The sequence below is a fragment of the Herbidospora mongoliensis genome (assembly GCF_001570545.1).
Lineage (GTDB): Bacteria > Actinomycetota > Actinomycetes > Streptosporangiales > Streptosporangiaceae > Herbidospora > Herbidospora mongoliensis.
This window is the reverse complement of record NZ_BBXD01000010.1, coordinates 346,030-403,700: the sequence shown is the minus strand read 5'-3', so window position 1 is coordinate 403,700 and position 57,671 is coordinate 346,030. Positions and strand designations below refer to the sequence as shown.

Annotated in this window: 51 protein-coding genes and 1 pseudogene (2 of these 52 only partly in view); 21 read left to right on the top strand and 31 right to left on the bottom strand. The window is 69.5% G+C overall.

Features of this window, described 5'->3' with window-relative positions:
* Positions 1-427, bottom strand: the 5' portion of a protein-coding gene (locus tag AW272_RS10630) for a TetR/AcrR family transcriptional regulator (RefSeq protein WP_218010842.1). Its footprint begins 233 nt before the window's first position; only the first 427 of its 660 coding nucleotides appear in the window; it begins with the start codon at positions 425-427; its stop codon lies off the left edge, out of view.
* A gap of 65 nt (positions 428-492) precedes the next feature.
* Here AW272_RS10630 and AW272_RS45980 point away from each other — a divergent pair.
* Positions 493-690 (top strand): annotated as a pseudogene (locus AW272_RS45980) (SDR family NAD(P)-dependent oxidoreductase); the annotation flags it as partial.
* A 79-nt stretch (positions 691-769) separates the two neighbouring features.
* Positions 770-1,159: a Rossmann-fold NAD(P)-binding domain-containing protein gene (locus AW272_RS44925; protein ID WP_245657392.1), complete on the top strand. Its 390-nt coding sequence runs from the start codon at positions 770-772 to the stop codon at positions 1,157-1,159.
* Positions 1,160-1,216: 57 nt separating this feature from the next.
* Here the strand turns inward: AW272_RS44925 and AW272_RS10620 are convergent, their stop codons facing one another.
* Positions 1,217-1,432: a hypothetical protein gene (locus AW272_RS10620; RefSeq protein ID WP_066363234.1), complete on the bottom strand. Its 216-nt coding sequence runs from the start codon at positions 1,430-1,432 to the stop codon at positions 1,217-1,219.
* Between the two features lie 246 nt (positions 1,433-1,678).
* Positions 1,679-2,878, bottom strand: a complete 1,200-nt coding sequence (locus AW272_RS46300) for a CHAP domain-containing protein (RefSeq protein ID WP_169807526.1) — start codon at positions 2,876-2,878, stop codon at positions 1,679-1,681.
* A 126-nt stretch (positions 2,879-3,004) separates the two neighbouring features.
* On the opposite strand from AW272_RS46300, the gene AW272_RS10610 reads away from it, so the two are divergent.
* On the top strand, positions 3,005-3,811 hold the full coding sequence (locus AW272_RS10610) for a DUF1206 domain-containing protein (RefSeq protein ID WP_066363231.1): 807 nt from the start codon (positions 3,005-3,007) through the stop codon (positions 3,809-3,811).
* Positions 3,812-3,862: 51 nt separating this feature from the next.
* On the opposite strand, the gene AW272_RS10605 is transcribed toward AW272_RS10610, so the two are convergent.
* From AW272_RS10605 to AW272_RS10595, 3 genes are all read right to left on the bottom strand, one after another.
* Positions 3,863-5,416, bottom strand: a complete 1,554-nt coding sequence (locus tag AW272_RS10605; protein WP_066363229.1) for a regulator — start codon at positions 5,414-5,416, stop codon at positions 3,863-3,865.
* Between the two features lies 1 nt (position 5,417).
* Positions 5,418-6,077: a cysteine hydrolase family protein gene (locus AW272_RS10600; RefSeq protein ID WP_218010840.1), complete on the bottom strand. Its 660-nt coding sequence runs from the start codon at positions 6,075-6,077 to the stop codon at positions 5,418-5,420.
* A 121-nt stretch (positions 6,078-6,198) separates the two neighbouring features.
* A complete protein-coding gene (locus tag AW272_RS10595) occupies positions 6,199-6,834 on the bottom strand; it encodes a GntR family transcriptional regulator (RefSeq protein WP_218010839.1) in 636 nt (211 codons plus the stop codon).
* A 209-nt stretch (positions 6,835-7,043) separates the two neighbouring features.
* Here AW272_RS10595 and AW272_RS10590 point away from each other — a divergent pair, with 209 nt between their 5' ends.
* The gene (locus AW272_RS10590; protein WP_157518465.1) at positions 7,044-7,829 is read left to right on the top strand and encodes an endonuclease/exonuclease/phosphatase family protein; all 786 of its coding nucleotides are present in this window, start codon (positions 7,044-7,046) and stop codon (positions 7,827-7,829) included.
* A gap of 197 nt (positions 7,830-8,026) precedes the next feature.
* Here the strand turns inward: AW272_RS10590 and AW272_RS10585 are convergent, their stop codons facing one another.
* From AW272_RS10585 to AW272_RS10550, 8 genes are read right to left on the bottom strand one after another with little or no spacing between them, the layout of a single operon-like run.
* Positions 8,027-8,200: an MbtH family protein gene (locus AW272_RS10585; RefSeq protein ID WP_066363211.1), complete on the bottom strand. Its 174-nt coding sequence runs from the start codon at positions 8,198-8,200 to the stop codon at positions 8,027-8,029.
* Positions 8,197-9,126 carry a methyltransferase family protein gene (locus AW272_RS10580; protein ID WP_066363209.1) on the bottom strand — a complete coding sequence of 310 codons (930 nt, stop codon included), beginning with the start codon at positions 9,124-9,126 and terminating at the stop codon, positions 8,197-8,199. Before AW272_RS10580 ends, AW272_RS10585 begins: the two co-directional genes overlap by 4 nt.
* Positions 9,107-10,405 carry an MFS transporter gene (locus AW272_RS10575; RefSeq protein WP_066363206.1) on the bottom strand — a complete coding sequence of 433 codons (1,299 nt, stop codon included), beginning with the start codon at positions 10,403-10,405 and terminating at the stop codon, positions 9,107-9,109. The genes AW272_RS10580 and AW272_RS10575 overlap by 20 nt, the downstream gene beginning before the upstream one ends.
* Positions 10,390-14,436 (bottom strand): non-ribosomal peptide synthetase, encoded by a 4,047-nt coding sequence (locus AW272_RS10570; protein WP_083958175.1) that lies wholly within the window; start codon positions 14,434-14,436, stop codon positions 10,390-10,392. The genes AW272_RS10575 and AW272_RS10570 overlap by 16 nt, the downstream gene beginning before the upstream one ends.
* The gene (locus tag AW272_RS10565) at positions 14,433-15,080 is read right to left on the bottom strand and encodes a DUF6875 domain-containing protein (RefSeq protein ID WP_066363203.1); all 648 of its coding nucleotides are present in this window, start codon (positions 15,078-15,080) and stop codon (positions 14,433-14,435) included. The genes AW272_RS10570 and AW272_RS10565 overlap by 4 nt, the downstream gene beginning before the upstream one ends.
* Complete coding sequence (locus tag AW272_RS10560; RefSeq protein ID WP_066363201.1) at positions 15,077-16,363, bottom strand: FAD-dependent oxidoreductase; 1,287 nt, start codon at positions 16,361-16,363, stop codon at positions 15,077-15,079. The genes AW272_RS10565 and AW272_RS10560 overlap by 4 nt, the downstream gene beginning before the upstream one ends.
* Positions 16,348-19,323: a non-ribosomal peptide synthetase gene (locus AW272_RS10555; protein ID WP_066363200.1), complete on the bottom strand. Its 2,976-nt coding sequence runs from the start codon at positions 19,321-19,323 to the stop codon at positions 16,348-16,350. Before AW272_RS10555 ends, AW272_RS10560 begins: the two co-directional genes overlap by 16 nt.
* On the bottom strand, positions 19,320-22,292 hold the full coding sequence (locus AW272_RS10550) for a non-ribosomal peptide synthetase (RefSeq protein ID WP_066363199.1): 2,973 nt from the start codon (positions 22,290-22,292) through the stop codon (positions 19,320-19,322). The genes AW272_RS10555 and AW272_RS10550 overlap by 4 nt, the downstream gene beginning before the upstream one ends.
* A gap of 134 nt (positions 22,293-22,426) precedes the next feature.
* Between AW272_RS10550 and AW272_RS10545 the strand changes: the two genes are divergently transcribed.
* A complete protein-coding gene (locus AW272_RS10545) occupies positions 22,427-25,393 on the top strand; it encodes an AMP-binding protein (RefSeq protein ID WP_066363198.1) in 2,967 nt (988 codons plus the stop codon).
* Between the two features lie 10 nt (positions 25,394-25,403).
* Here the strand turns inward: AW272_RS10545 and AW272_RS10540 are convergent, their stop codons facing one another.
* From AW272_RS10540 to AW272_RS10505, 8 genes are all read right to left on the bottom strand, one after another.
* The gene (locus tag AW272_RS10540; protein ID WP_066363195.1) at positions 25,404-26,180 is read right to left on the bottom strand and encodes an ABC transporter permease; all 777 of its coding nucleotides are present in this window, start codon (positions 26,178-26,180) and stop codon (positions 25,404-25,406) included.
* On the bottom strand, positions 26,173-26,925 hold the full coding sequence (locus AW272_RS10535; protein WP_066363192.1) for an ABC transporter permease: 753 nt from the start codon (positions 26,923-26,925) through the stop codon (positions 26,173-26,175). Before AW272_RS10535 ends, AW272_RS10540 begins: the two co-directional genes overlap by 8 nt.
* Positions 26,926-26,959: 34 nt before the next feature.
* The gene (locus tag AW272_RS10530; RefSeq protein ID WP_066363185.1) at positions 26,960-27,877 is read right to left on the bottom strand and encodes an ABC transporter ATP-binding protein; all 918 of its coding nucleotides are present in this window, start codon (positions 27,875-27,877) and stop codon (positions 26,960-26,962) included.
* A gap of 78 nt (positions 27,878-27,955) precedes the next feature.
* Positions 27,956-29,491: a glycoside hydrolase family 13 protein gene (locus AW272_RS10525; RefSeq protein ID WP_066363177.1), complete on the bottom strand. Its 1,536-nt coding sequence runs from the start codon at positions 29,489-29,491 to the stop codon at positions 27,956-27,958.
* A 53-nt stretch (positions 29,492-29,544) separates the two neighbouring features.
* Positions 29,545-30,519 (bottom strand): carbohydrate ABC transporter permease, encoded by a 975-nt coding sequence (locus AW272_RS10520; protein WP_066363175.1) that lies wholly within the window; start codon positions 30,517-30,519, stop codon positions 29,545-29,547.
* A gap of 30 nt (positions 30,520-30,549) precedes the next feature.
* Positions 30,550-31,464, bottom strand: coding sequence for a carbohydrate ABC transporter permease (locus AW272_RS10515; RefSeq protein WP_066363173.1), 915 nt, complete (start codon positions 31,462-31,464; stop codon positions 30,550-30,552).
* 68 nt (positions 31,465-31,532) lie between these two features.
* Positions 31,533-32,918: an ABC transporter substrate-binding protein gene (locus AW272_RS10510; RefSeq protein WP_066363172.1), complete on the bottom strand. Its 1,386-nt coding sequence runs from the start codon at positions 32,916-32,918 to the stop codon at positions 31,533-31,535.
* 514 nt (positions 32,919-33,432) lie between these two features.
* Positions 33,433-34,446 (bottom strand): LacI family DNA-binding transcriptional regulator, encoded by a 1,014-nt coding sequence (locus tag AW272_RS10505; protein WP_066363165.1) that lies wholly within the window; start codon positions 34,444-34,446, stop codon positions 33,433-33,435.
* Between the two features lie 545 nt (positions 34,447-34,991).
* Between AW272_RS10505 and AW272_RS10500 the strand changes: the two genes are divergently transcribed.
* Entirely contained in the window at positions 34,992-37,901 is a 2,910-nt protein-coding gene (locus tag AW272_RS10500) for a galactose-binding domain-containing protein (protein ID WP_066363163.1), read from the top strand.
* Between the two features lie 90 nt (positions 37,902-37,991).
* Here AW272_RS10500 and AW272_RS10495 read toward each other — a convergent pair whose 3' ends face one another.
* From AW272_RS10495 to AW272_RS10485, 3 genes are all read right to left on the bottom strand, one after another.
* The gene (locus tag AW272_RS10495) at positions 37,992-38,783 is read right to left on the bottom strand and encodes a uracil-DNA glycosylase family protein (RefSeq protein ID WP_066363161.1); all 792 of its coding nucleotides are present in this window, start codon (positions 38,781-38,783) and stop codon (positions 37,992-37,994) included.
* 82 nt (positions 38,784-38,865) lie between these two features.
* Complete coding sequence (locus AW272_RS10490) at positions 38,866-40,173, bottom strand: lanthionine synthetase LanC family protein (RefSeq protein ID WP_066363160.1); 1,308 nt, start codon at positions 40,171-40,173, stop codon at positions 38,866-38,868.
* A gap of 32 nt (positions 40,174-40,205) precedes the next feature.
* Positions 40,206-42,320 carry a HelD family protein gene (locus tag AW272_RS10485; protein WP_066363159.1) on the bottom strand — a complete coding sequence of 705 codons (2,115 nt, stop codon included), beginning with the start codon at positions 42,318-42,320 and terminating at the stop codon, positions 40,206-40,208.
* 241 nt (positions 42,321-42,561) lie between these two features.
* Here AW272_RS10485 and AW272_RS10480 point away from each other — a divergent pair, with 241 nt between their 5' ends.
* On the top strand, positions 42,562-43,440 hold the full coding sequence (locus tag AW272_RS10480; RefSeq protein ID WP_066363157.1) for an alpha/beta hydrolase family protein: 879 nt from the start codon (positions 42,562-42,564) through the stop codon (positions 43,438-43,440).
* A gap of 45 nt (positions 43,441-43,485) precedes the next feature.
* Here AW272_RS10480 and AW272_RS10475 read toward each other — a convergent pair whose 3' ends face one another.
* Complete coding sequence (locus tag AW272_RS10475) at positions 43,486-44,016, bottom strand: STAS domain-containing protein (protein WP_169807525.1); 531 nt, start codon at positions 44,014-44,016, stop codon at positions 43,486-43,488.
* Between the two features lie 132 nt (positions 44,017-44,148).
* On the opposite strand from AW272_RS10475, the gene AW272_RS10470 reads away from it, so the two are divergent.
* From AW272_RS10470 to AW272_RS10450, 5 genes are all read left to right on the top strand, one after another.
* Entirely contained in the window at positions 44,149-45,390 is a 1,242-nt protein-coding gene (locus tag AW272_RS10470) for a sensor histidine kinase (protein ID WP_066363148.1), read from the top strand.
* Positions 45,381-46,022 carry a response regulator gene (locus tag AW272_RS10465; RefSeq protein ID WP_066363146.1) on the top strand — a complete coding sequence of 214 codons (642 nt, stop codon included), beginning with the start codon at positions 45,381-45,383 and terminating at the stop codon, positions 46,020-46,022. The genes AW272_RS10470 and AW272_RS10465 overlap by 10 nt, the downstream gene beginning before the upstream one ends.
* Entirely contained in the window at positions 46,019-46,426 is a 408-nt protein-coding gene (locus AW272_RS10460) for a hypothetical protein (RefSeq protein ID WP_066363144.1), read from the top strand. Before AW272_RS10465 ends, AW272_RS10460 begins: the two co-directional genes overlap by 4 nt.
* A 41-nt stretch (positions 46,427-46,467) precedes the next feature.
* Entirely contained in the window at positions 46,468-46,962 is a 495-nt protein-coding gene (locus AW272_RS10455) for an FBP domain-containing protein (protein ID WP_066363142.1), read from the top strand.
* Between the two features lie 182 nt (positions 46,963-47,144).
* Positions 47,145-48,302 (top strand): alginate lyase family protein, encoded by a 1,158-nt coding sequence (locus AW272_RS10450; protein WP_066363135.1) that lies wholly within the window; start codon positions 47,145-47,147, stop codon positions 48,300-48,302.
* On the opposite strand, the gene AW272_RS10445 is transcribed toward AW272_RS10450, so the two are convergent.
* Positions 48,299-48,700 carry a DUF2000 domain-containing protein gene (locus AW272_RS10445; RefSeq protein ID WP_174551805.1) on the bottom strand — a complete coding sequence of 134 codons (402 nt, stop codon included), beginning with the start codon at positions 48,698-48,700 and terminating at the stop codon, positions 48,299-48,301. The genes AW272_RS10450 and AW272_RS10445 overlap by 4 nt on opposite strands.
* A gap of 105 nt (positions 48,701-48,805) precedes the next feature.
* On the opposite strand from AW272_RS10445, the gene AW272_RS10440 reads away from it, so the two are divergent.
* The 5 genes from AW272_RS10440 (at position 48,806) to AW272_RS10420 (ending at position 52,539) form a co-directional block, all read left to right on the top strand.
* Positions 48,806-49,273, top strand: a complete 468-nt coding sequence (locus AW272_RS10440) for an Lrp/AsnC family transcriptional regulator (protein WP_245657390.1) — start codon at positions 48,806-48,808, stop codon at positions 49,271-49,273.
* Between the two features lie 22 nt (positions 49,274-49,295).
* Positions 49,296-49,982 carry a helix-turn-helix domain-containing protein gene (locus AW272_RS10435; RefSeq protein WP_066363134.1) on the top strand — a complete coding sequence of 229 codons (687 nt, stop codon included), beginning with the start codon at positions 49,296-49,298 and terminating at the stop codon, positions 49,980-49,982.
* Positions 49,979-50,569, top strand: coding sequence for a hypothetical protein (locus AW272_RS10430; RefSeq protein WP_066363132.1), 591 nt, complete (start codon positions 49,979-49,981; stop codon positions 50,567-50,569). The genes AW272_RS10435 and AW272_RS10430 overlap by 4 nt, the downstream gene beginning before the upstream one ends.
* Positions 50,570-50,647: 78 nt before the next feature.
* Positions 50,648-52,075 carry an alpha/beta hydrolase gene (locus AW272_RS10425; RefSeq protein ID WP_083958174.1) on the top strand — a complete coding sequence of 476 codons (1,428 nt, stop codon included), beginning with the start codon at positions 50,648-50,650 and terminating at the stop codon, positions 52,073-52,075.
* A complete protein-coding gene (locus tag AW272_RS10420; protein ID WP_066363124.1) occupies positions 52,072-52,539 on the top strand; it encodes a hypothetical protein in 468 nt (155 codons plus the stop codon). The genes AW272_RS10425 and AW272_RS10420 overlap by 4 nt, the downstream gene beginning before the upstream one ends.
* Here the strand turns inward: AW272_RS10420 and AW272_RS10415 are convergent.
* A complete protein-coding gene (locus AW272_RS10415) occupies positions 52,507-53,730 on the bottom strand; it encodes a cytochrome P450 family protein (RefSeq protein ID WP_066363117.1) in 1,224 nt (407 codons plus the stop codon). The genes AW272_RS10420 and AW272_RS10415 overlap by 33 nt on opposite strands.
* A gap of 88 nt (positions 53,731-53,818) precedes the next feature.
* Positions 53,819-54,259 (bottom strand): redox-sensitive transcriptional activator SoxR, encoded by a 441-nt coding sequence (gene soxR, locus AW272_RS10410; protein WP_066363722.1) that lies wholly within the window; start codon positions 54,257-54,259, stop codon positions 53,819-53,821.
* 51 nt (positions 54,260-54,310) lie between these two features.
* On the opposite strand from soxR, the gene AW272_RS10405 reads away from it, so the two are divergent.
* Entirely contained in the window at positions 54,311-55,201 is an 891-nt protein-coding gene (locus AW272_RS10405; RefSeq protein WP_369408722.1) for an NADP-dependent oxidoreductase, read from the top strand.
* A 9-nt stretch (positions 55,202-55,210) separates the two neighbouring features.
* On the top strand, positions 55,211-55,513 hold the full coding sequence (locus AW272_RS10400) for a hypothetical protein (RefSeq protein WP_066363115.1): 303 nt from the start codon (positions 55,211-55,213) through the stop codon (positions 55,511-55,513).
* Between the two features lie 46 nt (positions 55,514-55,559).
* Here AW272_RS10400 and AW272_RS10395 read toward each other — a convergent pair whose 3' ends face one another.
* Positions 55,560-56,156, bottom strand: coding sequence for a nucleotidyltransferase (locus tag AW272_RS10395; RefSeq protein WP_066363113.1), 597 nt, complete (start codon positions 56,154-56,156; stop codon positions 55,560-55,562).
* Between the two features lie 58 nt (positions 56,157-56,214).
* On the opposite strand from AW272_RS10395, the gene AW272_RS10390 reads away from it, so the two are divergent.
* Positions 56,215-56,709 (top strand): DUF1360 domain-containing protein, encoded by a 495-nt coding sequence (locus AW272_RS10390; protein ID WP_066363110.1) that lies wholly within the window; start codon positions 56,215-56,217, stop codon positions 56,707-56,709.
* Positions 56,706-57,212, top strand: coding sequence for a DUF6328 family protein (locus tag AW272_RS10385; protein ID WP_066363107.1), 507 nt, complete (start codon positions 56,706-56,708; stop codon positions 57,210-57,212). Before AW272_RS10390 ends, AW272_RS10385 begins: the two co-directional genes overlap by 4 nt.
* Here AW272_RS10385 and AW272_RS10380 read toward each other — a convergent pair.
* Positions 57,179-57,671: the 3' portion of a TIGR03557 family F420-dependent LLM class oxidoreductase gene (locus AW272_RS10380; RefSeq protein WP_066363104.1), read on the bottom strand. Its footprint extends 455 nt past the window's final position; the window shows 493 of its 948 coding nt (coding positions 456-948); its start codon lies beyond the right edge, outside the window; its stop codon occupies positions 57,179-57,181. The genes AW272_RS10385 and AW272_RS10380 overlap by 34 nt on opposite strands.

Below are 57,671 nucleotides of genomic sequence, written 5' to 3'. Positions count from 1 at the left end.
CGAAACGGTCGGTGTTGGCGCTCGCGCGGCGTTTGAACTCGCGGGCGTAGTCGAGCGGCATGTTGCGTTCGAGTACCGAGGCCATCGCCGCGACCAGCTCACACAGTCTCGGGTCGGCGACCATGGCGTCGGCGATCTGACTAGCGATCCGCTCTTCCCGTACGTAACCCGGGCCCTCTGCGCCCGGGTCGAGGGTCAGCCGATCGAGCCAGTCACGCCAGGTCTCGTCGAGGACCTCCAAGAAGATCACCTCACGGCTGCCGAAGTAACGCAGCACGTTGGATTTGGCCAGGCCGACCGTGGCGCTGAGCTCGTTGAGGCTGATGTCGGCCAGCGGGCGGTCGCGGAGCATCTCCCGGGCGACGCCGAGGATCGCGGCCCGTCTCGCCTCCACCTGTTCCGGCTTCCTGGCCCGCTGGAAATCCATGATCTTTACCATATCAGACCCCTGGTCTCTTGTTAAAAGACCAGTGGTCTCTTAAATTGGCACTCATGTACACAGTTGTCACCGGAGCGAACTCCGGAATCGGATACGGCCTGACCAGACGCTTCGTACGGGAGGGAGCCGAGGTCGTCATGGCCGTCAGGAACGGCGACAAGGGCCGGGCGGCCGCCGCCCGGCTCAAGGCCGAGTTCCCGGCGGCGCGGCTGCGGGTCGAGCTGTTCGACCTGGCCGACCTGGAGTCGGTCGCGGCACTTCGACGACCTGCAGAGCACCCGGAACTACAGCCCGCGGATCGCCTACGGCACCTCGAAGCTGGCGAACCTGATGTTCGCCCGGGAACTCGACCGCAGGTCCCGCGCGAACGGCTGGGACGTGCTGAGCAACGCCGCCCACCCAGGGGCGACGAAGACGAACCTCCAGGTCACCGGGCCCACCCACGGGGCGTCGGGGTCACGCGCCCGGCTGGTGGGCTGGGTCAACGCGGCCAGTTACCGGATCCCCGGCCTGTGGCAGGAGGTCGACGGCGGGATCCTCCCTGCGTGGTTCGCGGCGACAAGCCCCGAGGCGGTGAGCGACGGCTACTACGGGCCGGGCGGGTTCGGCGAGCTGACCGGGCCGGCGAAGGCGGCCCGCGTACCGGGAAAGGCCTTGGACGAGGGCGACGCCGAACGGCTCTGGCTCGTTTCCACGCGGCTGACCGGAGTCTTCGGGTGACGCGCGGAAGGGCCCGGAGCCGTAAAGGCTCGGGCCCTTCTTCGTATTAGGCCGCGATTAGCGCCACGCGGTGAAGTGCCACTTGTTGGGCGTCGAATAGGTGCAGGTGGACACGGACCATCCGGCCGCCTTCACGGCCGATCGCCAGTAATTGCAGTTACCCGAGTCGGGGTAGCCGCCGTAGAACTTGCTTTCGGCGTGGGCGGTTCCTGACATGGAGAAAACCGCGCCGGCGATGGCGAGACCGACGAACGCCCTTTTCAGAACTCTCATGGTGTTGCCTTCCTTTGGATCCGCGCGAAATTTCCGCTACCCGCTGATACTCAACCGGCGATCACCGGCACGCAAGGGACCGGTTCGACAATGGAACGGGCCATGAGCGGGAAAAGCGGAAACTGGCACGGAAAGGCAAAAGCCATCCGGGGCGTTCGAGTATTTCGAAATAAGGCGATTAAGAATTCAACGATCCGCGCCCCCTGGGAGACGGGGCGCGGATCGCCGGACGGGGCCCGCTTCTTCCTATGCCCCGGTCTTCTCGTGCCTGCCCTTCCTGGCCTGGACGATCAGGAAGCGCATGCCGACCGCGACGAGCGCGCAGGCCACCAGCCCTGAGGCGATGACCGGCACGGGGGTCTCCGGCCGTGGAGTCGTGGTGTCGTAGGCGACGTGGGTCACCGACGGGATCGCGACGGTCTTCTTCGCCTCGGGCGCCGGCGCGGCGGCGGCGGTCTTCTGCTGGGGGGCGGCGGGCTTGGCGGGGGCGGCCTTCTGCGGGGCGATGGGGGCCTCGTTCGGGGCGCAGGTGACGTCCTCGGCGGCGGACAGCTTGAATTTGATCTGCTGCGGCTCCGCAGGGACACTGCGTTCGTTGTACGCGCCCTCCGAGAACGCGACCGGGGCGCCCTTCTTGCCGAGGCCGTCGCCCCACTTGGTGATCATGTAGTCGATGTCGATGTGGCCCTGGCCGCCGATGCCCTCGACGGTCAGGCTGCCGTCGTCGAAGGTGCCGCCGGTGAGGTCGGCGAAGGTCTTGCCGTCGAGGTCGAGCATGATGCCGCTGCCCGACGGGGAGCCGGGCCCCCGGTCGCCGACGAAGAAGGGGGCCTTCTTGCCCTCGTACATGACGTAGCCTTCGGTGCCCATGGGCCAGCTCGGACTGGCCGCCAGTCCTTTCTGCATGGGCTTGCCCGACGCGGGGGCGCCGGTGTCTCCGTTGCGGCCCGAACCGTCGTCCCAGAAGTAGGAGGCGGTGGTCGAGCCCTCGTACACGGGATGGACGACCTGGTCGGGCACGCCGTATCCGGAGAAGTCGGAATCGGGCCGGGTCACCCGCTGGACCGAGCCGTTGAGGGCCTCGATCGTGGTCACCTTGCCGTCGGCGACCTTCTCGACCACGCCGACCTGGCCGTGGTCCTTGAGAAAGCCGATGGCGCCGGGCTGGGGCTGGGAGGTCCAGGCGCTCTTGGACCTGAACCACTCGGCGTGGTCGGTGGAGGCGGCGAAGCTGCCGACCTGCTTGAGGAGGCCGGCCGACTGACCGGCGTAGGAGACGAACGTGTCGCACCAGGGGGCCGAGGCGAGCGAAGGGTCTTTGCCTGCGCTGTACCAGGTGCCGTACTTGCTCTGCGTACCCGCCTGCGCGGCGTAGCCCAGTTCCTGCCGGGCCGCGGCGAGCAGCGAATCGGTGATGGGGGAAATGGGGGGAGCTCCTTTGGTCACGGCTGAGTAACCGGACATTAGGCCCCATTTACGTCAAATCTGAAGAGATGGGTACAAAACTTTGCTTTGGGTTTACTGATCGTCATATGCGGCAGAGGGGGTCCAGCCACAACGAAGGGACCTCAGATGACGACCTCGGAGACGGTCGGCGGCGCCGCCCGCAGGGCCGTACAGCACCCCCTGCTCGACAAGCTGGCGAAGGTGGGATTCGCCGCCAGAGGCGTGCTTTACGCCCTGATTGGGCTGGTCGCCCTGCAGATCGCGTTCAACGGCTCCAGCAGTGAAGAGGCCGACAAGTCCAGCGCGATCCACATGGTCGCCGAGCAGCCGTTCGGGTCGGTGCTGCTCTGGATCATGGCCATCGGCCTGGCGGGCCTGGTGGTCTGGCAGATCGGTGAAGCGATCTGGGGGCCGCCGAAGCTGCGCGAACGCGCCGAATCGGTCGCCCGAGCGGTGGTGTACGTCGCCCTGGTGGTCTCGATCGTGAGCCTGCTCGTGAAGGGCAAGGAGGCGGCCAGCACCGACTCGCAGTCACAGGACGTCACCCGCGCGCTGTTCGAACTCCCGGGCGGCCAGTTCCTGGTCGGGCTGTTCGCACTGGGCCTGATGGCCCTGGGCGTGTACTGGATCCACGAGGGCTGGACCGAGAAGTTCATGAAGGACATGCACGTGACCGAGCCGAAGGCGCGGACCACCGTCGTCCGCCTCGGCAAGGCCGGCTACATCGCCCGAGGCGTCGTCGCCATCGCGGCGGGCGTGCTGGTCGGGCAGGCCGCGCTGACCTACGACCCGGACAAGGCGGCGGGCATCGACAACGCGCTCAAGTCGCTGTCGGAGACGCCGATGGGACCGTGGCTGCTGGGACTGGTGGCGATCGGGCTGATCCTCTTCGCCGTCTACTGCTTCGCGGAGAGCCGCTGGCACCGTACCTGAACTGAGAAATAGAAAAGGGGCGTCCCGCCGGGACGCCCCTTTCGCTTTGGATCAGGCCTCGGCCGGAGCCGGTTCCTCCTTCGGCGCGGGGGTCTCCTCGGGCATCCGGCTGCGCCAGAAGCCGAAGCCGACCAGGACGATGGCGGCGAAGACGTAGCCGAGGGCTATCTGGCCGCCGACGTTCCAGCCGACCTTCTCCGCGTGCAACAGGCCGATGAACGACAGCACCGCGCCGAACATCGAGTAGCCCGCCGCCCAGTAGAAGTTGCGGTCGATGATGAACGCGACGACCGCGCCCAGCACCAGGCCCGCCAAGATGGCACCACCGCCCAGCAGCACCGTGCCGTGGTAGACGGTCCCGGCCGCCGCGATCTGTTCGGCCGTCACCGGCACGCCCGAGGCGGCGATGACGTTGTTCATCTGGGTGGCCGCCCACGAGGCGATGTTCGGGATGATGGCCATCACGACCGCGACCGCGTGGACGCGCGGCACCTCCTGGAACGCCTGGGCGCCGATCAGCAGGCCGATGTAGAGCAGGATCGGCACGATGGCCGGGGTCGGGAGCAGGGTCGCCAGGACGCTGAACAGGCCCAGGAAGCAGAACAGGGCGATGACGACGCCACTGGCCATCGAGTACGCCGTCCGGCCGCCGGCCGCCTTCCATCCGGGGTGGCCGATGTAGACGGCGGGCGGGAACGGCGAGCCGAGCGCCGAGCCGACCACGGCCCCGGCGCCGTCGGCGATCAGGACGGCGCGCAGGTTGTACTTGTCACCGGCCACTGCGGCCGACTCGACGTTGGCCATGCCCTCGGTGAAGTTGTAGATGCCCAGCGGGATGGCCGTCGCCAGCAACGGCGCGACCTCGCTCAATCCGTTGATCAGCAGATCGATCTTCAGCGTGGGCAACCCGATCGCGATGTCGCTGACGGCCGCGCCGACGGCGGCGGGCTCCATGTAGCCGCCGATCCAGCCGATGGCCGAGCCGACGAGCAGGGCCGCCAGGCCGATCGGGATGTTCCCCGGGAGCTTCAGGTCGGTGAAGAAACCGACCAGGATGATCACCAGGACCGGCAGGGCGATCCAGAGCGCCTCCCACATCTGCGCCGCCGGGCGCATCGAGATGAAGGCGATCGAGATGCCCGCCAGCGTGCCCAGCATGGCCGCCTGCGGCGTGTACTTGCGGATGACCGGGCCGATGAACGCGCCCAGCAACACGATCAGGCCGATGATGAAACACCAGGCCAGACCTGCTTGCCAGGCCGCGATCGGGTCGTTGGTGGCCAGGTACGTCGGCAACATGATCACGAACACGACGATGAACATGTGCGGGACCGACGGACCGTAGGGCATCGCGCAGACGTCGAGGCGGTTCTCCTTCTTCGCCAGCCGTCTGGCCAGGTAGGTGTAGTAGACGTTCCCGATCAGCAGCTGGATGCCGAGGGCCGGGAGGATCACGCCGTACACGTCGCCGCCGGCGATGTGCACCACACCGACGCACAGCGCCGTGAGGGTCAGCACGTTCACCAGGACGTTGAACCCGAGCCCGAAGAAGGCGTTGGTATCGCCGGGCACCCATCGCGGGATCTTCACAGCGGGGGTGGTCATCCTAAATCACCTCAATGAGCTTGTCGGAGGGCGTGACCCAGCCGAAGATGCCGCCCTGGGCGGCGACCATGGCGAGTCCCACCTGCTGGAACTCGTCGAAATACGACCCCACGCAGTCGGACACGACGAGGCACTCGAAGCCCCGGTCGTTGGCCTCCCGGACGGTCGTGTGCACGCAGACCTCGGTCGTGACGCCGGTCACGATGAGCGAGGTGATGCCTTTCGCGGCCAGCAGTTCGCTGAGGTTCGTGGCGTAGAACGAGCCCTTGCCGGGTTTGTCGATGACCGGCTCGTCTTCGAGCGGCTTGAGGTCGTCGACGATGTCGTGGCCGTACTCACCTCTGATGAGAATCCGGCCCTTGGGGCCCGGATCCCCGATGCGCATCGACGGCGCGCCGCGATTCAGCTTCGCGGGCGGGCAGTCGGACAGATCGGGTACGTGGCCCTCCCGCGTGTGGATGACCGCCAGCCCGGCCGCACGGGCCGCGCCGAGCAGTCTGACCAGCGGGGGGATGACCTTCTGCAATTTGCTGACGTCGTTCCCGAGCGTCTCGCCGAACCCGCCGGGCTCGACGAAGTCGCGCTGCATGTCGATGATCAGCAGCGCGGTTGACTCGGGTTGGAACGTGAACGGATAGGGGGACGCGTCGACAGTGGGCACGACCGGCTCCTCGATGCTTTCAAGGCCGGTACGTCCCCCGACGCCGGACCGGCCGTGCGGTCCATATCGTCGATTGTCGACAGAAATGTATCCACTACCGGCCCGCCCGGTTAACGGCCGGTTACCCGATGTACGTCCGGGCCCCGTGCGAGGCGAGCGCGGCCAGAACCGTCGGCGCGTCCTGGCTCACCACGGCGTCGAAGAGCTTCTTGTGCCGGCGCACCCCGTCGCCGGGATCGCCCACGTGCTCGACCTCCCGCCGCAGGTTGGCGGCCATGTAGAGCTGGAGCTTGCGGATGACGGGCTGGTAGGCGAGCAGCAGCTGGCGCTGCCGGGCCAGCCCGACCATGGCGATGTGGAACCGGCAGTGGGCGTCGTTCTCCTCCCGGAGGTCGCCCTTGCGGGCGGCGACGTCCATGGCGGCGAGGGCCGCTTCCAGTTCGTGGACGGGCACGTCTCCGGCGAGCGGCATCGAGAGCGAGACGGCGTATTGCTCGAGCACGTCACGCAGCCCGAACAGCTCGTCGACGTCACGCTCGGACAGTTGCGCCACCCGCACCCCGCGCCTGGGGAGATGCTCCACCAGCCCCTGCTCGTCGAGCAGCCGCAGAGCCTCGCGCAGTGGCGCCCGGCTGATGCCGAACCGCCGCGTGAGCGTCTCCTCGATCAGGCGCTCACCCGGCTGGAGCGCCCCACTCAGGATGTCCTCGCGGAGCTGGTTCATCGACAGCTCGACAAGACTCGCCGATTCGAGCACGCCCACCTCCTCTGACCCACACTCTGGCAGATCAATCATGCGCTTCTGCGGGCAGACCTTCCCACAGGTACGAAAAGGCACTTCTGTACCATTAGAGATACCTTTGGGGGAGGTAAAGCGTGCTAACACGAGTTATTACTATTATGGGGCTTTTGTCGTCTCCAGCGTCGACACCAGCGCCCACACCTGTGCCGCCGGCACCGGCGTCCGTGACCACGCCGGTTCCGATCAGCACTCCCGAGCCCGCGCTGCCCGAACCCGAACCCGTCGGCGAGCCGCTCAAGATGCTGACGTTCAACGTCTGCGGCGGCCTCTGCGAGACCGACTCCTCCCTGCGCTCGTGGACGTCGACCCTGCTCCGCCAGATCAAAGGCGCCGACGCCGTCTTCCTCCAGGAACTCTGCGGCAAGCAGTACGACGCGCTCCGCACCCGCCTTTCCGGCGATTACCACTCCGCGTACGTGGTCACCGTCCGGAACAACAAGTCATGCGACCGGAACTGGGGAGACCACCGCTTCGGCATCGCCGTCTTCGTGAAGGGCCCGACCCTCACCCGCGCGGTCTGGCCGCTCCCGAACCCCCGCCGCGACGAACCCCGCGCCCTCCTCTGCGTGGACGCGATCCTCGCCCACCGCTCGACCCGGTTGTGCACGACTCACGTCGACTACAAGGGCCACAACCGCGAGATGCACGTGAACTACATCGACACGGTGGTCCGGGGGTGGACGGGCCCGCTCGTCATCGGCGGCGACCTCAACCTGAGCCCGGGGACGGCCCCGATCCGCAACCTCTACCGCAGGTTCCACGACATCGACCCGATGGCCCGGGTGACCTTCCCCGAACTGGACCTGAAGATCGACTACATCCTGCTGAGCAGCCACTTCACCGGCAAGACCGCCAGCGGCGGGGGCTGGCTGCCGTGGCTGTCCGACCACCGGATCCTGCGCGGCTCGACCCGGCTCCATCCGTTTGATCACGATGCAACCGGCCGATAACTCTCCGTAATCATCATCGTTCCGACGGAGGAGACATCATGAACGACCACCCGCATCACGACCACGAGGACGCCGAGCACGAGCACGAGCTCGACTGCGCCGCCGAAGCGCACTGCGGTCCCGGCCACTGCCACGACCACTCGGCTCACTAGCAGGAAGAACGCGTCCGGGCGAGACTCGCCCGGACGCGGACCCGATCAGGCCGGGCGGGCGCTCTTGGGGCGCATGTCCGTCCAGACCTCTTCGATGTGGGCGAGGCACTCTTCCTTGGTGCCCTCGAAACCGTCGGGGTGCCAGCCGTCGGGGATCTCCCGGCCCGTCGGCCAGAGGGAATACTGCTCCTCGTCGTTGCGGACGACCAGGTGGGTCACGGCGTGCTCCTTGCGGTGATCAGGGTGTGCGTGGGCGAACGGGTCAGGTCGGTTCGGGTGATGTCGGCGGCTCCGGCCTCACGGAGCCAGCCCGAGAGCTCGTCGGCGCTGTAGAGACGGCCTCCCTGCGTGAGCCACAGGTTCAGGGCGAAGCCCTCGGTGAAGGCCTGGTCGGCCACGCCGCCGCGCGGGGTCGTCGTGGTCTCCAGGATGTGTACGTCGGCTCCGGACGCCACCGCCTCATGGACGAGACCGCGCGCCCGCGCCCGCGAGAAGCCGTGGACCACGTTGAACAGCAGCACGTGGTCGTAGCCCGTAAGGACCAGCGGCTCGGCGAGGTCGGCCTCCACCAGAGGCAGTGAGCACGGCGTGCCCGGCAGGTCGACGACGACCGCGGAAAGGCCGGGCGTCCGGTCCAGGAAGGCCTGCGCGAACACGCCCCGGCCACCGCCGACGTCGGCGAGCCTGCCGGGGCCCATCGGGATCAGGTCGACGACCTCTTCGGCCAGCCAGCCCGCCAGGCCCGACTGGAGCTGGTGGAAGACGGTCAGTTCGGCGGGCCTCCCGGAGAGCCAGCGGTAGAAGTCGGCCCGGGGGCGGCCCGTCGCCAGGCCGTCGAACAGGTCGCGCCAGAACTCGCCGATGATGGCCGCCCACAGGCGCAGCGGGGTCGCGTAGCCGGAGTCGGTCCACAGGGACGACGCGGTGAAGACGTCGTCGTGCCGGACGAGATAGCCCGTCGTCGTCAGCAGGTCGAGCAGGAGGGTCAGGCCCTCCTCGTCGGCCCCGGTCGCCTTCGCCAGTTCGGCGGCCGAACCGGGCAGCGCGTCGAAGACGCCCAGGCGGACGGCCGCGTCCGCGCCGTGGAAGGACATCGCGCCGATGAGGTCGGTCGAGGGACCGGGGTCATGCGGTGGCAACGGCATCGGGCACCTCCTCGGTCCGCTTCGGCGCGGGTTCGCGCAGGAGGAGCACCCGTACCGCGACCACTGCCAGCAGCACCGCGTCGCACAGGATGATGAACGCGATCCCCCGGCCCTCGCCGGTGCCGATCACCGTGCCGACGCTTCCGGCCAGCGCGCCGCCGGGCGCGAGCCACGGCCCGGCGACGTGTTCGGCCAGCGGTCCGGCCAGCAGGTAGGCGAACGGCGAGGCGATGCCGCCGATGGAGTGCACCGTGCCGAGCACCCGGCCGAGACTGTCGGGTTCGATGCCCGACTGCAGCACCGCGTTCCCGGAACCCTGGACGACCGGCAGCGTGAACAGGAAGGCCGCCGCCGCGAACGCCACCACCCACGGGTCGGGCCGCACCGTGTGCAGGACCAGGAACAGCGACCCGAGGAGCATGAACACGCCCATGCCCCGGACGCGCTTCTTCGGCCCGCCCCACACGCCCATCACCAGGCCGCCGAGGAAGACGCCGGACCCGCCGGCGAACATCAGCGCGCCGAGCACCGCCGGGGAGCCGAACGACAGGATCAGCGGCTGCACCAGCACCCCGGCCGCGGCGAAGCAGAAGTTGTACGCCGTGAACGTCAGCGTCAGCGACATCAGGTCGCGCCGCCGCCGCAGGTAGTGCCAGCCGTAGGACAGGTCGGACAAGGGGGCCTTCGCCGAACCGGCCCCGGGAGCCCGCACCACCGAGGCGGGCAGTCTCACGATCAGCAGCGTCGTCACCGCCACCGCGAACGTGACCAGGTCGAGCACCAGCACCCCGGCCATGCCGATCGCGCCGAGCAGCGCGCCGGCCGCCAGCGGCGCGGCGATCTGGGTGGCCACGGTGATCTGCATGAGGCCGTTGGCGCGGGCGAGGTGGCGTTCGGGGATGAGCAGCGGGGTCATCGCCTGGTAGGTCGTCATGTGCAACGTCCCGCAGATCGCGCCCACGAGCGAGCCGAGGCAGATGTGCCACACCTGCAGCGCGTCGTTGTAGAGCAGCAGCGCCTGCACACCCGTCGAGACCGCCACGACGCAGTCGCTGATGATGAGCACCCGCCGCCGGTCGAACCGGTCGACGATCACCCCGGCGAACGGGCCGACCAGGATCGCGGGCAGCAGCCCCGACAGCATGACCAGCGCGAACAGGGTGGTCGACTGGGTGTTCTGGTAGACCCAGACGCCCAGCACGAAGCCCGTCAGGCTCGATCCGACGCCGGAGACCAGCGACGACAGCCAGACGATGCCGAATCTCACGAGGTCAGGCACATCGCCTCCACGTAACGCCGGATGAGCGCCCGGTCGGCGGGCGGGCAGGTGATCCCGGCGGCGGTCAGCAGCCCTCGGGTGCGCGAACAGTCGAACCACGGCCGGGGGAAGGCCGGCCGCTCCTCGGGCAGGTCGGTGACGAACGCCGCCAGCGGCAGGTCGGGCAGCCCGTCGTGGACGGCCTCCCGCCACTCCGCCCAGTCGACCAGCCTGACCCCGAGGGCCCCGGCGATCTCGGCGTAGCTGATCGTCGCCTCGTTGAAGTAGTGGTGGTCGGCCCCGGCGCCGTTGAGGACGTGGTGGACGATAGCGTCGGCGACGTGGTCGACCGGGGAGACGTCCTCGTCGTAGGGCAGGTCTGGGGCCATCCCGAGCCGGGTCATCGTGGCCAGCAGGCGGCTGAAGTAGTCGCCGTCGTTGCCCCATCCCGTACGGCTGTCGCCGCCGATCCTGGCCGGGCGGTGGATGGAGACCGGGATGCCCCGGTCCCGCGCCTGCGCGGCGAGGCGGTCGGCGACCCACTTGGTCTGGTTGTAGCCGCCGCCCAGCCCGGCCGGGTCCTCCGGCACGTCGGCCTCGGTGATCCGGCGGCTCTGGTAGGCCTTGCCGAGATGGACCCCGAGCGTCGAGACGTGGTGGACGGGGATGCCGCCCCCCTGGACGGACAGGCGGAGGATCTCGAGCGTGCCGCCGACGTTCACGTCCTTCAGCCGGCTGTACGGCTCCGCGAAGTTGATCAGCCCTCCGTTGTGGCAGATCACGTCCGCCTGCTCCGCCAGCGAGGCGAAGTCGCCCTCGGAGAGCCCGAGCCGGGGTGACCCCAGGTCGCCGGGGATGCCGATCACCCTGACTTCGGGCAGCCCCTGCGCGGCGAACGCGGCCCGGACCCGGGCTTCGGCGGCGGCGGGGGTGTCGGCCCGTACCAGGCAGAGCAGTTCCGAGACGGGGGCCAGCCGGGCGGCGAGATGGGCTCCGAGGAACCCGGTCGCGCCGGTCAGCAGGACCGTCCGGCCCGTGCGCCGCCGCGGCGAGACGACCCGGACGTCCGGGGGCAGCACCGCCTCGGCCAGGAGGTCGGGCTCGTCCGACGTGGCGTGGGTTCCCTCGACGACGGCGGCCAGCTCGGCCAGGTCGGCCGTCTCGAACAGGGCGCGCAGCGGGAGCGCGATCCCCAATCGGTCCTTCAGGGCGGCCAGCACCCGGGCGGCGAGCAGTGAATGGCCACCCAGCTCGAAGAAGTTGTCCCGTCGCCCCACCCGCCGGTCCCCCGCGACGACGGCCGACCAGACGTCGGCGACCGCCTCCTCGGTGGGGGTTCGCGGCGCTTCGTAGGGGGTGGACACGGTGACCTCGGGCAGCGCCGCGGTGTCGACCTTGCCGTGGCTGGTCCGGGGGATCGCGTCCAGCGCCACGAAGACGTCGGGCACGAGGTGGTCGGGCAGGCGTTCCCGCAGGTGGGCCCGCAGATCCGACTCCCCCGCGACGAAGGCGACCAGCCGGTCGCCGGCCGAGGTCACGTGGGCGTCGCGGACCGCCGGATGCGCGGTCAGCACCGCCTCGACCTCGCCCGGTTCGATGCGATGGCCCCGGACCTTGAGCTGGCGGTCCTTGCGCCCGGCGAACTCGAAGCTCCCGTCGAGCCGCCGCCGGACCAGGTCGCCGGTCCGGTACATCCGCGCCCCCGGAACGCCGGAGAACGGATCGGGGACGAACCGGTCGGCGGTCATCCCCGGCTGACCCAGGTAACCCCAGGCCAGGCAGTCGCCGGCCAGGTGGAGTTCGCCGTAGACGTTGTCGGGGGCGAGCCCGCCGTGGCTGTCGACGACGTAGGCCCGCACGTGCGGGAGTTCGGCGCCGATCGGCAGGTGCAGCAGGTCCGACGGCTTCGAGGCCGTGTACGTGGTCGCGCACACCGTCGCCTCGGTCGGCCCGTAGTGGTTGACCAGCGGGGTGCCGGTCGCGGCCAGCCACGAGGCGACGGCCGAGCCGGGCACCGACTCGCCGCCGACCATCATCAGCCGGACCGGCCAGTCGATCTCGCGTCCGGCCAGCTCGTCGGCCCAGCGCCGCCAGAGCGACGCCGCGGTGTCGACCGCCGTGACGCCGTGGCGCTCGACGAAGGCCAGCAGTCCGGCGGCGTCGAGGCGGGCCGGTTCGGGGTGCAGGACCAGCGCGCCGCCCGTGGTGAGCACCGGGAACAGGTCGCCCACGGACGCGTCGAAGGTCAGCGGCGGGATCATCAGCACCCGGTCGGCGGCCGTGAACCCGTGGACGTCCACGAACGCCTGGGTGAACTTCCGCAGCGACTCGTGCCCGACCGCGACGCCCTTGGGGATGCCGGTCGAACCCGAGGTGAAGATGACGTAGGCCAGCTCCCCGGGTTCCACGTCATCGTGGTCCCGGGGGTGGAATCCGTCGTGGTCCACGACACCCACGGCGTTGGCCGCGTGGAGCAGCTGTTCGACACGTTCGCCGGGATGCGCGGGGTCGAGCGGCAGGTAGGCGCCGCCCGCGTGGAGGATCCCCACGATGGCGGCGATGGCGTCGGGGCCCGCCGGGAGACGTACACCCACGACACTGCCCCGGGTCAGCCCGGCCAGATCGAGGGCGGCGGCCCGGCGGAGCAACTCGCGATAGGTCACCGTCTCGGTGTCGGTGATCACGGCGGGTTCGTCGGTGGGCCTGATCTCCCAGGCGGGCGCTTCGTAGGCGGGTGCGCCCGTTGCGTGGGCCTGGAGAGGGACGTCCCACATGCCCTGGTCGGCGTCGGCCACGGTCGCGCGCAGGACCGCCACCATGTGGTGGCCGATCGCGTCGATCGAGGCCGGATCGAACAGGTCGGTCGCGTAGTCGATGTGGACGCCGTCGCCCTCGACCACCAGCGTCAGGTCGAACCGCGCCGGGGGCGCGGACAGCGCGTGGGCGATGCCGGTCAGCCCCGGCGCGACCTCGATGGCCCCGCCGGGCTCCCCGGTCACCAGCATCACCTGGAAGATCGGGTTGTGGCTGAGGTCGCGCCGCCCGCCGGTCAGCTCGACGACCGAGTCGAACGGCAGCGTGCGGTGGTCGAGCGCGGTCATGGTCGTCTCGCGGGCCAGCCTGACCACCTGCCGCAGCGTCGGGTTCCCGGCCAGCCGGGTCCGCAGCGCCACGGTGTTGACGAACATCCCGGCCGTGCGTTCGAGCTCGGGCAGCTCCCGGTCGCTGACCGGGGTGCCGATCACGACGTCGTCGGTGTCGGCCAGCCGGGCCAGCACGACGTTCAGCGCGGCCAGGACCACCATGAACACGGTCGTCCGGTTGCTCTGCGCCCACGCCCGCAGCTCGCCCGCGAACCCCTCGGGGTAGATGACCGACCGCCGGACACCGTCGAAGGTCGGCCGGGCCGGGCGCGGCCGGTCGAGGGGCAGGTCGAGCAGCCCGCTGGTGCCGGCGAGCCGGTCGGCCCAGAAGGCCCGATCGGCCGCGTCGGTGTCGCGGGTCGCCAGCCACGCCGCGTAATCCGGATACTGCGCCTGTACGGGGGGCAGGCGCTCCCCCCGGTAGAGGGCGTAGAGCTCGTCGAACAGGATCCCGGTCGTCTCGCCGTCGCAGACGATGTGGTGCAGGCACATCGCCAGGACGTGTCCGTCGTCGTACGGGATCAGCAGGACCCGGAGCAACGGGGCCGCCGCGAGGTCGAAGCCGTCCGCGAGGAACTCCTCGATGGTTCCCTCGGTCGAGAAGGGGACCTCGACGTGCTCGGCGACGTGCTGGAAGGGCACCCCGTCACGGACCACGATGGCGGTCCGCAGCGCCTCGTGCCTGGCCACCAGCTCGTCGATCGATCGCCGGAGCCTCGGCACGTCCAGGTCGCCGGTCAGATGGTGGGCGGCCCAGCAGAGGTAACGGTCACCGTCGAGCCCGGCCTGGTCGAGGAACCACAGCCGTTCCTGCGCCGGGGCGAGCGGCGCGTCCGCTCCCGGGGCGCGGCGCGGGACCCCGGCCCGCTGGGCCGCGACCCGCGCCATCCGTTCGGACAGTCGGCTCACGAGGACACCACGTCTCGCAGGTGGGCCGGGATGTGGTCGCCGAAGATCGCCCGGTACGCCGACACGTGTTCCTCGCGCGAGGTCAGGAACGGCAGGTCGGTCGTGACCATGTGCCGGACGACCAGCATCGGGACGGGCGCGTCCAGCGGGCGCAGCAGCGGGTTCCACAGGCCGCCCTTGTCCGGCGGCCCGTCGTGGAACTCGCCGACCATGACGCCGGAGGAGACGTGCCGGCTCTTGAGGATCTCCTGCGCGGCGTCGATCAGGTCGAGCCGTTTGCCGGCGTCGGGGAACAGGACCAGCACGGCCGTGTGCATCGAGTCGGCGATCGACCGGGGGGCGAGTTCGCCGAACCACTGCCGGTAGGGCTCGACGGCGGCGACCACCTCCTCGACGGTCTCCGGGCGGCCGGGACGGATGGCCAGCAGGAACCGGCCGCGGTCGATCGAACCCTGGGCGTAGGGACAGACCGGGCCGCGCCGTCCCAGCTCGGGGTGGGGGCGGCACAGGTATTCGCGTGCCCAGGTCGTCACCAGTCTGAGCTGGCGGATGTACATGGCGCCGAGCGGGTGGAGCGGACGGCCGCCCTCGACGTCCTTGACGTCGAACAGGCGTAAGGTCGGCTCGTCGGGGTGCGTGATCACTGCTGGTGCCTCCTGTCGCGGCGCCGGAGGAGTGCGACCGCCAGCCCCACGGCCGCCGTCATCCCTCCCGCGCGGACGATCCGGTCCTGCGTTCTGGCCCGCCGTAGCGCCTCGCCGTACGGCATGGTGGTGTGGCTGACCATCGTGTAGAGCGGTCGCCACATGTCGGGCAGCAGTCGGCTGAGCACCGTGTCCACCTGCTTGCGGGCCAGGTGGAGGGGGGAGCGCAGCCGGTCGCGGAGTTCCACGAAGTTGTCGGCCGACAGGTCGGCCAGCACGTCGGTGTGCGGCTTCCTGCGCCGCTGGTAGGCGGCGAAGGCCGCTTCCAGGTTCTCCGGTTGGGCCTGCACGCACTCGGCCAGGACGACGCAGTCCTCGAACGCCGAGTTCATGCCCTGCCCATAGAAGGGGTAGACGGCGTGACAGGCGTCGCCGATCAGCACCGCCCGCCCGTTCTCGTGCCATTTCGAGGTCCGCACGGTCACCAGGTGGCCGATCGGGCTGCGGGCCAGCTGCCCTTCGAGATCGGGCAGGTCGGCGGCCGGCAGGACGTGCCTGACGAACGCCGCCAGATCGGGCCGTGTCAGGTCGGCGTGGTCCATGAACAACGTGCAGGTCAACGACCCGTCGACGTTCGGGTGGGCGACCATGAGGCCCTGTTCGCCGGGCCAGACGTGGAGCGCTTCGAGCCGTTCGGTGGACGGCAGGTTCAGCTCCTTGTAGCCCCACGGGAGGAACTCCTGCCGGAAGTCGGCCGGACGTCCGCGCAGGAGTTCGGAACGGACCGCTGAGAACGCTCCATCGGCGCCGACGATCACATCGGGCCAGATGGTCTCGCCGCCCGCCTGGAACGACGGGGCGTCCCTGTCGATCGCGGTCACCGGGGTCTCGAAGAAGAACCTGACCCCTTCGAGCTTCTCGGCGTGTTCGACGAGGGTCCGGCTGAGGGCGTCCCGCCTGATCGAGTAGAGGATCTGGCCGGGGTCGCGCCCGTACGCGTGGAAGAACGGGCGCCCCTCCTTCGGGTGCACGTATCTTCCGCGCATCGGCACGGTGTGGGCCCGCACGGAGTCCCACAACCCCGCTTTGCTCAGGGCGCCGATCCCCCGGGCCGACAGGCCCAGGTTGATCGACCGTCCTTCGTCCGGTGGTGCCACCCGGGGGTCGGCCCGGCGTTCGTAGACGTCGACGCGGTGGCCTTGCCCGGCCAGGTACACGGCCAGCAGTGAACCTGCCAGCCCCGCACCGACCACCGCGAAATGGATGTTCAGGTCGTCGCGCATGCGCGCTCGGCCTCCTCCAGGATCTCGTCGACCGCGGCCGCGAACTCGGCGACCGTACGGCTGGCGAACAGGGTGCGCACCGGGACGACCAGGTCGACGGCCCGGCGGATGCGCGCCACCACGCGGGTGGCGAGCAGCGAGTGCCCCCCGAGGGCGAAGAAGTCGTCGGTGATCCCCACGCGGGGAACGCCGAGCACTTCGCCGAATATCTGGGCGACCAGCTCCTCGACATCGGTCCGGGGGGCGACATACGCCTCTCCGGCCACGTCGGGGGCGGGCAGCGCCGCGCGGTCGAGCTTGCCGTTCCGGGTCAGCGGCAGCTCGGGCAGCGGCACGATGTGGCCCGGCACCAGGTGCTCGGGCAGGGTGCGCCGTAAGTGGGCGCGCAGGTCCGGGCTGTTCGGATCGCCGGTGACGTAGGCGACGAGCGAACCCTTTCGGGCGATGACGGCGGCCTGCTTGACGCCGGGAAAGGCGGTGAGAGCGACCTCTACTTCGGCGGGCTCTATGCGTACACCACGGATCTTGACCTGGTCGTCGAGGCGGCCCAGGAACTCCAGCTCGCCATCGGGTCTGACGCGGGCCCGGTCGCCGGTGAGATAGCGGCGCGAACCGGGCGGGCCGTGGGGGTCGGGGACGAAGCGTTCGGCGGATAATCGCGGGTGGTTCAGATAGCCGCGCGCGATTCCGGCGCCGCCGATGGCCAGTTCGCCGGGGATTCCCTGCGGGACTTCACGTTGTCCGGCGTCGAGGATGCTCACCGTGGTGCCCGCGATCGGGCGGCCGATCGACGGCTTTCCCTCGCCGAGGTCGCCGACCGTGGCGATCACGGTGGCCTCGGTCGGTCCGTAGGTGTTGACCAGGCGGACTCGATCGCCGAAACGGGAACGCCAACGCTTGACCGCCGAGGCGGCGACGGGGTCGCCGCCGAGAATGACAAGCCGAAGATTCGGCGGCCATGCGATCTCGTCGATCTCCTCAACGAGGGCATGCCAAAAGGAGGTCGGCAAATCGAGCAACGTTACTCGAGCCCCTTCGGAAGTGGTCAGGAAATCCGGCAGGGTGCGCCCGCCATTGGGCAGCATCACGACCGTAGCCCCCGCTTCCAAAGATGGGAAGATCTCTTCCACGTGGGCGTCGAATCCCAGTTCCGCGAACTGGACCACCCGGTCGCCTGGCTGCAGGTCATAGGCCTTTCGCATCCAGGAAACGCGTTCCGATACGCTTTGGCGATCGATCACGACACCTTTTGGCAGACCGCTTGACCCAGATGTGTAAAGCACATAGGCAGGTAAGGAATTGTCGGAGATTTCTGTCAGAATCGGCCCGCTCAAATCCGGCGGCCGCACCGCCGCGATTCCCTGTACGTAAGCCGCGTCGGCCACCAGAATATTCGTCTTGCCGTCTCTGAGAAGAGCGGAAATACGCGCGGCGGGAAGCCCGGGATCGACCGGCAGATAGGCCGCCCCGGCCCGCCAGACGGCCAGCAGCACGGGAACCAGATCGAGCGTGCGTTTGAGGCTGACCCCGACGGTGTCGCCGGGGCGCACCCCACGCGCGGCCAGCCCCGACGCCATCCGCGCGACACGTTCCTCCAGCTCTCGATAGGTGAGCTCGACCCCGTCACAGGCGACGGCGGGAGAGTCGGGGTCGATGACCGGCGGCCGGTCGCCGGTGGGTTCGCGAGCGCCGGGCGGGTCGACCTCGGATTCATGGGAAGCCGCCGGGACAGTGCCGGGTCGCAGTGGGTGTGCCGCACGTCTGTCGAGGGCGGAGAACAGGTTGAGGTCGCCGCATCTTCGGTCGGGCCGGCCGCTGATGTCGTCCAGTAGAGCTTGGAAGCGGGCCGCGAACCGTTCCGCCGTCTCCTGGTCGAAGCGCCCCTTGTCGTAGGTGAGGATCAGGCCGGTCTCGGTCGGGCCCTGGTAGATGTCCAGGGCCAGGTCGCACTTGGCCGAGGCCAGGCCCGAGTCGTAGATCTCGACGTCGAGGTCGCCGAGCCGGGGGCGTTCGGTCGTGGTCCGGGTGTACTGGAACATCGCCTGGAACTGGACCCCGCCGGGCACGTCCCCGTGCTCGAACGACCGCAGCACCGCGCCCCTGGCCCGGCGCAGCGCCTCGGTGAACGGGGGGTCGTCGCCCAGGTCGGTGCGGAGCATCGCCAGGCCGGTGAAGTAGCCCACCAGCGGTTCGGTGTCCACGCGGTCGCGGCCGAGGACCGGCGTGGCGACGCAGACGTCGGGCTGGGCGGCGTGCCGTGACAGGAACACCTGGAAGGCGGCCAGCAGCACCATGAACAGGGTGCCGCGCTCCTTGCGGGCGAGGGCCTCCAGGCCGCCGACCAGCTCGGGCGGCAGTGCGGCGAAGATCTGGCCGCCCTCTCCGGTCGCGCGGGGCCGGTCGCCGGGCAGGTCGAGCACCGGCAGCCCGCTCAGCTCCTCGGCCCAGTAGCCGGGATGGGAGCGCCCGGCCCGCGCCACGTGGTCGGCGAAGGTGATCGGCAGCGGTGGGAGCGTTCCCCCTCTGTAGAGGGTGTCGAGTTCGCGGAGCAGCACGTCGACCGACCAGCCGTCGGCGGCGATGTGGTGGACGACCAGGCACAGCACGTGGTCGTCCGGCGCCCTCTTGATCAGGGTGAACCGGGCGACCGGCCCGGCGGCCAGGTCGAACGGCCGGTTGGCGCGTTCGGCCACCGCCGCCAGGGGGTTGTTGGTCTCGATCTTCTCCAGGACCGGCCCGGCTGAGGTGACCAGCCGGGACGGCGTCCCGTCGTCGTCTTCGACATACCGCCCGCGCAGCACGTCGTGCCGCAGCACGATCGTGGCGAGCGCCGCCTCCAGCGCCGCTTCGTCGAGGCGGCCCCTGATCCGCAGGGCCACCGGCATGTTGTAGGACGCGTCGGCCGGGTCGAGGCGCTGGAGGAACCAGAGCCGCCGCTGCCCGGCCGACAGCGCATTCACAGACCTGCCCGGCGATCGGCGACGTCGGCGGCGATCCCGGCCACGGTCGGCACGTCGAAGAACACATAGAACGGCACGTCGACCCCGAGCCGGTCGTGGATGCGCGCGGCGATCCTGGCGATGGTCAGCGAGTGCCCGCCGAGCTCGAACAGGCTCTCGTCGTCACCGATCTGGTCGAGCCCGAGAACCTCCTCCCAGATCTCGCGGACGACCTCGACCGTCTCGTCGGTGACGGTTTCCGCCTCTTCCGCCAGGAGGACGGGCACCGGCAGCGCGGCCCGGTCGAGCTTGCCGTTCGGGGTCAGCGGCATCCGCTCCAGCGCCACGAACGCACTGGGCACCATGAAGGCGGGCAGCACCCGCGCCGCCTCCCGCCGCAGGTCACCGACCACGCCGACCGTGTAGGCGACAAGCTCCTGGTCGTGTACGACCACCGCCGCCTCCTGCGCGTGACCGAGCAGCACCGCCTCGATCTCGCCCAGTTCGATGCGGTGCCCACGCACCTTGACCTGGTTGTCGGTCCGCCCGAGGAACTCCAGCCCGCCGTCCCTGACCCTGACCCGGTCGCCGGTCCGGTACATCCGCGCCCCTTCGGCGCCGAACGGACACGGCAGGAACCGCTCCGCCGTCAACGCCGGACGCCCGAGATAACCCCGGGCCAGCCCCGCGCCCGCGATGAACAGCTCTCCGGGCACCCCGGCCGGCACCGGCCGCAGCTCGTCGTCGAGCACCAGCAGCCCGGTCGCGGCCAGCGGCCCGCCGATCGAGATCCGCGTGGGATCGGGCGGGATCTCGGCGATGGTCGACCAGATGGTCGTCTCGGTCGGCCCGTAGACGTTGAACAACCGCTCTACTCTCGGCCGCAACCGGGCCGCCAGCGGCTGCGGCAGCGCCTCCCCGCCGACCAGGGCGGTGACGGGCGCCTCGAACCCGGCGTCGACCAGGAGCCGCCAGGTCGAGGGCGTGGCCTGGACATGCGTCACGCCCTGGGCCGAGATGAGCGCCCGCAGCGCGTCGCCATCGCCGGCTTGGGCCTCGGTCGCGATGACCACCCGCCCCCCGGTGATCAGCGGCAGCCACAGCTCCAGCCCGGAGATGTCGAACGACAGCGACGTCACCGCCAGCCACGTGGCCGACGGCCCGCTCCGCGTCTCGTCCCGGATGGACAGCAGCAGGTTCGTCAGGGCGGAATGCCCGACCTCGACCCCCTTGGGCCGCCCAGTCGACCCGGAGGTGTAGATCACGTAAGCCCGGTCACCGGGAGCCTCGGGCTGCTTGCCCGCTGATCCGGATTCCCCACCCGACGGTCCGGCGACGGCTCCCGGCATGTCGAGCGCCACCCGTACCGGCCCGGTGAGGTCGCTGCCCTCGTCGGCCAGCAGTGCCGAGGCGCCGGAGTCGGCCAGGACGTAGTCGAGCCGTTCGGCGGGATAGGCCGGGTCGAGCGGCAGGTAGGAAGCCCCTGCCCGCCAGATCCCCAGGACGCCCGTGACCAGCCGCTCCGTGCGGGCGGCGGAGATGGCCACGAGGTCGCCGGGGCGTACACCCGACTGCTGGAGACGGGCCGCCACGGCGTCGGCCTGCGCCATGAGTTCGCGGTAGGTCAGGCGCTGCTCGCCGATGACAGCCACGGCATCCGGGGTGCGGGCGGCCTGGGCCGCGACCAGGTCGGGGACCGCCGAAGCGCCGGGGAAGGCGCTGTCGGACCAGATCCCGGCCGGCTCTTCGGTCACCGGCAGCGCACTGAGCGGCGTCGCCGGTTCGTCGGTGACGTGCCGCAGCACGTCGAGCAGGTGGGTGGCGATCCGTTCGGCGTCGGCGCGCGGCAGGGACGCGGGCGGGAACTGGAGCATCACGCCCAGCCCGTCGGGGCCCTCGACCAGGTGGAACCGCAGCGCGTTGCGGGCGACGTGGTTGAAGACCACCCACGTCACCTCGGTGCGCAGCCCCGGGAACTCGGGTGGCGCGATCCGCCGCCGGTAGGTGAGGGAGACGGGGGCGAGCGCGATGCCCGGCTTCGTGCCGGGAGCGGCCCGGCCCAGCGGCACCTCGCGGACCCGGTAGAGCTCCCGCAGCCCGGCCCTGATCTCGCGGGCGAACGCGGTGAAGGGGGTGTCGGTCCGCGGATCGGAGGTGAACGGCAGTTCGTTGACGTGGACGCCGACACGCTCGCCCGCCCCGGCCGCCCGGGTGCCGAGGTCGAGGGCGGTGACCGGCGACGCGTTGCCGTACCGGAACAACAGGGCGTGCACCGACGCCACGACCAGCTCGAACCGGGTGACCCCGAGCTGGGCGGCGGCCTTCTCCAGGATCGGGTCGGTCAGGAACAACTCGACCGACTCGCCCTCCTGCACCGCCTCCTCGGGACGGTCGAGCCCCGGAAGGACGACATCGGGGAACTCCGTCGGGCGTCCCGACCAGTAGGCCCGCGCGGCCGGCAGTCCTTCGGCGACCTGCCGCGCCTCGGCGGCGAGGTCGGGCGGTTCCGGCGCGCGTGCCGGAAGGGCGCCCCCGTGGTGGAAGCCGGAGTAGAGCCGGGCCAGGTCGGCGACGAAGACGTCGGTCGACTGCCCGTCGAAGACCAGGTGGTGGGCCACCACCAGCAACTCGTGCTCGGACGGGCCGAGCGGGAAGAGCGCCATCCGGGTCAGCGGTCCGGCGGCCAGGTCGAAGGGCCGCAGGATCACCTCCCGCCGGACGTCGGCTAATCGGTCGGGATCGATCTCGATGATCTCGAAGGGCACCGGCGGCCCCTCGATCTGGTAGGGGGCGCCGGACTCTTCCCGGACCGCCGCCCGCAGGACGGGATGCAGGGTGACCACGCCCGCGCAGGCGCGGCGCAGCGCGTCCACATCAAGCTCACCGGAGAACCGGATCGCGAAAGGCATGTGGTGGACGGCCCCCGCGCCGCCGAGACGTTCGTTGAACCAGATGCCGCTCTGCGGCACCGAAAGTGGTACTCGTGACATTACCTGCCCCAACGCTTCGCTTATTTCGTGAGTATGACCAGAAATTGCGTTCACTTGCTAGATACTTGTGAGGAATCGTTAGGTCTGATTTACTCCCAATCCGACCGTCTGCTGTACGCGGAAGAGGTGGGCCCATGACCGCGACCCTCCCCCACTTACTTCGGGCCAGGGCTGTCGACCATCCGGACAGAACCGCCCTGATCAGCACGAATGGCCGGGAACTGACGTTCGGCGAATGGGACGCGGCGGCCGACTCGGGGGCACACGCCCTGCTCGGCAAGGGCTTGCAACGGGGTGACCGGGTCGGGTTGCTCTTCCCTAACGATCAATGGGTGGATTTCGCCATCGCCTGCATGGCTGTTTTGCGGGCCGGTGGCGTGGCCGTGCCACTGTCGGCCCGGCAGTCCGCGGCGACGCTGAAGGTCATGACCGACGACTGCGCGGCCCGCTGGGTGCTGACCGAGGCGCCGGCCGGTTCCGGCGTCCCCGACGTGGAACTCTTCCTGGACGACCCGGCCCAGATCCTCTACACCTCCGGCACCACCGGTCAGCCGAAGGGCGTCATGGCCACCCATGCCAACCTGGCCTGGGGGCACGCCGAGAGGCCCGCGTTCCGGGCGTTCGGCCACTCGAAGCACTTCGTGCACGCGTTCCCGATCGGCACCAACGCGGGCCAGATGATGCTGGTCAACACCCTGACTGCGGCCCCGGCGGCGGTCGTGGCCGCGCGATTCGACGCCGCCGGGTTCTGCGGGCTGATCGAGAAGTTCCGGGCCGGGACGGTGTTCGTGGTGCCCGCGATGGCGACTGAACTCCTCGACTCCGGGGTCTGGCGCGACCACGACCTGTCGAGTGTGGTCCTGCTGAGCTCGTCGGCCGACGCCCTGCCGCCCCGGGTGGCGGCAGGACTGCCCGAAGCCTTCCCGAAGGCCATGATCGTCAACTACTACACGTCGACCGAGGCCGTCCCGGCGCAGACGACGATGATCGTCGACCCCCGGCGGCCCGATTCGGTCGGCCGCGCGACCAGCCAGGGCGACCTGATGATCGCCGACGAAGAGGGGACACCGCTGGCCGCCGGCGAGGTCGGCGAGGTCTGGCTCCGGGCCCCCGCCGCCCAGCGCACCTACTACGGCGACCCCGGCACCAGCGCGAAGACCTTCAAGAACGGCTGGACCCGGATGGGCGACCTCGGCCGCCTCGACGAGGCCGGCTACCTCTACCTGGTCGGCCGAGAGAGCGACGTCATCAAGTCGGGCGGCCTCAAGATCTCGTTACCCCAGGTCGAGGCGGCGATCCGCGAGCACCCGTCGGTCGCCGACGTCGCCGTGGTCGGCCTCCCCCACCCCACGATGGGCCAGATGATCGCCACCGCCGTGGTCCGCAAAGCGGCACAACCGGATCCCGAGAGCCTCACCACCGACGGGCCGGCTGACGATTCCGCCAAAGCGGATGGCCAGAGACAAGTCGAGGACCTAACCGCCGACCGGCTACGCACATTTCTTCATCAGCGGCTCGCCCGGAACGAAGTCCCCTCCCGGTACGCGTTCGTCGACGCCCTTCCCCGCAACGAGCTCGGCAAAATCGTGAAGGCCGAGGTCCGCGCGTTGTTCGCGGTCGCCAAGCCAAGCGGGCGGCCGTTGGAGAGCGTCGAGGAGCAGGCCCTCGCGCGGTTGTGGACGGGTGTGCTCGGAGTGCCCGCGACCAGCGCCGACGATGACTTCTTCGCCCTGGGCGGCGACTCGCTCCGGGCGGCTCAGCTCGCCGCGCGGGTGGCCGAGAAGTTCGGGGTGCCCGTCGAGGGGACCTTCGCCTTCGATCAGCCCGTGCTGGCGCATCAGGCCGGCCAGATCCGCGACGCCGTGGCCACCGCCGCAGGCGACGACGACGTGGTTCTGGAGGACGGCGCCCTCTCCGGAGTGCAGGCCCACTGGTGGCGGTGGATGCACGCCTCCGGAGAGCGGCGCCACATGCCGCCCGTCCATGTCGCGGTACGGGTGCCCGGGGGCCTCGACCTCGGCGTCCTCGGTCAGGCCGTCAAGGAGCTGGTGCGGCGGCACGACAGTCTCCGGACCGTCTTCCGCGACCCGGGCGTGGGACCGGTGCTGGCGACGATGGACGTCCCGATCGGCGTGCACAGGAGCGCTTCGCCGGAAGAGGCCGCCGAACTGGCCGCCGACCGGGTTCGAGAGCCCTTCGACGTCGAGAACGGGCCGCTGCTCCGGGTCGAGGTGATCGAGCTGCCCGAAGGGTGTGTGCTGGTCGTCTCCGTCCACCATCTGGTTTTCGACGGCGGGTCGGCGACGGTGCTGCTGCGGGAGCTCGGGGTGCTCTACTCCGCCATCCGCCACGGGGCCTCCTCACCGCTGACCCCCGCGGTCCCCTACGGCGACGTGGTGGCGTGGGAACGCCGCGAATGGGCGCGGCACCGGCCGTGGTGGGAGGCCACGCTGGAGGGTGCTCCGACGTCTTTGGAGCGCCTGCCCGGCCGGGCCAGGGACGTGCGGTTGTGCGCGGCGGACGCGCATCATTTCGCCGTACCCGACGTGCTTGACCTGGCCCGTTCGCGCGGCGCCACGGTGTCGATGGCGCTGGCGGCGGCCTGGGCGCTGACGCTCGGCGCATGGGCGCGGGCGCCTGAGCTCGTGCTGGCCAATCCGGTCAGCGGGCGGGCGCGGCCCGGGTTCGAGAACGCGGTCGGCTGCCTGTTCCGGTGGAACCTGATCGCGGTGCCGGGCGTGGGAGCGCTACCGGATGTCATCGACCACGTCCGGCGGGAGTTCCTCGCGGCCTCCGAGCGCCAGTTCCACGACTGGGGGCACCTGCACTCGCTGGTGCCGTTCCCGGCGTACTTCCGGTTCGAGAGCTGGGGGCATCCGGCCCATCTGCCGGGGGTGCCGTCGGAGGAGTTCGCCGTCCCGGCCGGGCCGATCATGGAGTGGACGCTGCCCGACGACGACCCCGACCTGCACCCGCCGGAGATCCTGATCAGCGAGTCGCACGACGGGACCCTGCGCGGCCAGCTCATCTACAACCGGCACGCCTACGAGGCCGCCGACATCGCCCAGCTGGCCGCCGACTTCGTCCGCCGGATCACCTGAAGGCCGGGGCTCACCTAGCCATCAGGGTGGTCCAGCGGGCCTGGGCCACCGCCAGCATCACGCCGCCGAACGCGAGCAGATAGGCGGCGTTCAGCAGCAGCCCCGGCCCGACCTCGCCCAACGCCAGCCCTCGGGACAGCTCGATCGCGTGGTAGAGCGGGAGCGCTTCCACCAGGACCCGAACCCATCCGGTGTAGACCGTGACCGGATAGAAGGTCGTCGCGAACAGGAACATGGGCAGCATCACGAGCTGGACGTACTGGAAGCTGTGCCAGCCACGGGCGTAGGCGGCCGCCGCCAGCCCGGCGGCGCCGAACGCGAAGGCGGTCAGCAGCCCGGCCGGGACCGCGAGGATCACCAGCGGTGACCGCGCCAGCCCGAAGGCCACGATCACGACCAGGAAGCCGACGCCGGTGACCAGCGCGCGCAGCACCGCCCAGAGCAGCTCCCCGGCGACCATGCCGCGGATGGTCACCGGCGTGACCAGCAGCGAGTGGTAGTAACGGTCGAAGGCGAGCTTGCCGTAGACCGTCTGGGTGGTCTCCTCCAGGGCGCTGTTCATCATCGCCGTCGCCAGCAGGGCGGGCGCGATGAAGGCCGCATACGGCACGTCGACCCCGGGGACCCGCCCGACGAGCGCTCCCACGCCGACGCCCATGGCCAGGAGATAGAGGATGGGCTCGTACACGGAGAAGAGCGCCATCGTCCACGGGGTGCCGCCCTTGTGCACCCACACGTTGCGCAGCACCACCAGATGGGCGCCGCCGGCGGCCGGGAGCCTAGACATAGAGCACCTTCCGGAAGGTGACCCGCCCGATCAGCACCCCGGCGACCGCGAGTGCGCCCAGGTAGGCGATGTGCAGCGTGGTCGTGCCGAGGGTCGCGGTGCCGAGGGCCAGTGATCGGCAGAGGTCCGCGCCGTGCCAGAGCGGGAGGGCGTACATCAGCGACTGGAGCGGGTCAGGGAGCTGCTCGACGGAGAAGAACGTGCCGGAGAACAGGTACATCGGCATGACCACGAATCGGAACACGGTGTTCAGGCGCGGGAAGTCGGTCACGGTCACCGCCCAGGCGGCGACGACGGTCGCGGGCGCGATCCCCGTCAGCGTGGCGGCCAGGAGCACGGCGAGAGCCGTACCGAAAGAGGAGAAGAGCCCGAAACAGGCCATCACCACCACGAAGGCGAGCGCTCCCACGAACACCCGCAGCCCGACGAACAGCAGATGGCCGGCCATCACCTCACCCGGCGACAGCGGCGTCGCGATGGCGGTCTGGTAGACCCGCTCCCGCCCCCGCGCGGTCGCCACCCCGAACCCGGCGTCGATGAACGCGTTCTGGAACGCCGCGGCCGCCAGCACGCCCGGCGCGAGGAACCGCAGGTAGGGCACACCCTCGACGTCGCCCTGGACCAGCGTGCCGAGCCCGGCGCCGATGGCCAGCAGGAACAACAGGGGGTTGGCGATCGAGACGACAGCCGTGGACTGCCACGTGCGGCGGTAGCGGAACAGCCAGTAGACGAACGCCGGCAGCATCAGCCCACCCCCGCCTGGCGCGTCGAACCGGGCATCAGTCGGTCAGCGATCGGCCGGTGAGGCGGAGGAAGACGTCCTCCAGCGTGGCCCGGCGGACCAGGGCGGTCAGCGGGTGGAGGCCCAGTTCGGTGACGCGGCCCAGGACCGCGTCGCCGTCGTCGGCGTAGCAGAGCAGGCGGTCGGGCAGCACCTCGACGTCGCCGCCGAGCTTCTCGCCTGCCGCCTCCTGCTCTCCCGGCGGGAAGCGGAGTTCCAGCACCTCGCGGGTCACATGCCGCTCGATCAGTTCGCGGGGGGTGCCCTCGTCGGCGATCAGGCCCTTGTCCATGATCACCAGGCGGTCGCAGAGCTGCTCGGCCTCGTCCATGTAGTGGGTGGTGAGGATCAGGGTCACGCCGGCGCTCTTCAGGCGGAACAGGCGGTCCCACAGGATGTGGCGGGCCTGCGGGTCGAGGCCGGTGGTCGGCTCGTCGAGGAGCAGGATGTCCGGGTCGTTGACCAGGGACCGGGCGATCGTCAGCCGCCGCCGCATGCCGCCGGAGAGGTGTTCGACCCGCTCTCCCGCCTTCTCGGCGAGCTGGGCGAACTCCAGCAGTTCGGCGCTCTTGGCCCGCATGTGCGTCAGGGAGAGGCCGAAGTACAGGCCGTACACGATCAGGTTCTCGCGGACCGTCAGTTGCAGGTCGAGCGCGTCGTCCTGCGGCACCACCCCGAGCCGGGCGCGTAACTCACGGCCGTGGCTGACCGGATCCCGGTCGAGGATGCGCAGGGTCCCGCCGCTGGGCCGGGAGACGCAGGCCAGCATCCGCATCGTGGACGATTTCCCGGCCCCGTTCGGCCCGAGGAACCCGAAGGCCTCCCCGCGTTCCACCTGGAACCCGATCCCGGCCACCGCTTTCACGTCGGTGCCCGGATAACGCTTCTCCAGCCCTTGGGCCTCGATCAATGCCATGTGTGCATCCCCCGAATTGGCGCGGGCCCGTGACCGCCTTCCCACGAGCGGTCACGGACCCGAGACAGAGAGCCGCCGTCAGCGCAACCAGACGGCGGTGTCGGAGGGCAGTTCGTCGCCCTCCAGAGGGCCGCTGGACAGCAGCACCTCGGTGTGCGGCGGCAGCGGCGCGGACTCGGCGCCCAGGTTGACGACGCAGACCAGGCCCGACTCCCGCTGGAAGGCGAGCACGTCGTCGCGTGACTCGCACCAGGTCAGGGTGCCGTCGCCGAGCAGTTCGCCGCGCAGCTTGAGCGCGGTCCGGTAGAGGGTCAGCATCGAGCCGAGGTCCTCGCGCTGGGCCTCCACGGTCAGCTTGTTCCAGTCGGCGGGCTGGGGCAGCCACGGATCGCCCGTACCGAAACCGAAGGGCTTCTCCTGGCCCGACCACGGCAGCGGCACGCGGCAGCCGTCGCGGCCCGGCACGGTGTGCCCCGAACGCACCCACATCGGGTCTTCCCGCAGGTCGTTCGGGATGTCGTCGACCTCAGGAAGGCCCAGTTCCTCGCCCTGGTAGATGTACACGCCACCGGGCAGAGCCATCGCCAGCAGCGCCGCGGCCCTGGCCCGGCGGTAGCCGAGCTCCAGGTTCGAGGGGAAGCCGTCACGGCGGGCGCCGTGGTCCCAGGAGGTGATCTCGCGTCCGTAGCGGGTCACCACGCGGGTCACGTCGTGGTTCGACAGCACCCACGTGGGGGGCGCGCCGAGAGGCAGGTGCGTCTCCAGCGTCTGGGTGATGGAGGCGCGCAGCGCCACCGGCTCCCAGGGGCAGGCCAGGAAGTCGAAGTTGAAGGCGGTGTGCAGCTCGTCGGGCCGCAGGTAGCGGGCGAACCGCTCCTGGTCGGGGAACCAGACTTCACCGATGAAGATCCGGTCGGTGTACTCGCTGTCCGCCAGGCTCCGCCAGCCCCGGTACACGTCGTGCACCTCGGGCAGGTCGGTGTAGCCGTCGGGGTCGCCACCCTCGAAGTTCTTCACCAGGACGGCCGCCGAGTCGATCCGGATGCCGTCGACGCCGCGGTCGAACCAGAACCGCAGGACGTCCTGGAACTCCTGGTGGACCTCCGGGTTGGTCCAGTTGAAGTCGGGCTGCTCGGGCGCGAACAGGTGCAGGTACCACTGGCCGTCGTCCACCTGGGTCCACGCGGGGCCGCCGAAGATCGACTTCCAGTCGCCGGGCTCGTCGCGGAACCAGAACCGCTCCCGCTCGGGCGAGCCGGGGCCGGCCGCGAGCGCCGCCTTGAACCACTCACTCTGGTCGGAGTGGTGGTTCGGCACGACGTCGATGATCACCTTGATGCCCAGCTCGTGGGCCTCCGCGATGAACCCCTCCGCCTCCGCCAGGTCGCCGAACAACGGCTCGATCGCCCGGTAGTCGGCCACGTCGTAACCGCCGTCCGCCATCGGGGACGGATACCAGGGCGTGAGCCACACGGCGTTGATCCCCAGGTCGGCGAGGTAGGCCAGGCGGCCGCGCAGACCGGCGAGGTCGCCGATGCCGTCGCCGTTACCGTCGGCGAAGCTGCGTGGGTAGACCTGGTAGATCGCGGCCCCCCGCCACCACGTTTCGGGCATGCTGGAACAACTCCTTAGGCTTTATTGGAGAGTGGGCGACACTGGCGACACGGTCAGCCTTTTAGGCTTCCCGCCGTCAGACCGGCCATGATGCTGCGCTGGAACACCAGGAACACCAGGATCGCCGGGATGCTCGCGATGACGAGGGCCGCGATCAGGACGTTCTGCGGCATCTGAGCCGACAAGGAGGAGATGCCGACGCTGATGGGCATCTTCTCGCTGTCCGGCAGGACGAGCAAAGGCCAGACGAAGTCCTTCCAGACGTTGACCACCGCGAGGATGGAGACCACCCCCAGGATCGGCCGCGAGACCGGAAGAACCACCGACCAGAGGATACGCATCGGAGACGCGCCGTCGATCTGGGCGGCTTCGAGCAGCTCACGCGGGATCGAGTCGAAGAACCGCTTGAGCAGGAAGATGAAGAACCCGTTGGCGGCCGCGGGCAGCCAGATCGCCCACGGAGTGTTCAGCAGGTTCCACCCGAAGATGGGCACCTCGACCACGGTCAGGTAGGCCGGCAGCAGGATGACCATCGGGGGGATCATCAGGGTCGACAGGACCAGCGCCAGCACGACCTTGCCGAAGATCGGCCGGAGCTTCGACAGGGCGTAGGCCGCCGACACGTCGATCGCCAGGGTGAACACCCAGGCGCCCGCCGCGTAGATCAGCGTGTTCTTCAGGAACAGGCCCAGGTCGAGCAGGTCCCATGCCTCGGCGTACACCGAGAAGTTCAGTTCTGTGGGGAAGAAGGTCGGCGGCACCGCGACGAGTTCGTCGGGCGACTTCATCGCGCCGGTGACCATCCAGTAGAGCGGGAAGACGAACGCGGCCGTGAATCCGACCACGACGACCGTCAGGACGGTCCAGTAGATGGTCTTCCCGCGTCGGGTGGTGAGCGTGTGGGGCGACACCAGGCCGCGGAACTGCTGGGGCTGTTCCTTCTTCTTCTTGCGCCTGCGGTTCTCGCGGGGCGAGGGCTTCTCGTGCCTCGCCACGTTGGGCGGGCGCTGGACGGTGCTCTGCGACATCGGTGTACCTCCTCTCTCTGCCGGTCTCGGCTAGGTGCGGTCGCGCGAGAGGCGCAGGTAGAAGGCGGAGAAGACGATGAGCACGAGCATCAGCATCAGTCCGAGGGCGCCGCCGCCGCCGAAGTTCCCGAAGCTGAACGCGTATTGGTACATCAGGTACGCCACGGTCATGGTCGCGTTCTCCGGGCCGCCGCCCGTGAGCAGGAACGGCTCGATGAAGACCTGCATCGTCGCGACGATCTGCAGCAGCAGCATGACGAGCAGGATCAGCCGCGTCTGCGGGATCGTGACGTGCCACACGCGCTTGAACAGACCGGCGCCGTCGAGCTCGGCCGCCTCGTACAGCTCGCTGGGGATGCTCTGCAGGGCCGCGAGGTAGATCAGCGTGCCGGTGCCGAGGTTCATCCAGGTGGAGACGATGACGAGCGAGGGCAGGGCGGTCGTGGTCGAGTCGAGCCAGCTCAGCGGCGGGATCCCGACGAAGCCGAGGACCTGGTTGAACAGGCCGGGGCCCGGGTCGTAGAACCACTTGAACAGCAGCACGGCCACGGCCGGCGGCAGCATCACCGGCAAGTAGACGATGAGGCGCAGGTAGCTCTTCGCGTGGCGAAGCTCGTTCAGGACGATCGCGGCGATGAACGGGACGACGTAGCCGAAGACCAGGGCCAGGCCGGTGAACACCAGGGTGTTCGCCCAGGCGGCGAAGAAGGCGGAGTCGGCGAAGATCGTCCGGAAGTTCTCCAGGCCGACCCACTCCGTCGAGTTCACGAAGTTGGTCTTCTGGAAGGACAGGATGAACTCCCGGACCATCGGGATCCAGGAGAAGAACGCGAAGCAGATCAGCGCCCCGGAGAGGAAGCCGTAGGCGGTGAGGTTCCGGCTCAGCGCCCGCCGCATGGCCCCGGGGGGGCGCCGCCGGTCACCCTTCGCGGAGAGGGTCGTCATCGGTTTACGCTCACAATCTCAACGTGTGACGGGGGCCGGCCCGTACGACCGGCCCCCGGCTGTGTGGATCAGCCCGCTGCGAGCAGCTTGTTGACCTTCTCTTCCGCTTCGGCCAGCAACTCGTCGATGTTGGCGTCCTGGCGAGTGAGGACCGCCGACATCGGGGTGTCGAGGACGGCGTAGATCTCCTGGGCCTTGACCGGCTCCAGCTTGAAGGTCACCGACTTGGTGCCTTCGACATACGGCGCGAAGTGCTCCGTCGGGACGTTGGCGTTCGCCTCACGGTCGGCCTGGATCTTGACGCCGGCAGCGGCGGTCCCGAACAGGTCGGTGAGAGGCAGGCCCGTCGGAAGGCCGTCGGCCTTGTTCCGCGCGTAGTCGAACTGGCCCTGGCCCGGGGTCAGGAACTTGAACTCGAGCCACTTCAGACCGGCCTTGATCTGGTCGGGCGTGGCCTTGGCGTTGAACATGTAGCCGTCGCCGCCGGACAGCGACTGGGTCGACTCGGGGAGCGCGGTCACGCCGTAGTCCTCGAACTTGCCCTTGAAGTCGTTGTTGACCGCCTGGACGACGTCGGGAGCGCCGATCATCATGCCGAGCTTGCCGGAGCCCATCAGGCGCATGAGGTCTTCCCAGCGGTGCAGCTGCTTGGTGCCCATGCTGTTGTCGTCCCACCGCATCTTGCGGAGGTTCTCCAGGACGGCCTTGCCCTGCTCACTGTTGAAGGCGGCGGTCTTGCCGTCCTCGCTCGTGATCGCGCCACCGCGGGCGTAGATCGACGAGGTGAAGTGCCAGCCGCCGGTGTTGCCGGCGGAGTACTCGCCGTAGCCGACGGTGCCGTTGCCGAGCGCGGCGATCTTCTTCGACGCGTCCTGCACCTCAGCCCAGGTCTTGGGCGGCATGTCGGGGTTGAGCCCGGCCTCGGTGAAGAGCTTGCGGTTGTAGACCAGGCCGGTCGCGTAGTTCGTACGCGGCACGCCGAAGGTCTTGCCGCCTGACTCGAACACGCCCTTCACGTCGGGGCGGATCTCCGCGAACGCCGGCGCCTCACTCAGGTAAGGAGTGATGTCGGCGGCCTGGCCGGCTCCGATGATCCGGGCGGCGTCGGTGTAGTAGACGTAGAACAGGTCTTCCATCTGGCCACCGGCGAGCTTGGCCTGGAAGGTCTCAGGAACGATGCAAGGGAAGGCGTCCTTGCTCTCGATCGTGATGTAGGGGAATTTCGCCTGGAACGCGGTGACGTCCGCGTCCCACTGCGCGCGCTCCTTGGGGTTCGTCTTCGGAGGCTGGCAGCCCACGCTGATCGACACGGGCGCGTTCTCGACGGCGGCCGGGGCCGAACCGCCGGACGGGGCCGCAGCCGGCGGAGCCGGGGTCTCTTCCGAGCCACACGCCGCAGCGGCGAGGGTAAGCCCCGCCACGGCCAGCAACGTCGCGAATTTACGGGATTGCATCAATGATTCCCTCCTGCCGTGGCCAACCACGACACCTTGAGAGCACCTGTCCGTCTGGCAAGTTCCGGAACGAGCCCCCCGAAGGCCCGATCGATGAAGGTGGAGTTACGAGTCCGCTTCGTGTTACCGGTTGCGAGAAACATACAGAGACGGACATTGCCTAGCAAGAGTCTGGCACTCAAGATGCAAAAAAGTGACAGTGCGCCGTAGTGAACGCGATCGAAACAAGAACCCGCAGGTCGCGAGGGCGACCTGCCTTGATGGTCGCGCGTGGGGCTCTGTCGTGCTTGAGGTGTCCCCTGACAGGCTCATGACCGTTCCAGTCAAACATCGAGATCGACCTGCAAACAAGCTCCCGGCAGCACGCACGGAAGCGACGATCAGATGAACTGGAACGACAGTTGCATGGGTTAGATGCGACCAGCACGTCCAGGAGTTCCACGATCTGAGTCCGGACATGACGAAGCCCCGCGCTTCCGGAGAAGGCGGGGCTTCGGAGATCTGAAGCCGGAGGTCAGACTCCGATGCGGACTCGCGCCGGGGCGGTCGACCCGCGGACGACGAGCTCGGGCTCGTAGAGGAGTTCCTCCGCCGTCACCTGGGCGCCGTCGATCTGGTTGACCAGCAGGGTCACCGCCGCGCGGCCGATGGCCTCGATGGGCTGGCGGACCGTGGTCAGCGGCGGGTTGGTGCAGTTCATGAAGTTCGAGTCGTCGAAGCCGACCACCGAGATGTCTTCGGGGACCGACATGCCCATGCGGCGGACCGCCCGGATCGCTCCAAGTGCCAGCGGGTCGGAGGCGCAGATGATGCCGGTGACGCCGAGCCGGATCAACCGGTTGGTCACGGCCTGGCCGCCTTCGAGGGAGAACATCGCGTGTTCGACGGCCACCTCTTCGAGGCCGGCCTTCTCCGCCGCCGCGGTGACCGCGGCCAGCTTGCGCCGTGACGGTATGTGATCTTCGGGGCCCAGCACTATTCCCAGCCGCTCGTGACCGAGCGAGACCAGGTGGCTGAAGGCCTGTTCCACCGCGACCGCGTCGTCGGTGGAGACGCGCGGGAATTCGAGGTTGTCGCTCGCGGCGTTCACCAGCACGACCGGCAGGCCGATGTCGAGCAGCCGGAGGTAGTGCTCATGGGGCGCGTCGGCCTCCATGTAGTGACCGCCCGCGAAGACCACGCCGGAGACCTGCTGCTCCAGGAGCATCTCCACGTAGTCGGACTCGGAGAGCCCGCCCGCCGTGCGGGTGCACAACACGGGGGTGAAGCCGCGCTGCGCGAGGGCGCCGCCGACGACCTCGGCCAGTGCCGGGAATATCGGGTTGCCCAGTTCGGGCAGGACCAGGCCGACCAGGCGGGCGCGCTCCCCCCGGAGCTGCGTCGGGCGCTCGTAGCCAAGGACGTCTAGGGCGGTCAGCACAGCCGCGCGGGTCGCGTCGGAGACGCCCGGCTTGCCGTTCAGCACCCGGCTGACGGTGGCCTCGCTGACTCCGACTTTCTTCGCTACCTCTGCAAGTCGACGTGTCACAACGCAAACTATACGCCCGATCCACGCAACCTGCTTGCATTCCGACGATGCCGATCCGCCATGAGAGCGTTTTCCGCCCACCAGGTCTCGATCATGGAGTCACCTCTGGTTAACCAACAGTCCAGGTAGCGCCGCCGCGACGATGATTTGCGAGGAGATACGCGCGCTTACGTGTTCTGTCCGCCCGCCTCGGGACATATGAACGTTACACACGTCACATCCCTGACAGTTGGCCGAAAGTTTGCGTACCGACCCCATCAGAGTGCCCAAAAGGCCAGGTCAATGGCGCTGGCGAAGAGCAAGACCGGGCACGTGGGGCGGTCCCGGGCCCATGACCACGCGGGTCAGGGCGTGTCAGATGGCCCCAGAGGAGACCTTTTGCGAAATCAAGTTGAAATATTGCGGACTTCTGTTAGCCATCCTATGGTGTGGACATCTCGGCACCACCGATCGCGACGGAGGCGCCGAGCACCCCCTATGGCTCGTGTCACTCGCCGGCCCCCCGGCGGCGGCGCGAGCCCGCACCTGACTAGAAGGGCCCGCCGATGCCCACATCGGTAAACCGATCACGCCGTCTGTCCGCCGTCCTCGCGAGCGCCGCCCTGATCGCGGCGGGCGCGGTGGCCATCCCCAGTCTCACCGGCACCGCAGCCGCAGCCGTCTCGGCCGACTCCCCGTGGGGCGTCCCGGGTCGCGGCGCGACCGTCCCGTTCACCGAGTTCGAGGCCGAGGATGCCGCCCACAACGGCAGCCTCATCGGGCCCAACCGGATCTACACGACGCTCCCCTCCGAGGCCTCCGGCCGCCGGGCCGTCACGATCGACGCCCCGGGCGAGTACGTCGAGTTCACCCTGACCAAACCCGCCAACGCGATGACGGTGCGCTACAGCATCCCCGACGCGAACGGCGGCCAGGGCCAGACGATCAACGCCGACATCCGCGTCGGCGGCACCAAGCTCAAGGACATCTCCCTGACCTCGGTGTACGGCTGGTACTACGGCGGCTACCCGTTCAACAACAACCCGGGTGACACCAACCCCCACCACTTCTACGACGAGACCCAGACCCAGTTCGGCCAGACCTACCAGGCCGGCACGAAGATCCGGGTCCAGGCCCAGTCGAACGTCCCGATCACGGTCGACCTGGCCGACTTCGAGGTGGCCCCCGCCCCGATCGGGCGCCCGGCCGGATCCCTGTCGGTCGACGACTTCGGCGCCGCCCGCAACTCCGCGACCGACTCCACGGCCGCCTTCCAGGCCGCGGTCGACGCGGGCAAGGCCCAGGGCAAGGAGGTGTACGTCCCCGAGGGCACGTACACCCTCTGGGACCACGTCGTCGTCGACGGCGTCACCCTGCGCGGGTCGGGCCCCTGGCACACCAAGCTGACCGGCCGCCACCCGACGCAGCGCAACCGCGCGGTCGGCATCTACGGCAAGTACGTCGCCGGCGGCGGCTACCAGGGCGGCATCCGCCCCCACGAGGCCGGCGGCCCCAGCCGCAACGTGGTCGTGCGCGACCTGGCCATCCGCGGCGACATCCGCGAACGTGAGGACAACGACCAGGTGAACGCCTTCGGCGGTGCGATGACCGACTCGGTCATCGACAACGTCTGGATGGAGGACACCAAGGTCGGGGCCTGGATGGACGGCCCCATGAACAACTTCACGATCCGCAACTCCCGGATCTTCGACCAGATCGCCGACGGCGTGAACTTCCACACCGGCGTGACGAACTCGACGGTGACCAACACCTTCGTCCGCAACACCGGCGACGACGGCCTGGCCATGTGGCCCGACCGGATCGCGAACGTCAACAACTCGTTCACGTTCAACACGGTGATCGCGCCGATCCTGGCCAACAACATCGTCACCTACGGCGGCCGGGACATAAAGATCACCGACAACGTGGTCTCCGACACCCTGTCCAACGGCGGCGGCATCCACATCGCCAACCGCTATCCGGGCGTCAACTCCGGCTCGGGCACCGCTGTCGCCGGCACCCACACGGTCGCCAGGAACACCCTGATCCGGACCGGCAACAATGACTACAACTGGCAGTTCGGCGTGGGCGCGATCTGGTTCTCCGGCCTCAACGAAGGGGTCAACGCCACGATCAACGTGACCGACACCGACATCATCGACAGCTCATACGCCGCCATCCACCTCATCGAGGGCACCACCCAGACGGTCAACTTCAAGAACGTCAACATCGCCGGTACGGGCACGTACATGATCCAGGCCCAGTCCGGCGGGCGGATGACGTTCGAGAACGTCAGAGCGAGCTACATCGGCGCCGGGACCGCGATCCACAACTGTGTGGGCGGCGGGTTCGTCATGACGGACTTGGGCGGCAACACGGGCTGGTCCCCCAGCAGCACGACCTGCACGGGCACCTGGCCGAACCCGAACTACATCTATCCGGGTGGCGGGAACCCGCCGACCTCACCGTCACCGAGCCCGCCGGTGAGCCCCTCGCCGTCGCCTTCGCCCCCCGTTTCGCCGTCTCCCTCGCCGAGCCCGTCGGTCTGCAACCCCGGCACCGGTGACCTGGCGCGGAACAAGGCGGTCACGGCCACCAGCACCAACCAGAACTTCGTGCCGCAGAACGCGGTGGACGGCGACCCGAACACCTACTGGGAGAGCGCCAACAACGCCTTCCCGCAGACGCTGTTCATCGACCTGTGCGCCCCGGTCAACGTCCAGCGGGTGGACCTGAAGCTGCCGCCTCCCACCGCCTGGAACACCCGCACCCAGACCATCGCCATCGAGGGCTCCACGAACAACTCCTCGTGGACGACGCTCTCCGCCTCGGCGGGACGCACCTTCAACCCGGCGACCGGGAACACGGTGTCCATCAACACCACCCCGGCCACGGTCCGATACGTGCGCGTCGTCGTGACCGGTAACACCGGCTGGCCCGCCGCACAGCTCTCCTCGGCCGAGGTGTACGGCACCCCCGGCGCCTCGCCGTCGCCGTCCCCCTCACCCTCTCCGTCTCCGTCTCCGTCCCCCTCGCCGAGTCCCTCCCCGCAGCCGGTGGGGAACCTGGCGCAGGGCCAGCCGGCCACGGCCAGCGGCGTCGCCCAGAACTACGGCCCCGGCAACGCGGTCGACGGCAACGCCAACACGTACTGGGAGAGCGCCAACAACGCCTTCCCCCAGACGATCACCGTCGACCTCGGCCAGAACCGCACGGTCGGACGCGTCGTCCTGAAGCTGCCCCCGGCAGCCGCCTGGGCGACCCGCACCCAGACCCTGTCGGTCCTCGGCTCGACGAACAACTCGACGTGGAACACGCTCTCGGCCTCGGCCGGACGGGTCTTCAACCCCTCGAGCGGCAACACGGTGACCATCACGTTCACCGCCAGCAGTCAGCGCTACCTGCGCCTGAACGTCACCGGCAACACCGGCTGGCCGGCGGCGCAGATCTCCGAGTTCGAGGTGTACGGCTCGTAGCTCGGACCACGTGACCGGCGCCCGGGAGGAGGGAGGACGCCCCTCCCCCCGGGCGTCAACGCGTCCCGGTTCTGGATGACGCCAGGACCGTCAACGGCCTGAAAACCGGGCCCAATCTTTGACTCTCTGAGCCATCTCGTGGCGTCGCTCGGCGTACAGACGCGGCCGATGCCCGTTGGCGCCGGAAGGGTGCGGAAAACCGGTGAGAACTCTCTCTGGCGAGACGGTGGTGAGCCCAATGGCCGTACTCGCCGCCTTACCCAAGGGGATCACCAGAGCATCGGGGACCATTTCGAGGTTCTTGTCGAGAACCTGACGCGCAAATGCCGTGAGCACGGGATGACGATCGATCGCAGGAGATCCAGAGTAGTTCGCCCCGCGGACGAATACGGCGTGACAGACAGCCGACGTGCTGGCGAGAAGATCAGATCGGTCCGCGAAAAACCTGGCCGTGCTGTCGAGTCCAAGCACATCGTGCAGGCCGATCCCGTCCAGCATCGAGATCATGTTGGTACGCATGGAACCGGCGAAGCTTCCCAGTTCATCGGCTTCTTTGAGCGCTTCGCCAAGAGTCCTGCCGTTTTGCAGAGCCCGGACCGCGGTCCGTACGGCCAGGTGCATCTGCTGGCGGCCCGGCGTCAGGCCGACGAGCATGACCTGGGCGTCGGCGTTCACCCAGTCGAAGGGGACGAAGTAGATTTCCAGCCTGTGGTCCTGATAGAGGAGTAACTCAGAACTGGTGACCTGCTCTTCGGTGATGTCCCGAGGAAGCGAACGGAGTGTGTCCTCGAACGCCGAACTGCACCATGACGAGCTGATGAGGCCTCCGGCCGCCGGAGCGATATAGCAGGCGTGCTCATGGGCGATGGACATGTCCGTCATGATCGGAAGTATCGTCCATCACCTGTTCACCATGGCAAGTGCGCACGACTGGGTGATCGTTTCCAGGCAGAACACGCCCCGCTCAGAGGGAGTCAGCCGGAACCGGAATAGCCGGGAACGGATTGTCCGGCAGCAGGATCACCCGCCGGGCGTCGCGCCCCTCGCGGGCGGCGGCCAGATGCAGCAGCGCCACCCCGATCCCCGCCGCACCGACCATGTATCCGGTGTCAGCCGTGATCTCGTGAGGCCGCAGCCGCCGGTACGCCTGGTACCAGCGCATCCCCCGCCCGTCATCGCGGGTCGCCCGCTCGATCAGGTCGTCGCCGAGCTCACCCGCGACGTCGAGGTATTCACGCGTCCCCGTCGCCGCCCAGAGCCCCACGAAGAACTCGACCAGCCCGGCGGCCCCGCAGCACTGACATGCCACGTTCCAGTAGCCCTCGCTGCGCCGTTCCGGCACCCCGCTGTTGATGACGCCGCGCGCCAGCCGCTCCACCCAGTCGAGGTCGCCGGGGTCGCCGGTCACCCGGTAGAGCTCGTGGAACAGCCGCGCCACCCCGGCGGACCCGGAGCAGAACCCCAGGTAGTTGAGGGCCCGAGCATGCGGAACGTGATGCGGCACCAGCGCGCACTTGTCGCTGACGGAGCTGACCATCCGCACGAAGTCGGCGGCCCGCCGGGCCGCCGCCAGGAACATCCCGTCGCCCGTCACGCCATAAAGGCGCGCCATGAGGAACCCGGAGCCGGCCGTACCGGAAAGAAACCCGGGAGTCACCGCGTCAACCGGAAGGTCGCCCGACTCGACGCCGAACTGGTGGCCGGGAACGACCTGGCCCGCGATGTGGCGGCCCGTCGCGATGGCGACCTTCTCGAAGTCGTCGCGGCCGAGCATGCCGGCGATGTGCAGGAGGCCGAGCGCGATGCCGCCGTCGCCGCGCTGGGACACGTCGCCGGTCCAGGTCGTGCCTTCGCTCGACGGCCGGCGCGTGGCCAGGACTCGCTCGGCGATGCGCTCGGCCGCCACCTGGTGGGTCGCGTCGCCCGTCGCCCAGTAGGACTCGGTCAGCGCGAAGACCAGGCCCATCAGGCCGTGGTAGAAGGTCGGGTCGTTGATCGAACCGGACATCGTCACCAGGTGGTCGGCGCCGGCGATGGCCTCGTCGAGGTAGGACTGGTCACCTGTCGCGGTGGCCAGCTCCAGGTGGAACAGGACGATTCCGGCGGCGCCCGAATAGAGCGTGGCCGAATGTCCGGCGTTGGCCGACTTGCCGCCGACATCGGGGTTGGCGAGCCAGTGGTGGCCGAGGTCGTCGTCGACGGCGGCTTCGCGGATCCACCGGGCGGCGTGGATCGCCGCGGTGACCGGCGTGTCGGATTCCGTCCGCCCCATGTCGCCTCCCGGTATTTCCTACAAGGATAGTCCTATTTACTGAGCCCGGCGAGCGTCGGCGGCAGCTCCTGCTCGTGGATCAGAACCAGGCGGCGGGTCGCCCGGGTCATCGCCACATAGAGGTCGCGGCCTGCCAGTTCTTCGGGCCACAGCACGATGACGCCGTCGAATTCGAGCCCTTTTGAGGTCGTCACGGTCATCAGCGCCACCGGCGAGTCCAGCGGATCGAGCGTAACGGCTTCCGGGACCAGGGACGCGACTTCCGCATAGCGTTCACCGGACGTGATGATGGCCAGACGGCCCTCGCCGTCCACGAGGAGGTCCTTCGCGGCGGCGTCGATCTCCGCCTTGAGCACGTCGTTCAGCCCGGCCTGTCCGATCGGGACCACCCGGGGCGGCTCTTCGGCGGGCCGAACCGAAATCGGGGGTTCCTGGTCGGGCGCGAACTCCTTCAGGACCTCGGCGGCGGCGTCCATGACGTCCTCGGGGGTGCGGTAGTTGACGGTCAGGCGCTCCTCGCGCCAGGTGACGTACTGGTCGAGCATCTCGGCCCAGCTCGTCGCGCCGGCCGGGGAGCCGGTCTGGCCGACGTCGCCGACGATCGTCATCGAGCGGGTGGGGATGCGTCGCATGATCATGCGCCAGGCCATCGCGGAGAGCTCCTGGGCCTCGTCCACGATGACGTGGCCGTAGATCCACTTGCGGTCGCGCTCGGCCCGCTGGGCGGTGGTGATCTCCTCGCCCGGCGTGGCGTTCAGGTCGGCCAGCAGGGCCGCGTCGATCTCCTCGACGCCCGTCACGGTGAGCACCTCGCGGGCGAACAGCTCCCGCTCGGCCCGCTCGTCGTTCTTCCTGGCGGTTCCCGGCTCCTCGCCGAGCAGTTCGGCGGCCTCGTCGAGGAGCGGCACGTCGCCGGTGGTCCACGGGTCGCCGGGGTCCTTGCCGAGCAGGTCCCGGACGAGCTCCTGCGGGGTGACGACCGGCCACAGGGCGTCGATCGCGGCCCTGACCGGCGGTTCGTGCCAGAGGACCTTCCTGATGTACGCCAGCTCGTCGGCGTCCGCCGGGCGGTCGAGCTTGGCCGTCTCGTCGATGGCGAGCGCGCGGAGCAGGTCGAGGACCATCAGTTTGCGTGCCACGTTGTGGGGACGGCCCGAGTTCCTGGCCCGGTCGCGCGCGGCGACGCAGAGGTGGTGCGGCACCACCAGGTCCATCCCGTCGACGCGGATCTCCAGGTCGCCTTCGGGCACCCGCTGCCGGCCGGCCACCGCGTTCGCGATCGCCAGGACCATGCCGAGGTCGCCCTTGATGACGGCCTCGAACGGGTCGTCGCCGACGGTGGCCCTGACCCCGGGGAACAGGTCGCCGGTTCCGGCCAGGACCACATCGGTCTCGCCGAGCGAGGGCAGGACCTGGCTGATGTAGCGCAGGAAGGTGGTGTTGGGGCCGACGACCAGGACGCCGCGGCGTTCCAGGGTCTCGCGGTAGGCGTACAGGAGATAGGCGGCGCGGTGGAGGGCCGCGACGGTCTTGCCGGTGCCGGGGCCGCCCTGGACGACGAGGGTGCCGTGCAGGCCGGAGCGGATCACCCTGTCCTGCTCGGTCTGGATGGTGGCCACGACGTCGCCCATGCGGCCGGTGCGCCTGCGGCCGAGGGCGGCCAGCAGCGCGGCCTCGCCGACGAAGCCGCCGTCCACGTTCTCGCGGTCGAGGTCGAAGACCTCGTCGTCGACGCCGACCACGGTGCGGCCCTTGGTCCGCAGGTGGCGGCGGCGGACCAGCGTCCCGGGGTAGGTCGGGGTGGCCGCGTAGAAGGGGCGGGCCGCGGGAGCGCGCCAGTCGACCAGGATCGTCTCGTGGTCTTCGTTGCGCAGGCCGACCCGGCCGATGTAGAGGGTCTCCTCCAGCACGTCGTCGATGCGGCCGAAGCACAGGCCGCGCTCGACCCCGTTGAGCTGGGCGAGCCTCCGGGCGTGCTCGGTGGCGAACACCTCGCGCTCGACACGGGCCTGGTGGGTGCCGCCGGAGACGCCTTTGGCGTGTTCGGCCTTCAGCGCCTCGGCCGTACGCCGCCGGACACTGTCGAGCCGTTCGTAGAGCTGGTTGATCCGGCTCTGCTCCAAATCGAGGACTTGACGATTGGCCACGCGAGTGCTATCCTCTCCAACGGAGCTATGTGATTTGCGCGGTGTTGGGGCCCGCAACTCACCAGGATAGCTCCTTTTTCATTGCGCGCATCCGGCGTCGCCGGACCGGTGATTTCGCCGATGCGCCACCCCCGGTTCGATCCCGACGATGACGCAGTCAGCAATTCCGATCGGGTCGTCGTGCGGAGCCGGTAACGCGCCCGCAACACAGCGGCTCGTCCGAGAACCGGGAGAACCCCCCTTGCGACCCCACTTCTCGTCCCGTCTGTCCCGCTTCGCCACGCTCGCCCTCGCGTTCACCCTGACGACCGGGACCGCCGTCACCCTCGCCCCCGCCGCGCACGCCGCCGGATTCGAGCGCGGCCCGGCCCCCACCAACGCGATCCTGGAGGCCTCGCGCGGCCCGTTCTCCGTCGCCACCGCGAGCGTCTCCTCGCTCGTCAGCGGCTTCGGCGGCGGCACCATCTACTACCCGACCGACACCAGCCAGGGCACCTTCGGCGCGATCGCCATCTCCCCCGGCTACACCGCCCGCTGGTCCAGCCTGGAGTGGTTAGGCCCGCGCCTGGCCTCGCACGGCTTCGTCGTCATCGGCATCGAGACCAACTCGACCCTCGACCAGCCCGCCAGCCGGGGCAACCAGCTCCTGGCCGCCCTCGACTACCTGGTCAACAGCAGCTCGACCACGGTACGCAACCGCATCGACCGCAACCGCCTCGCGGTCGCCGGCCACTCGATGGGCGGCGGCGGCACCCTGCACGCCGCCGAGGACCGGCCGTCGCTCAAGGCCGCCGTGCCGATCGCGCCGTGGAACACCGACAAGACCTGGGGTTCGGTGCGCGTGCCGACCCTGATCGTGGCCGGTGAGAGCGACAGCGTCGCCTCCCCGTCGACGCACGCCAGCCCGTTCTACAACAGCATCACCCAGACGGAGAAGGCGTACCTGGAGCTGAACAACGCCAGCCACTTCTTCCCGCAGACCACCAACACGCCCTTCGCCAAGCAGTTCGTGGCCTGGCTGAAGCGCTTCGTCGACGAGGACACCCGCTACTCGCAGTTCATCTGCCCCGGCCCGTCCGGCTCGGCGATCGACGAATACCGCAGCACCTGCCCCGTGTAGTCGGCAAGGGAGAGCCCCATGATCGGAAACGGTCGTGGGGCTCTTCTAGGCGAAGGCCTCGTCGACCGTTTCGTACACACTCATTCGGGTTCGCAGGCCCAGCAGGTCGAACAGTCGCGCGACCCGTGGGGTCAGCGCGCAGTAGGCGGCGGGGCCGCGGCGATGGGCGTCGATCAGGACCTGCAGGCCGGCGCTGTCGATGAAATTCAGCTCGGCGAGGTCGAAGACGACCCGTTCGCCGGAACGCCCGCGGACGTAGTCGCGGAAGCCCGGCTCGGCCAGGGCGTCGATCTCACCCTTGACCACGATGATCACGTCGCCGCCGCGATGATGGGCGGTCACCTGGAAGGTGCGGCCCGCCAGACCGGGCTCGCCGTTGTCTTCCGCCGTCAATTCGCGCTCTCTCTCCAGAACGGCCCGGGCGGCCTCGCGGAGGTCGGCCCCGCCGTGCCATTCCGCCAGATGCGCGAGATGATACGCATCGGCGTAGCGGCGTTCGGCCGGGTGAGCGGCGCGCTGCCGCTGGTCCTGGCGGACGCGCTCGGCGGCACGGCGATGATCCTCCACAATCACCACTCTTTCACTCATCCTCGGTAGCCGCCACACCGGCGCCCTTTACCCGGCGGACAAAGGTGGTGCTGGCCTCACCTTTTTCGCGGATACCTCGGACATGGTGACCACACCCGCCTGGTCTCTACGGTTGTCCCCATGGCCCTCACCCAGACGCTCACTCCGTGGGACCGCATGCGATCCCACTGGGCCGCCCCGACCTGGCTGCGCACCGCGCACGTGGTGACCGGGGTGCCCGTCGCGCTGCTGGCGCTGACCGTGATCGGCGCCCTGACCGCCGTGTCGATCGTCTTCATCTGGACGATCGTGGTGCCGCTCGTCGCACTGCCGCTGATGTTCTGGCTGCTCCCCCGGCTCAGCCGGCTGCAGCGGGGGCGCTTCGCGGCGTTCCTGTCCGTCGAGATCCCGGCGGTCCGGCGCGGGCGCGGGTCCCGCAACCCCATCAAGTTCCTGTACGCCGAGATCCGCGACCCCGGCACCTGGCGGCAGCTGGCCTATCACCTGCTCGCCCCGGTGATCGCCGGGATCGGGCTGTTCGCCATGCTGGTGGCCTGGTCGGGAGCGCTGGCGTCGGCCGTGGTGGCGGCGGTCTTCTGGTCCCGCGACGACTTCGGCGTCGAGGGCACGATGGTGGCACTGCTGGCGCTGGCGCTGGCGGTGGCCGGGCCGTGGGCGGCCAGGCTGATCGCCTCGGTCGACGAGGTGGCCGCCGTGTCGCTGCTGGGGCCGAGCGCCCGTGACGTACTGGTGGAAAGGGTCGAGAGCCTGCGCGAGAGCCGCGCGGAGGTGATCGACGCCGCCGACGCCGAGCGGCGGCGGATGGAGCGCGACCTGCACGACGGCGCCCAGCGCCGGCTGGTCTGGCTGGCCATGAACCTGGGGATGGCCCGCACCACCCTCACCGACCTGCCCGAACCGGCCGCGAAGGCGATCGCGCAGGCGCACGACGAGGCCAAGCTGGCCCTCAAGGAGCTGCGCGACCTGGTGCGCGGCCTGCACCCGGCGGTGCTCGACGAGCAGGGCCTCGACGCGGCGCTGTCCGGAGTCGCGGCGCGGTCGCCGGTGCCGGTCCGCCTGACGGTCGACGTCGGCCGGCGGCCCTCCCCGACGATCGAGGCGGTGGCCTTCTTCGTGGTGTCGGAGGCGCTCACCAACGTCGCCAAGCACGCGAAGGCCCACGAGGCGTTCGTGACGGTGCGGCGGACCGGCGACCGGCTGGTCGTCGAGGTGCTCGACGACGGCGGCGGCGGCGCCGACCCCGGCGAGGGCTCGGGCCTGCGCGGCCTCATCCAGCGGGCCGGTTCGGTCGACGGCACGCTGACCATCCTCAGCCCCGAGGGCGGCCCGACGACGATCAGGGCGGACCTGCCGTGCGGGTAGTCCTCGCCGAAGACTCGGTGCTGCTGCGCGAGGGCCTCGTCTGGGTGCTCAGGTCGGCCGGCATGGAGGTCGTGGCCGCCGTGGAAGACGCGGAAGGGCTGCTCCGCGCCGCCGACGAGCACCAGCCCGACCTGGTGGTGACCGACGTGCGGATGCCGCCCTCGCACACCGACGAGGGCCTGCGCGCCGCGCTCGTGCTGCGCCGGCAGTGGCCCGACATGTCGATCGTGGTGCTCTCGCAGTACGTCGAGGAGCGCTACGCCACCGCCCTGCTCTCCACCGCCACCAGCGGCGTCGGCTACCTGCTGAAGGACCGGGTGGCCGACGTGCCGGAGTTCCTCGACGCGCTGCGCCGGGTGGCCCTGGGCGGCACCGCCCTCGACCCCGAGGTCGTCGCCCAGCTCCTGGTCCGCCACAGCGACCCGCTCGACCGCCTCACCCGACGAGAGAAGGAGGTGCTGGCCTTGATCGCAGAGGGCCGCTCCAACACCGGCATCGCCGAGGCCCTGACGGTCTCGGAGAGCGCCGTGGGCAAGCACATCAACAACATCTTCGCCAAGCTCGACCTGACCGGCGACGACAAGGACCACCGCCGGGTGCTCGCCGTGCTGCGCTTCCTGAGGGTCTCGTGAACGCGGCCACGCGCCTGCGCTGGCGCATCGCCGGCGGCCTGCTGACAGTGGGCTTCCTGGGGGCCGTCGCGATCGGTTTCGCCTCGGCCGTGCTCCACGAGCCGAGCCCGGAGGTGGAACTGCTCGCCAGCCGGTCGACCGAGAGCGCCCGCCACGAATACGCGTTCTTCGAGCCGTCGATCACCGTGGTCAACCACAGCGGCATGGGGTCGGAGGTCGAGGTCAAGCAGGGCGAGACCGGTCGGCTGGTGATCGAGCGGGAGATCTCCTGGAGCTTCGACCAGCCCGGCTGGCACGAGTCGTGGGACGGCCGGACCCTGACCGTCGACGCCGCCCCGTGCCCCGGCTGCGTGTCCCGCTACACGATCACCGTACCGGCGGGCACCGAGGTCATCCGACGGTAAAACCAGGTGAAACCACTCGCGGGGTCGGCTAACGTCGCCGGGTGATTCCGCTGGTAGAACGAGAGATCCGCTCCTCGTTCGTGAACTGTTCCAAGGGCGAGGCGACTCGCCTGAACCTTCCGCGCGACCTGCGCGAGACCAACTGGGAGGTGCTCGACTTCCTCGGCTGGCGCGACCCGCAGTCCCCCGAGCGGGGCTACCTGGTCACCGAGCACGACGGGAAGCTGACGGGCATCGTCATGCGCTACCCGCAGGGCGTCAAGCGCAGCGTCGTCAAGACGACCGTCTGCTCGGTCTGCGTGACCTCCCACGGCGGTACCGGCGTGGCGCTGTTCGTGGCGCCCCGCGTCGGCGCGGCCGGTCGGCAGGGCAACACGGTCGGCGCGTACCTGTGCTCCGACCTGGCCTGTTCCCTGTACGTGCGAGGCCTGAAGCCGACCGACCGGCTGGCGGGCGGCGAGACCCTGTCGCTGGAGGACAAGGTCGCGCGCCTGTCGGTGAACCTCGACGACTTCGTCGCGAAGGTGCTCGCCTAGGAAGGAGGTCGCGATGACCAGACGGACGCCCCGCTTCCAACCACGGCCCCGGCAGGCACCGCCTCCCGGGGCCTTTTCGTGCGATTTATTTCTTAGGAAACTTTCCTAACCAGCTTGACCCGGCATGTCAGGGGTGTGTTTCATGGGCGTCAACCCACCCTCCCCCTGTCCGGAGTCCGCCGATGGCACGCTTGTTATGCGCACTCATGGTGCTCCTGTCCACCCTCGTCGCTGTCCCCGCCCAGGCCGCCCCGGCCGTTTTCGCCCATCCGGGCGTCATGGTCAGCCGGGCCCAGCTCGACTTCGTCAAAGGCCGGGTCCAGGCGAACGCGCAGCCGTGGAAGGCCGCGTTCGACCAGATGACGGCCTCGCCGTTCGCCTCGCTGACGCGCAACCCGACGCCGCGCGCGGTGGTCGAGTGCGGGTCCTACTCCAACCCGAACATCGGCTGCACCGACGAGCGGCAGGACGCGCTGGCCGCGTACACGCTGGCCCTGCGCTGGTACATCACCGGTGACGCGCGCTACGCGACCAAGGCCATCTCGATCATGGACGCCTGGTCGGCCGTGCTGCGCGACCACACCAACAGCAACGCCCCGCTCCAGTCGGCCTGGGCCGCCTCCACGTGGCCGAGGGCCGCGGAGATCATCAGGTACACCTACAACGGCGGCTGGCCGAACATGCAGCGGTTCGCCACCATGCTGCGCAACGTCTACCTGCCCGAGGTGGTCAACGGGTCGTCCAGCAACGGCAACTGGGAGCTGTCGATGATGGAGGCGGCCATCGGCATCGCCGTCTTCCTGGAGGACAAGGCCGTCTACGACCGCGCCGTCACCCGCTTCCGGGCCCGCGCGGCGGCCTTCCTGTACGTCACCGCCGACGGCCCCCAGCCCAAATATCCGCCGGTGGGGAGTGTGGACACCTACAGCGAGCTGGTCAGCTTCTGGCACGGCGAGACGACCTTCGTCGACGGCCTCAGCCAGGAGACCTGCCGCGACTTCACCCACACCGGCTACGGCATCAGCGCCATCTCCCACGTCGCCGAGACCAGCCGCATCCAGGGCCAGGACCTCTACCCCGAGCTCACCGACCGGCTCCGGCACGCCCTCGGCTTCCACTCCAAATATCAGCTCGGCACCGCCGTGCCGTCGTGGCTCTGCGGCGGTTCGCTGCACCTGGGCCTCGGCCCCATCACCGAGGTGGGCTTCAACGCCCTCAACACCCGGCTGGGCATCGGCATGACCAACACCCAGACGCTGACCGAACGCCAGCGCCCGGCCGGCACGAACTACCTGTTCGTGGCGTGGGAGACGCTGACCCACGCGCAGAACCCGAACTAGCGCATCAGGGCCAGGTGCTTGGTCAGCTTCGTGACCGGCGCCTTCGGCCCGAACACGACCAGTCCGACGTAGTCGATCTCCGCCGCCGGGGTCGCCGCCAGGGTCCGCAGGTACTCGCCGTACTCGCGGGCCCGCCGGGCGACCTCGGTGAAGCCGAGCACGGTGACCTCCTCCGGCGCCGCGTCGTGGAGCTCCCGCAGGGCCTCGCCCGAGGAGGTCAGCACCGGCACGGGATGGGTGTTGAGGCCGGGGTGGATGTTGCCGTCGGCGTCCTTGCCCTCGGGGCCGAGCCAGCCGTTCAGGGCGTCGCCGAGGCTGAGGGCCAGCACGGCGGCGGCGTTCACGGCCAGACCCAGCGGCAGGTCGTCGCGGAGCACCATGACGAGTTTGGTCTGCATCTTGCCCACTCCGATCAATCGAGCGCTTCTCGCCGATGACTCTAGGCAAACGTCCATCTACTGAAGGGCCAGGCCGAACGTTTGATCGGCGATAGGCTCGAATTCATGGATCTGGACGACATAGATTCGGCGATCATCGCCCAATTGCAGCTCGACGCACGGCAGTCGAACCGGGAGCTCGCCCGGCGGGTCGGCATCGCCGCCTCGACCTGTCTGGAGCGGGTGCGCGGTCTGCACGAACGCGGCGTCATCACCGGCTACCACGCCCAGCTCGACCTGGCGAAGATCGGCCGCAGCGTGCAGGCGATCGTGGCGGCGCAGATCAGGCCGCTGAGCCGGACCATCATCAACAACTTCCACGACTGGGCCACGCCCCGCCCCGAGGTGCTCGAGGTCCTGGTCGTGGCGGGCGGCGACGACTTCCTGATCAGGGTGGCCGTGCAGGACAACGAGCGGCTGCACGCCTTCCTCATCGACCACCTGGCCAAGCGCAAGGAGGTGGTCAGCTTCCGCACCCTGGTCGTCTTCCAGCAGTCGGCCACGACCGCGATCACCCCGTTGACCATGACGTAGCGGCAACGTTTCTAATCGAGGCATGCGAATCGGGGAACTGGCCGAGATCGCCGGGGTGACCACCCGGGCCATCCGGCACTACCACCACGTCGGGCTGCTGACCGAGCCGGTCAGGCGGGCCAACGGCTACCGGGACTACCGGCTGCGGGACGCGGTCGTGCTGGCCAGGATCCGGCGGCTCGCCGAGCTCGGCCTGTCGCTCGACGAGATCCGCGACGTGCTGGCCGACGACGAGGGCCGCGAACTGCGCGAGGTCCTGCTCGAACTCGACTCCGACCTGGCCCGCGAGCAGCAGGCCATCGCGGCGAAACGAGCGCGGCTGTCCAGATTGCTGGCTGGAGAGGGCGATCTGAGCGCGGACGCGGTGGTCTCTCCGGAGATGGCCGAGGTGCTGCGCGCGCTGCCCGGCGAGGGGTTCGCCAAGTTCGACCGGGAGATGCTGTCACTGCTCCCCGACGAGGTGGTGGCCGATCTGGGCCCGTTCGTCGAGGGCGCCGCCGACCTCTACGCCCGCCTCGACGCCCTGCACGACGCCGATCCCGGCGATCCCCGGGTGGCCGCGCTGGCCACCGACCTGATCGCCGGGATCCCCCCGTCGATGTTCGGCCACGAGGCCCCGGTGGGCTGGCTCGGCGACCTCGGCGTGGAGCTCTCCCCAGCCCAGGCCGCGGTGCTCCGCCGGGTCATGACGGCGGTGAGCGGCCGATGATCGGGCGCCTGCTGCGGTTCGAGGTCGAGGGCCTGATCTCGGTCGCCCGGTGGCTGCTGCGGCGGCCGGACGTACCGGCCGGAGGGGTCGCGGTGCCGTACGCGAGCGCCCAGAACATGCTCCTCACGGTCTTCCTCGTCATCCAGGTCGTCGAGACGGTCGGCGTGGAGCTGCTGCTCCGGGGGCTGGACGTGCACGAAGCGGTGCGGACGCCGCTGCTGATCCTGGGTGTGTACGGCTCGATCATGGTCGCCGGGATGATCGCGTCGGGCGTGGTCCGCCCCCACGTGGCCGGCGGCACGGAGCTGCTGATCCGTTTCGGCCACTACCTGGACGTACGCGTACCGGCCGACCTGATCGAGAGCACCCGGCGCGTCCGGACCTACGAGAGCTCCCTGAAGGTCGACGGCGAGCGGCTGATCGTGCCGGTCAGCTCGCAGACCACCACCCGCCTCACGCTGCGTGAGCCGATCACCGTCACCCGGCCGCTCGGGAAAAAGGCCCAAGTCCGAGTGATCGACTTCTACGGCGAAATGCCGACAATTGCCACAGAAAGGGGGTCCGACCCCCCATTCATCCGTCAATAGTCGGCCTATTCGGATGAATGTGGGTGAAGCGACAAGCGCCTGACCTGGAGCAAAGCGGACTGCGATCCTGTCTCGGTCATGGTGGACCAGACTGCCTCCCTCGAACGGGTCACCGCCATCGCCGTCGAGCACCACACGGCACTCGATCAGGCGACGCGCCTGGTGCATGCCATCGCCTGGACCGGCGGTGGCACCTCGGCGTTCGCCGAACTGATGACCGAGCAGCGCACCACGCTCCGGATGGCCCTCTCCGAATCAATATCCCTTTTCTCCGGTACGCCCGAATTCACCTCTCCTATTCCCCTGCTCCCCCGGCCGATGGGCACGTTCGCGGGTTTCTCCCGGGACGTGCTGCCCTCCCTCGCCGGTGAATTGTGCGCCGCTTCGCGGAGTCTGCTGGAAATCGCCGGATTTCTGTTGGACGAGCTTTCTTCGGCCGGAAAGTCCGACCGTCCGGCACGGATCATCGCCGACATCGCGTTCTGGTCCGGCGAACAGGCGGAAAAACTCCGCGAACGACTCCTCCGGCTCCCCCCGGGCAAGATCCTCTCCGCTTCGCTGGCCGCCTACTGGATGTTCGGCGACCACGTGGACGACACCGCCGACGCCGAGCCCCTGCTGGCCCGCGTCTCGGCCGGTGACCCGGCGGCCGTCGACACCCTGCTGGGCGTCCAGCACCGGGTCGCCGACCTCGACCTCGGGGCCCGGGTGAACGCCTGGTGGACGATGCAGCCCCCGAAAAGCAGGATGACCTCCCTCGGCCTGCCCGGCTTCGGCGGCCTGCACGGCCTTCCCGGGGTCGTCCGCAACTCGGCCAACCGGGAGTTCCTCCAGGTCGAGCAGGGTCTGCTGACCCACGACCTGCACCGGCTCGGCGCCTCGGTGATGTGGCAGTCCGACCGCGACCTGCCGCGCAGCTGGGACCGGGTCAACGGCCAGCTCAAACGCCTGGAGAAGATCAAGTCTGCGATGACGCCGGTGCCCGGCTACCCCGATCCGATGCTGCTCGGCTTCGACGTCACCGGCCAGGGGCGGCTCACCGTCTCGTGGGGCGACCCGGACACCGCGCAGACCACGGTGATCTTCGTCCACGGCCTGAACACCGGCCTCGCCGACGCCATGACCAGCATCACCCGCGCCCAGCTGCTGTGGCGGCAGGCCTCGACCATGGCCGGAACCCCGGTCGCCTGCGTCACCTGGGACGGCTACGACGCCCCGCTGGTCGACTTCGGCGCCTTCTCCCCCGACCGCAACGCCCATCTCGGCGGCCAGGCACTGACCGCGTTCTGCCTGGGGCTGCGGGCCGCGCACACCCCGTCCACATCGGCTCGGAACGTGCTGATCGGCCACGGCGACGGCGCGCTGACCGTCCACCGGGCCCTGGCGGGCCGGGCCGGGCTGGCCGACGACGTGATCATCATCGAACGCGGCGACGGTGACTGGCGGCCGGAGTCCGCCGCCCTTCGCGACGTGGCCACCATCGTCAACGGATCGGGGCCGCGATGAAGATCGTGTTCGCGCTGGTGTACCTCCTCACGCTCACGGGATGTGGCATGTCCGAAGATGACGACACACTCAGCCAGAACCGCGCGACCGCCCGGGTGGAGAAACTGGTCCGCGACACGGCCGCCGCGCTGACCCCGCGACCCCAGCTCGAACTCATCCCGGTCTCGGTGACCCCGACGGCCTGCCTCGACAAGAGCGAGTCGCTGCAGAAGATCGTGGTCAGCCGCGCCTACTGGCTGCGCGGCGTCGGCAAGGCCCAGCACATGGTGGTCTCCCGCCAGGTCGCCGACTATTGGAAGGACCTGGGCTTCCAGGTCATCGCCAAGAGCGCCAAGCCCGACAACCCCGAACTCAGCGGCGTCACCGAGCCCGACAAGTTCATCGTCGCCCTGACCTGGGCCTCCGGCGACCACATCTATCTGGCCGCGACCTCACCCTGCGTCTGGCCGGAGGCGCACCGGTAGGTGTTCGAGGGCGTGCAGCAGCGGCAGCCGCCGCCATTGGAGCTCCTCGACCTGCGCGCCCAGACTCATCTCGGGGAACCGCTCGAACAACCGCGCCAGCGCGATCCGCGCCTCCAGCCGCGCCAGCGGCGCCCCGAGGCAGTAGTGGATCCCGTGCCCGAACGCCAGATGCGGCGCGTCCTCCCGGTCGAGGTCGAGCCGATCGGGCTCCCGGAACGTCGCGGGATCCCGGTCGGCCGACGAGAGGGCGACGGCGACCAGCTCGCCCTTCGGGATGGTCACCCCCGCGATCGTGACGTCCTCGCCGGTCACCCGCTGCGGCGCGAAGTTGAGCGGTCCGTCGTACCGGAGGAACTCCTCGACGGCCCTGTCGATCACGTCGGGGTTCTTCAGCAGCTCGATGCGCTGGTCGGGATGGGTCAGCAGGGCGAGGACGGCGTTGCCGATCAGGTTGACCGTGGTCTCGTGCCCGGCCAGGAACAGCAGGAAGCAGGTCGAGATGAGCTCGACCTCGTCGAGCTTGTCCTCCTGGTCACGGGCCTGCACCAGGGCGCTCAGAATGTCGTCGGCCGGATTGGCCCGCTTCTCCTCGATCAGCGCCACGAACCGCTCGACCACGCGCGCGACGCGGCGCTCCCGCTCCCCGTGGTCGTCTCCGGTACGGAACGGGCTCGACAGCACCTCGTGCATGAGCGCCCTGAGTTCGTCCCGATCCCGCTCAGGCACCCCGAGGAGCTCGCAGATGACCGTCATCGGCAGCGGGTAGGCGAAGGCGTCGATGAGGTCGACGTCGCCGTCCATCCGGTCGAGCAGCCCAGCGGTGATCTCCTCGACCCGGGGCCTGAGCAGCTCGATCGCCCGCGGGGTGAACGCCTTGCTGACCAGCTTGCGCAGCCGGGTGTGGTCGGGCGGATCGCTGTTGAGCATGTGGGAGGCGAGCTCGGCTGGCTGGATCCGCGCGTCAGGCGTGGTGGCCGCGCGCTGGACGGCTTCGCGGATCGTCGCCGCGTCCTTGCGGAGCCGCGGATCGGTCAGGGCCTCGCGGGCGTCGTCGTACCGGGTGATGAGCCACATGCGCAGCCCGTTGGGCATCACGACCTGGACGACGGGCCCTTCGTCGCGGAGCGCTCGGTAGACGCCGTGCGGATCCCGCAGATATTCGTCACCGAGCTCCGGCAGACCATGCGACACGCGAGGCTCCTTTCCCTCCACGTGTAGTCATGGCCCACCCGCCCGCAGCCGACGCGACTCCGGCGCAGATAAGGGACGTTCTTGACGTTCAGGGGAAACGGTGTGGCCCCGGGCCCTTTCTGCCCAGGACGTCGCGGGGGTTGGAGTAGGGGCAGGAGACCAGGGACAGGCAGCCGCAGCCGATGCAGTTGGAGAAGTTGTCTCTCAGCGCGGTCAGTTCCTCGATGCGTCTGGTCAGTTCGTCGTGCCATTCGCGGGAGATCCTGGCCCAGTCGCGTTTGCCGGGGACGGTCTCGGGCGGGAGGCGGTCGAGGGCTTCCTTGATCTTCTCCAGGGAGACGCCCACCCGCTGGGCCACCCGGATGAAGGCGATCACCCGCAGCACGTCGCGGCGGTATTCGCGGCGGTTGCCCGCCGTGCGGCGGCTGTGGATGAGGCCCAGGCTCTCGTAGTAGTGGAGGGCCGAGACGGCCACGCCGGCGCGTTCGGCCACCTGGCCGGGTCTGAGCCAGACCGCGTCGGGGTCGATCACCGTCCACCACCTTGACGTCAAGTGCGCTTGATGAAGTGGACTCTACCCATGGAACTCATGCGGGCGGCCGGCGTGGCCGAGTTCGGTGCGGCTGATCGGCTTCAGATCGTGGAGGTGCCCCGGCCTGTTCCGGGGCCGGGAGAGGTGCTGGTCCGGGTGCGGGCCGCCGGGGTGCAGCCGGCCGACGTGGCGGTGCGGTCGGGGTGGCTGCCGCCGGGGGCGCCGCCGGTGGAGTTCCCGGTCGTGCCGGGGAACGAGTTCGCCGGGGTCGTCGAGGGGACCGGCCAGGAGGTGGCGGGGTTCCGGACAATGCGGTGCTACGCGGAGTATGTGGCGGTGCCGGAGACGCAGATCGTGCCGAAGCCCGAAGGGGTCGACTGGGCGACGGCGGGGGCGCTCTCGGCGTCGGGGCAGACGGCGCACACGGCCCTGGAGCGGCTCGGGCTCCAGACCGGCGAGACGCTGCTGGTGCACGGCGCGGCCGGCGGGGTGGGGACGATGATCACTCAGCTCGCCGTGCTCAGGGGCGTCAGGGTCGTCGGTACGGGGAGCGCGGCCAACCAGGAGTATCTGCGGGGCCTCGGCGCGGTCGCGGTCGAATACGGCGACGGGGAGCTCGAGCGGCTCAGGCGGCACGGCCCGTTCGACGCGGCGCTCGACGCCGCCGGGCACGGGAGTCTGCACACCTCCATCGAACTCGTCACCGACCGCACCAGGATCGGGGCCATCGCCGACTGGCAGCTGGCCCAAGAGCTCGGGTGCCGGTGGATCGGGAGCGACCGGAATCAGGCCAGGCTCGCCGAGCTGCTCGATCTGGTCGCCGCGGGGCGGCTGGCGGTGACGGTGAGGGCGACGTACACGCTGGAGGAAGCATTCAAAGCCCACGCCGACATCGAAACGGGGCACGGCAGGGGGAAGGTCGTGCTGATTGTCGGGTAGGTGAGGCCGATGGACGCAAACAGGTTGGACCTCATCGGCTATCACGTCGAGGCCGTCGACGGGGCCATCGGGACGGTCGACGCGGTCAGCGACGAGATCGGCGAGGGCTACCTCGTCGTCGACACCGGGCCGTGGATCTTCGGGCACCGGGTCATGCTGCCCGCCAGCGTGGTCACGCAGGTCGACGCCTCGCACCGGAAGATCTTCGTCGACCGGACCCGGGACGAGATCAACAACGCCCCCGACTTCATCATGACCGACAACCCACCCGACCGGCCCGACCCCGACCGGTTCCCTTACGGGATCCCCTAACAGACCGAAGGCCCCGCCCTCGACGAGGGCGGGGCCTTCTCAAGCTTCACGGCCAGCGTTCGACCGGTACGGGGGTCGGTTTGGCGATCACGTCGAGCCGCTCCAGCAGGACCAGGAACGTCGAGGCGTACGGCGACGACTCGGCCACGCCGGCCACGCGGTCCCAGTCGACCTGCTCGCGCATCGCCCGGACGGTCGGCAGCAGGCCCGAATAGTCGCAGCTGTGCTCCGACAGCGGCAGTATCCACGAGATCACCAGGTCGGTGGCCTCCAGGACGGGCACGCTCAGCGCCGCGGTGTTGATCATCGTGGCCCGGTTGATCATTTCGGGGGTGACCGGCCTGTCGGCGAGCTGGAAGATCAGGTCGACCAGCACGCCCTCTTCGTCGAAGGCCTTGACCAGCCAGTCCTCCGGTGGGCGTTCGGTGCGGAAGCCCATGTTCTCCAGCGTCTTCAGGGCCAGCGGGACGTCCTCTTCGACCAGCGCGAAGTCGACGTCGTGCAGAGAAGGGGCCGCCCCCCTGGCGTATCCGGCGCAGCCGCCGGCCAGGGCGAAGCGGACGCCCACCTCTTTGAGGCCGGACCCCGCTCGCTTGAGCGTGTCCAGGATGGCGTCGGTTACCTCGTGACTGTGACTACCCACGCCGCACCGTTTGCCCGGTTACGTTCGACCCAAACAATCTCGGGTACTACGGCGCGCCATGACCGAGACCCTCAAGGAAATCAACGACGCGTACTCCGAGGAGCGTCCCTTGGCCTCCTACGCCAGGGTCCTCGGTGTCTACGGCACCGCCGTCGCCGCCCTCATAGCCGCCGGGAAACTGACCGGGCGCGGCGCCCCCGACCGGGTGAACCCGATGGACCTCGTCCTGATGTCCGTGGCCACCCACCGCCTGTCCCGCACCATCGCCAAGGACACGATCACCAGCCCGATCAGGGCGCCCTTCACCCGCTATATCGGGGTCTCCGGACCGTCCGAACTGAAGGAGGAGGTCCGCGGCGAGGGCCACCGCCACGCGGTGGGCGAGCTGATCAGCTGCCCGTTCTGCCTGGCGCAGTGGATCGCGACGGGCTACGCGGCCGGGATGGTCTTCGCGCCCCGGCTGACCCGGCTGGTGGGCACCACGATGACGGCGGTGGCGGTGTCCGACTGGTTACAGCTCGCGTACGCCCGGATGATCAAGGAAACGAAATGACCGAAGAGCAGCACAGAGTCCTGTTGACCAACCCCGAGGAGAATCCGAAGGAGCGGGTCGACCGGGAGCTCGGCGAACTCCTCCAAGGCCTCAGAGTGCAGTCGACCGGGGTGCAGGTGCTGTTCGCGTTCCTGTTGACGCTCCCCTTCTCCGCCGGGTTCGGCCGGGTCGACCTGTTCGGCAAATGGCTCTTCTACGCCGCTCTCGTGTCGGCGGCGGTCGCGTCGATCTGCCTGATGGCTCCGGCGATCCAGAACCGGATCATGTTCCGGTCGGGGCTCAAGGAGCTGATGCTCCATCGGGCCAACGACCTGGCCGTGGTCGGGGGGATCGCCCTGGCGATCTCGATGACGTGCTCGACCGGGCTGGTCGTCGAGGTCTACCTGGGCACCTGGCCTGCGGTGCTGATCGCGGCCGGGGTGGTCCTACTCAGCACCTGGCTGTGGTTCGTGCAGCCGCTGCTGACCCTTCAGCGGAACCGGGGCAGGACCGCCGACTCGTAGAACTCGAAGAAGCCATCCTGGTCGGGCCCGATCTGGGCGATGTAGATCTCGTCGAAGCCGGCGTCGACATACTGCTGGATCGCGGCGATGTGCACCTCGGGATCGGGGCCCACCGGGAGGGTCAGGTCCTCGGGCCGGACCAGGGTGGCGAGCTGCTCGAAGTGTCTGGGCAGCGGCAGGAGCTGGTTGGCCTCGCCGGCGATGCCCTCGGTGGGCCACAGGCGGTGGGCCAGCCGGCGGGAGTCCTCCTCGTCGGTGCCCCAGCAGACCTTCAGGCCCGCTTGGGCCACCTTTCCGGCGCCTCCCGCTTTTCTGTACGCCTCCAGCAGGTCGGCATCCGGCGCGACGGTCACGTAGCCGTCGCCGATGCGGCCCGCCAGCTCGGCCGACGCCGGGCCGAAACCGCTCACGTAGATGGGCGGAGGTTCGTCGGGCAACGTGTAGAGACGCGCGTTCTCC

Excerpts from the sequence above, each read along its gene's own strand:
- AW272_RS10440 (WP_245657390.1), top strand. The coding sequence starts at position 48,806 with ATGGATCTGGACGACATAGATTCGGCGATCATCGCCCAATTGCAGCTC.
- AW272_RS44925 (WP_245657392.1), top strand. The coding sequence starts at position 770 with ATGTTCGCCCGGGAACTCGACCGCAGGTCCCGCGCGAACGGCTGGGAC.
- AW272_RS10405 (WP_369408722.1), top strand. The coding sequence starts at position 54,311 with ATGGAACTCATGCGGGCGGCCGGCGTGGCCGAGTTCGGTGCGGCTGAT.
- AW272_RS10545 (WP_066363198.1), top strand. The coding sequence starts at position 22,427 with ATGACCGCGACCCTCCCCCACTTACTTCGGGCCAGGGCTGTCGACCAT.
- AW272_RS10605 (WP_066363229.1), bottom strand. The coding sequence starts at position 5,416 with ATGACCACCCCCGCTGTGAAGATCCCGCGATGGGTGCCCGGCGATACC.
- AW272_RS10400 (WP_066363115.1), top strand. The coding sequence starts at position 55,211 with ATGGACGCAAACAGGTTGGACCTCATCGGCTATCACGTCGAGGCCGTC.
- AW272_RS10450 (WP_066363135.1), top strand. The coding sequence starts at position 47,145 with ATGGCACGCTTGTTATGCGCACTCATGGTGCTCCTGTCCACCCTCGTC.
- AW272_RS10550 (WP_066363199.1), bottom strand. The coding sequence starts at position 22,292 with ATGTCACGAGTACCACTTTCGGTGCCGCAGAGCGGCATCTGGTTCAAC.
- AW272_RS10500 (WP_066363163.1), top strand. The coding sequence starts at position 34,992 with ATGCCCACATCGGTAAACCGATCACGCCGTCTGTCCGCCGTCCTCGCG.
- AW272_RS10470 (WP_066363148.1), top strand. The coding sequence starts at position 44,149 with ATGGCCCTCACCCAGACGCTCACTCCGTGGGACCGCATGCGATCCCAC.
- AW272_RS10580 (WP_066363209.1), bottom strand. The coding sequence starts at position 9,126 with ATGCCGTTGCCACCGCATGACCCCGGTCCCTCGACCGACCTCATCGGC.
- AW272_RS10510 (WP_066363172.1), bottom strand. The coding sequence starts at position 32,918 with ATGCAATCCCGTAAATTCGCGACGTTGCTGGCCGTGGCGGGGCTTACC.
- AW272_RS10535 (WP_066363192.1), bottom strand. The coding sequence starts at position 26,925 with ATGCTGCCGGCGTTCGTCTACTGGCTGTTCCGCTACCGCCGCACGTGG.
- AW272_RS10560 (WP_066363201.1), bottom strand. The coding sequence starts at position 16,363 with ATGCGCGACGACCTGAACATCCATTTCGCGGTGGTCGGTGCGGGGCTG.
- AW272_RS10425 (WP_083958174.1), top strand. The coding sequence starts at position 50,648 with ATGGTGGACCAGACTGCCTCCCTCGAACGGGTCACCGCCATCGCCGTC.
- AW272_RS10390 (WP_066363110.1), top strand. The coding sequence starts at position 56,215 with ATGACCGAGACCCTCAAGGAAATCAACGACGCGTACTCCGAGGAGCGT.
- AW272_RS10420 (WP_066363124.1), top strand. The coding sequence starts at position 52,072 with ATGAAGATCGTGTTCGCGCTGGTGTACCTCCTCACGCTCACGGGATGT.
- AW272_RS10520 (WP_066363175.1), bottom strand. The coding sequence starts at position 30,519 with ATGTCGCAGAGCACCGTCCAGCGCCCGCCCAACGTGGCGAGGCACGAG.
- AW272_RS10540 (WP_066363195.1), bottom strand. The coding sequence starts at position 26,180 with ATGTCTAGGCTCCCGGCCGCCGGCGGCGCCCATCTGGTGGTGCTGCGC.
- AW272_RS10495 (WP_066363161.1), bottom strand. The coding sequence starts at position 38,783 with ATGACGGACATGTCCATCGCCCATGAGCACGCCTGCTATATCGCTCCG.
- AW272_RS10530 (WP_066363185.1), bottom strand. The coding sequence starts at position 27,877 with ATGGCATTGATCGAGGCCCAAGGGCTGGAGAAGCGTTATCCGGGCACC.
- AW272_RS10525 (WP_066363177.1), bottom strand. The coding sequence starts at position 29,491 with ATGCCCGAAACGTGGTGGCGGGGGGCCGCGATCTACCAGGTCTACCCA.
- AW272_RS10610 (WP_066363231.1), top strand. The coding sequence starts at position 3,005 with ATGACGACCTCGGAGACGGTCGGCGGCGCCGCCCGCAGGGCCGTACAG.
- AW272_RS10620 (WP_066363234.1), bottom strand. The coding sequence starts at position 1,432 with ATGAGAGTTCTGAAAAGGGCGTTCGTCGGTCTCGCCATCGCCGGCGCG.
- AW272_RS10490 (WP_066363160.1), bottom strand. The coding sequence starts at position 40,173 with ATGGGGCGGACGGAATCCGACACGCCGGTCACCGCGGCGATCCACGCC.
- AW272_RS10445 (WP_174551805.1), bottom strand. The coding sequence starts at position 48,700 with ATGCAGACCAAACTCGTCATGGTGCTCCGCGACGACCTGCCGCTGGGT.
- AW272_RS10385 (WP_066363107.1), top strand. The coding sequence starts at position 56,706 with ATGACCGAAGAGCAGCACAGAGTCCTGTTGACCAACCCCGAGGAGAAT.
- AW272_RS10515 (WP_066363173.1), bottom strand. The coding sequence starts at position 31,464 with ATGACGACCCTCTCCGCGAAGGGTGACCGGCGGCGCCCCCCCGGGGCC.
- AW272_RS10430 (WP_066363132.1), top strand. The coding sequence starts at position 49,979 with ATGATCGGGCGCCTGCTGCGGTTCGAGGTCGAGGGCCTGATCTCGGTC.
- AW272_RS10435 (WP_066363134.1), top strand. The coding sequence starts at position 49,296 with ATGCGAATCGGGGAACTGGCCGAGATCGCCGGGGTGACCACCCGGGCC.